Below are 57,671 nucleotides of genomic sequence, written 5' to 3'. Positions count from 1 at the left end.
CCATGTCTAAGATCTTCGACTTCGTAAAACCAGGTGTTATCTCTGGCGATGACGTTCAAAAAGTATTTGAAGTTGCTAAAGAGAACAACTTCGCTCTTCCTGCAGTAAACGTAGTTAACACTGACTCTATCAACGGTGTTCTTGAAGCAGCAGCTAAAGTAAAAGCTCCAGTTGTTGTTCAGTTCTCTAACGGCGGTGCTGGCTTCTTCGCTGGTAAAGGCGTTAAGCTTGAAGGTCAAGGCGCACAAATCCTAGGTGCAGTTGCTGGTGCAAAATACGTTCACGCAGTTGCTGAGTCTTACGGTATTCCAGTAATTCTTCACACTGACCACGCGGCTAAGAAACTTCTACCTTGGATCGACGGTCTTCTAGATGCAGGTGAAGAGTTCTTCGCTCAAACTGGTAAGCCACTATTCTCTTCTCACATGATTGACCTTTCTGAAGAGTCTCTAGAAGAGAACATCGAAATCTCTGCTAAGTACCTAGAGCGCATGGCTAAAATGGGTATGACTCTTGAGATCGAACTTGGTTGTACTGGTGGTGAAGAAGACGGTGTAGATAACTCTCACATGGACGCATCTGAGCTATACACTTCTCCTGAAGATGTTGCATACGCATACGAGAAACTAAGTGCTATCAGCCCACGTTTCACTATCGCAGCTTCTTTCGGTAACGTACACGGTGTATACAAGCCAGGTAACGTTGTTCTAACTCCAACTATCCTACGTGACTCTCAAGCATACTGTGCAGAGAAGTTCGGTATTGCACCTAACGCTCTAAACTTCGTATTCCACGGTGGTTCTGGCTCTACTGAAGCAGAAATCCAAGAATCTATCGGCTACGGTGTTATCAAAATGAACATCGATACTGATACACAGTGGGCAACTTGGGACGGTATCCGTTCTTACGAAGCTGAGAACCATGATTACCTACAAGGTCAAATCGGTAACCCAACTGGTGAAGACGCGCCAAACAAGAAGTACTACGACCCACGCGTATGGCTACGTGCTGGTCAATCTTCAATGGTTGCACGTCTAGAGAAAGCATTTGCTGACCTAAACGCTATCGACGTACTATAAGATAAATCGCATAAGATTTAACTGATAGTAAGGTTAAAAAAGCCGCTCTTTAGAGCGGCTTTTTTTGTCACTAATGAAAATTATGTGATGGCGATTAAAAAACTGGCGTAAACGCATATGTTTGCGTTACCTTTTGTTAAGTAATGTGTATTGGTATTCATACTCTCAATACTTTTCGCCAGGCTCGCTTTTGCTAATAGTACAATGGTAATAGCTAAGGTTTGCTTCGCACTATTTATATTTTCAAGAGGTAAAACAATATGGCCAATGAGTCAGTTGAGATCCACGCACCTATCGTTGATGGATTTTCGAAAGCGGAGCAGTGGTTAACCAACAACTCCGATTTACTTGTCCAATACGGCGTAAATATCATTTCAGCTATTCTGATCCTGTTTATTGGTAACATCGTTGTAAAAGCGGTAGCGAATAGCGTTTCTAAGTTGCTGCGTAAGAAGAAAATGGATAAGGCCGTTGTTGAGTTTATCCACGGTATTGTTCGCTACACATTATTCGTTATTGTTTTAATCGCGGCATTAAGTCGAATCGGTGTTCAAACCGCGTCAGTGGTAGCGGTAATCGGTGCTGCTGGTTTAGCTATCGGTTTGGCGCTGCAAGGTTCACTCTCTAACTTTGCTGCAGGTGTCTTGATTGTGGGTTTTCGCCCATTCAAATCTGGCGACTATGTAGAGATTGGTGGAGTGGCAGGTTCAGTAGACTCGATTCAAATCTTCCAAACGATTCTTACTACGCCAGACAATAAAATGGTGGTAGTACCTAACTCGTCGGTTATTGGCTCGCCAATCACTAACTATTCTCGTCATGCGACCCGTCGTATTGACCATGTTATCGGTGTCTCTTACGGAGCCGATCTCAAGAAGACTCAAGAAGTGATTCGTAAAACTCTTGAAGCCGATGAGCGTATCTTAAAAGAACCAGGCACTACGATTGGTGTTGTTGCCCTTGCAGACTCTTCCGTGAACTTTGTTGTACGTCCTTGGGTTCGCACAGAGCAGTACTGGGATGTCTATTTTGATTCGCTTCAAGCGATTACAGAAGCACTGGATGCAGAAGGCATCGAAATTCCATTCCCGCAAATGGATGTGCATTTGAACAAAGTCGATAGCTAAACAGCGTTTAGTGTCGAAAAAGCACCAAGGTGAAGCACTATGCTTCACCTTTTTTTATGTCTATCTCTACGATGTGATTGGGGAGCCACGACAGTACTCGTTGTAAATCTGCGCCGGATAGGCCGAATGTCCATTCAGGCAGTCCTGGGGTGTATAAGACTTCCTGAGCTAACAACAGAGCCTTATCGACGACTATTGTTATCTCTTCTGGTAATCCGATAGGGCAGACCGCCCCTTGTACACAACCTATTTGCTCAATCATCTCTTCGTTGCTGCAAATGGACGTGCGCTTCCCAACCGCTTGTTTCAAAGCGGTTTTATCGAGTCGAGTATCTTTGTCGCTAAGAAACAGGACAAAGCCGCCCCCTTTCTTCTTCAAAAATAGACTTTTACTATGCACGCCAGTCCACCCTAGCTCTTTGGCAATGCGCTCATCGGTGGCAAAGTCGAGAATAGGCTCGTGTTGCCATTGGTTAAATGAAATAGCATGCTCTTCGAGTAGGGCAACATTGGTCAAGTATATCTGCTGAGTATTATCCATCGTTAAGCCATGAGTCCTTTCATCAACAGTATGGCGATAGTAAACATCATTGCAGCTACTGCCAAGTCGATGCCTTTTTTCACTTTTGGCTTAGACAAGGTAGGCCCAAGCTTTGCAGCACCCAGTGATAGGGAATAAAACCAAACAAATGACGCGAGTACAGTACCAATAGCAAAAGCAATACGATCGTTTCCTTCAAACTGTCCGCCAATAGAGCCAAGAATCACTACGGTATCTAAGTAGAGGTGCGGATTTAAAACGGTCACTGCTAATGCGCCAAGAACCACAGTGCGGCGACCGCGAGCTAAGACCTCACCTGAAGATTCTTGAGCAGATGGTGTCTTAAAGGCACTTTTTAGAGAGAGCAAGCCGTAACCCGTTAGAAATGTAATTCCACCCAGCGTCACGCCGGTCAGTAGCAGTTCATTTTGTGACAAGATGGCCCCACCACCGAAAATGCCTAAAGAGATAAACGTCATATCAAGCAGGCTACACACAGTGGCTGTAGTTAGGTGATGATTACGTTTAATTCCCTGATTTAAAACGTAGGCATTCTGAGCGCCAATTGGGATAATCATTGTCGCACCCAATCCGAAACCTTGAAGAAGCACCCAAAAATTCACTTTAATTTCCTCACCACTGTACAAAAGAGAGCGAGAGAATAATGATTGGTTTATTATTAGCATAGTTAATAATATTAATGCTAAATAAGTCATGCTTATGATGTGTGATTTGTAATCAAAACGGTGAAAAAGAGGACGATTTATGCGCGGATTAGATTACAAATGGATTGAAGCGTTGGACGCTATCGTCGAACAGCGCAGCTTTGATAAAGCAGCAGAACATCTGTACATTTCTCAGTCTGCCGTTTCTCAGCGAGTAAAGCAATTAGAGAAATGGCTCGCTCAGCCGGTACTGGTTAGAGAGCAACCACCAAGACCGACCGCCGTCGGGAAAAAATTGTTAGGGTTATATCGTCGAGTTCGGCTACTTGAACAAGAATTAGTACCAGAGCTTGCGGCTGATCTCAGTGATAAACCTCTTTCGGTATCGTTAGCCACCAACGCTGATAGTCTTGCAACCTGGTTGTTGCCAAGTCTATTTCCGCTGCTAGAAGCAAAGCGAGTTGAGCTTAACCTGATTGTGGATGACGAAGGGCGAACTATTGAAAAACTCAAAAATGGTGAAGTGGTCGGTGCGATAAGTTTGGAATCACAATCTATCTCAGGTTGTGTCGCTGACTATTTAGGCCGAGTGGATTACTTATGTGTGGCAAGCCCAAGTTTTATCAAACGATACTTTAGTCAAGGTGTGAACCGAGAAAGCTTAATCAAAGCCCCCGCAGTCGCCTTTGATCAACATGATAAGATGCACCAACGCTTTGTTAATCAACATTTTAACATTATGCCAGACAGCATACTCAAACATACGGTACGTAGCTCCGAAGCATTCGTGAAGCTTGCTGTTGCTGGTGTTGCTTATTGTTTAATCCCTAAGTTACAGATTCAAGATGAGTTGGCCTCAGGCGAGCTAATAGAGCTTACGCCAAATATATTGTTGTCCCACCAAATCTATTGGCATCATTGGCAGCTTGAAAGTGGGGTACTTGGTGAGGTCTCTGACGCCATTATCCGCCATGCGAGACAGTATCTCCCTCAATAACAGAACGTCAGTTTTCTGTCAGTGTTTGCTTTTTAGGGAACCTATATTCTCAACTTATGCCTAATCTTGAGTATAAAGGTTAAAAAATATAACGAGGAGTCTCAATGAAACGCTCATTTGCACTAGGTATATTAGTCGCTGCTTTGTTTGCTGCACCTGTTTTTGCTAACCAACCGGATTTTCCTCACATCTCTACTACGGGTTATGGCGAAATAGAAGCAACGCCGGATATGGCAGAGTTCTCAGTGCGAGTTGTACAGTCTCAAATGGATGCTGATCAGGCCAAGCAAGCCGTCGATGCGGTTGTGGACAAGTTTCTTACAGGCTTGATGTCTAAGGGGATTGAAAAGAAAGATATTCAAAGCTCGAACCTCTACCTATCACCTCAGTACCACTACCCGGAAAAGGGTAAACCAGAACTGGTCGGTTATCGTGCTTCACGTACCGTGACTTTGCAAGTTATGGATCTTGATAACCTTAATAGCTACTTAGACTTAGCGCTTGATTCTGGGATTAATCAAGTCGATAACATTCAACTTAAGGTGAAAGATCAAGGTCAATACCAAGAAGCGGCACGTATGGCGGCGATTAAAGACGCACAAAGCAAAGCGGCATCGTTAGCGAAAGGGTTTGATCAAAAACTGGGTAAAGTATGGCGTATTGAGTACCGTCAACCTATGAATCAACCGGTGGTGATGCGAAATATGGCGATGGACAGTAAGGTAGAGTCCAACAGCTATCAAGACTCGGTGATCACTATTCGCGATCGAGTGGACGTCACTTATCAGATTGGAAAATAAGATAACGCCCTGATTAGTCAGGGCGCTTTTTTAAAGGATTAGTGCAGAATGCGTGCTCTGACTGTACCCTCGATTAGCTTCAGTTTTGCTAACGCTTCTTCTGATCGAGCCGTTTCTACATCGATGACCACATAACCGATATCTGCTGCGGTTTGTAAGTACTGACCGGCAATGTTGATTCCTTCATCCGCGAAGATCGTGTTGATCTGTGTAAGGATACCAGGACGGTTTTGGTGAATATGCAGTAGACGTGAACACTCATTATGTTCAGGCAAAGACACTTCTGGGAAATTGACACTCGACAAGGTTGAACCATTGTCCGAATATTTTGCAAGTTTTCCAGCGACTTCGACACCAATATTTTCTTGAGCTTCTTGAGTTGAACCACCAACGTGAGGTGTCAGGATGACGTTATCGAATTTCATCAAAGGTGATTCAAACGGATCGGCATTAGTTTTCGGTTCTTCTGGGAATACGTCGATAGCCGCACCAGCAAGGTGCCCTGCTTCTAACGAATCACAAAGGGCTGGAATATCTACGACCGTACCACGAGCGGCATTAATGAAGATAGCGCCTGGCTTCATTCTTTCAAACTCGGCAGCGCCCATCATATTTTTCGTTCCCGGAGTCTCAGGAACGTGCAAAGAGATCACATCACACTTGTTAAGCAATTCAGTCATCGTGTGAACTTGAGTGGCGTTACCCAGCGACAATTTGTTTTCGATATCATAGAAGTACACTCGCATACCTAGGTTTTCAGCGATAATACCTAGTTGAGTACCGATATGGCCGTAACCAATAATACCAAGTCGTTTTCCACGCGCTTCGTACGAGTTATCTGCGCTTTTTTTCCAGATTCCACGGTGAGCGAGAGCATTTTTTTCAGGAATGCCGCGAAGCAGCAGTAAGATTTGACCAAGCACCAGTTCAGCCACACTTCGAGTGTTGGAAAATGGCGCATTAAAGACCGGGACGCCTCGCTTTGCGGCAGCGTCAAGGTCAACTTGGTTTGTACCAATGCAGAAACAACCGATAGCGACTAATTTATCGGCGGCATTAATCACTTTTTCGGTCAAGTTGGTGCGAGAACGAATTCCGATAAAGTGAACATCTTTGACGGCCTCAATCAGCTCGTCCTCGGGTAGAGAGCCTTTGTGATAGGTGATATTGGTGTATCCAGCCGCTTGCAAAACTTCTACTGAAGAAGGATGTAACCCTTCAAGTAGCAGAATCTTTATCTTATCTTTTTCCAGTGAAACTTTGGCCATTTAACTCATCCTTAACATGGGAAATTCGGGCTTAAGTAGCGCACATTTGACAGTGAGAATATCGAGGAGGGAACTTCTAACTGCTTGAGGCAAACGTTTTCCTTGTGCGTCTTGTGACCAATAAAGTAACAAAAAATCTGTACGTTGGGTAAGAAAATTACGGAATAAGGCATAATTTTCTTATAGAAAAACGAAAAAACGGCACCAAGGGTGCCGTTTGTAGTCTAATGACGTAATCGCGTTTAATATATTGACCAAGTTTGTTCGACCAATCTCGTTGGCGATTATGGTCTTACTCTTCGATTTTTGCACCTTCAGGTGTGCCTGTGATGATCACATCAGCACCACGGTGTGCGAACAATCCCACCGTTACTACACCAGCAAGAGCATTGATCTTATCTTCCATATCTTTCGCATCGGTAATCTGCATACCATGTACGTCTAAGATAACGTTGCCGTTATCTGTGATGACGCCTTCGCGATAAACGGGGTCACCACCCAGTTTCACCAACTCACGTGCAACGTAAGAACGCGCCATTGGGATAACTTCAACGGGTAGAGGGAATTGACCTAGGACGTCAACAGCTTTGGTGCCATCAACAATACAGACAAATTTGTTTGAGATCGCCGCTACGATTTTCTCACGTGTTAGCGCTGCGCCACCACCTTTAATCATATCGCGACTTGGGTTGATTTCATCCGCACCATCGACGTAAACATCAAGATAAGCCACATCGTTACAGTCAAATACTTCAATACCTAGTGCTTCCAGCTTTTCTGTTGAAGCAATCGAGCTCGATACTGCGCCCTTGATATCGTCTTTGATAGTACCTAGTGCATCAATGAAGTGGTTGACAGTTGAGCCAGTACCAACACCAACAATGCTATCTTTTTCGATATACTTTAGTGCCGCCCAACCAGCAGCTTTCTTCATCTCGTCTTGAGTCATGGTTGAATTCCAGTTTTGAGTTAAGGTGAAAATGCGGGCGAATTATATATCAATTTCGGCGACAAATGCGCTGAAAAAATAGCGATATACTAAAAAACAGCGAAAAAATGCAATCGGTTGCTCGTGGCGAATGGCTAGTGGAGGTTATTTGCTCCAATGCCAGGTTTTACTTGGTGTAATGATGGTTTCCAATGGGATGTCCCAAGATTCGGTTGGCAAGGCATCGATTTGCTGACAATCGTGAGCCAGTCCGATAGCTGTAGGGCCAACGGGTGTATTTTCCCATGGTGCTAGCGTCCTATCATAATATCCTCCGCCCATACCAAGACGTTGTCCTGAAGCATCAAAAGCAACCAGCGGCGTAAAGATGATATCCAATTGAGATACCGGACAGATAGCACATTGACTAAGCTTAGGTTCCAGTATCTGGTATCGATTTCGAATAAGAACGGTGTTTTGATCGTAACGTAGGAAAAGCAGTTGACCTTTAGAGAATGGATGAATCACGGGGAGATAGGTTTCGATATCTTGTGTCCAGAGCCAATGGATGGTCGGTAAGGTATCTAATTCGCCGTCTTTAGCAAGATACAATGCCACTTTTTTGGCCGTGTTCAGCGCGCTCAATTGACTGACTCTCACGACTAAATCATTCGCGTGCATGTTCTGCTGATTCGAGCTGATCGCCTGGCGGCGAGAACGCACCAATGTGCGGATTTGCTGTCTTGTCGATAGAGACATTAGGAATACCCCAGAGTGCCGTTGAGGATTGTGGCCCTTGAACCAGCTGGTTCAAGGCGGATCAGCAATGTTAACCGTAGGCTTCTCGGTACGAGCCGAGCTTGCTCAATAGCTATCAAGTACTAACCCTTTGGTATTGCTTATCGGCTCAGGGACTTAAATCCACTGACGTACACCCCAGGGTAAAATTAGGTATGCTGTCCTTGCTTTACTTTACTAATGGCACCTTCAAGAGATGCCGCGAGCTGCTCCAAACGCTCGTTAAGTTGTGCCACTTCTTGTTGTGACTCATCACTTCGATTATTGAGTTCATACGACATGTTAAGAGCAGCAATCGTAAGCAATTTAAGCTCGTTGGTTACTTTAGTCCTTTGGGACATCTCTTGCAATCGATTATCTAGATCTTGTGCTGCTTTAATCAGGGTATCTCTCTGATCTGGGGGACAATTCACCCTAGTCAGTTTACCCAAGATTTCGACTTCGACAGCTTGATTTTCCATAATGACAAGAACTCTTTTAAGTATCACCACATTAGGCAATTTTGAGGAAGAAACTATAGGCAAACGAGCATTAAGATTCAAGCTTTTCTGTAGGGTCGGTGCTAATTGCGTGGTTAACAACACAGGAAATCGACAATTCGCACAAAAGCTACTCAGAAACGTGTGGGATAGCGTTTTCGCCAGAGATGGGAAGTGATAGCATTGCAGGTCAGATTTGAAAACCTATGCGTGAAGACCAACGTGTTTGTCAGCTTAGGACTAATTTATTGAAACGAGTATTGCTATGAGTGAAACGACACTACCTAATTACATTACAATTGTCACTGAGCTACAACAAGCTGGGTTGGCGGTATCACCAGCAGAACTTCATGGTTTGCTTGTAGGGATGCTAAGTGGTGGATTGGGGCTGAATGATGACAGCTGGCAGCCACTTCTTTTCGATTATACAAATGATGGTATGGGGTGGCCGCAATCCAACTTGGCGACGGCGAAATCTCTGCTTAGTTTCTCAATGAAAGAACTGACAGCAGATCAGGGCTTTGAGCTTTCTCTGTTTATTCCTGGAGAAGACGTTGAAGCCGACGTCTTTGAAATTGCTGACGGTTTAAGTGAGTGGGTCAACCACTTTATTTCTGGACTGGGCTTAATTAATGCTTCATTTACAAAGGCCTCTGCTGACGTCAAAGAAGCCCTTGCTGATTTGGAAGAAATTGCCAGATTGGGTATCGATGAAGACGATGATCTTGAAGAGCAAGCTCAGTTGTTAGAACAGGTTATTGAGCATGTGAAAGCGTGCGTATTGACCATTCATGCAGAGTTTGGCGTAAAACCAACTAAGTCATCAGAAACTCCGACCATTCATTAATTGGGTCCCCGTCTTATCAAGGAGAAGGCAGTGTCAAATAAGTATGATGTTGTCATTGCAGGAGGGGCAATGGCTGGGGCAACTCTCGCCATGGCTCTGGATTACTGCAGTGATCATGCGTTGAAGATTGCTGTTGTTGAACCATTTCTTGCCGACAGTCAATCGCATCCAGGTTTTGATGCACGTTCCATCGCTCTTTCTTATGGGACGGTTGAGATTCTCAAACGCTATAAGTTGTGGTCTTTGATTAAAGATCACGCCACACCAATTACTCATATCCATGTTTCTGACCGTGGACACGCTGCCATGACCGATTTCTATGCTGAGAAAGAAGGTTTAAAGGCGATGGGGTATGTGGTTGAACTTGCAGAAGTAGGACGTCGCTTTGATCAAAAGCTGAACAGCAGTCCGACCATCGACTTTCTTTGTCCATATTCTGTTGAGCGGGTGGTTCAACACCAGCATCATGTTGCCGTCTCAATGAAAAACAGTGATGGTAAGATTAATGAACTTGAAGCAAAACTTCTTGTGGCCGCGGATGGCGCGGATTCCAAAAGCTGTCAAGCCGTAGGTCTAGACCAGCGGACTCATGACTTCGGGCAAGTCGCGGTGATTGCAAACGTCAAAACCAGTGAAGATCCATGTGGCCGAGCCTTTGAGCGCTTTACGAAACACGGACCACTAGCCCTGTTACCTATGTCTGATGAACGAAGTTCATTAGTTTGGTGTATGCCTCCAGAGCGTGCTCAGCAGGTCGTGAACTTGTCTGAAACGGATTTCCTCGCTTTGCTTCAACAGGAGTTCGGCTGGCGTTTAGGTCGTTTTATAAAGGTTGGAGCGGTTGCCAGTTACCCTCTTTTGCTGCGTCATCGACCGCAAATTATTAAGCACCGAGTCGCGGCAGTTGGTAATGCTGCTCAGACGCTTCACCCTATCGCGGGGCAAGGTTTTAACCTTGGGATTCGCGATATTGCGACTTTGGTCGATTCGTTGCTTGAAAGCCTTCAAGATGTGGGTGAATACGCTAATCTAATTAAATTCCAAAGCAATCGTCGACAAGACAGAGAATTGACGATCACCATGACGTCTGGGTTAGTACACATATTTTCGAATGACTTTTTTGCCCTTCGGTTAGGCCGCAATGTAGGTCTAGGGCTAATGGATAATTTTCCAAATCTTAAGTCGCCGATTTTTAATCGTGCACTTGGGGTTGTGAATAGGTAGTACAGAGATATGCAAAGTTTTGACTTAGCCATCATCGGTGGCGGAATGGTGGGCCTTGCTCTCGCCCGCGCACTGAGAGATACCGATCTACGAATAGCAGTGGTCGAAGGGAACACGCCCGACAAAGACATGTCAGGAGACCCGGATATTCGTGTCTCGGCGTTAAGCCGTGCCAGTGAAACCATCTTGAAAAATCTTGGTGCTTGGGATGCGATTCAAAAACACCGCTGCGCACCTTATTACGCAATGGAAGTGTGGGAGCAGGACAGCTTTGCTCGTATTGAGTTCTCTGCCAGTCAGATGTCGCAGCCAGATCTCGGTCATATCGTTGAAAATCGTGTTATTCAACTGGCTTTGTTAGAGCAAGTCGAGGGCCAAAATAACGTGACGCTCTTCATGCCACATCGCTGTCAATCAATGGCAGTAGGGGAAAGTGAAGTGTGGATGACGCTGGATAATGGCCAGTCATTTACCAGCAAATTGGTCGTCGGTGCGGATGGCGCTAATTCTTGGGTGCGAAAGCAGCAAGATATTCCGCTGACTCATTGGGACTACGGACACAGTGCGTTGGTCGCCAATATTTCTGTTGCTGATTTTCATGATTGTGTCGCAAGGCAGGTGTTTACATCGCAGGGGCCACTGGCGTTTTTGCCATTAGATGACCGAAACCTATGCTCTATCGTTTGGTCAACGGAACCACAGCGCGCTGAGAAACTTGCCAAAATGTCGGAGTCGGAATTCAACAAAGTCTTGACCGCTGAATTTGATGGCCGCTTAGGTCTTTGTCAGGTGAAATCTGAGCGACGAGTTTTTCCGTTGAAGATGCGTTATGCGCGTGACTTCGTTACCGAGCGAGTTGCACTCGTTGGTGATGCTGCGCACACCATCCATCCTTTAGCAGGTCAAGGTGTCAACCTTGGACTACTGGATGCAGCAAGTTTATCGCAAGAAGTGTTCAAATTATGGCGTGCGGGCAAAGATATTGGCCGTAAACGTAATCTGCGTGAATATGAGCGTTGGCGCAAAGCAGAAGCTGCGAAAATGATCGCAGCAATGCAAGGGTTCAAGGATCTGTTTGAGGGTGATAATCCAGCGAAGAAGCTCATTCGTGGTATTGGAATGAGTTTGGTTGGACAACTTCCTGGGGCGAAGCAAGAAATTATGAGCCGTGCTTTGGGAATGCGAGGCCATCTTCCTGAGTTAGCGAAGACAGAAGTGATTCAAAGCTAATTGTTGTAGTGCAAAGAACGAAAAAGGGGCAGCGCGGCTGCCCCTTTGTTTTGACGTTATCATTGCCCATCTTGGTAGGCTTTGTAGGGTAGAAACAGTTATTGAATATTGCGTTCTTTAAGCGTACGCACAGCGGAGTCTCATTACCTCTTGATTTATCTCTTTTACCGCTTGGAAATGACGTTTTTCAGCGCGTTCTGGGATGATCAACTTACCATTATCAAACTCAAAACCGCCCAATCCATAAATATAGATTCTGCCTTTGAATAGTCGACTCACATGTTTAGCAATCATACTTGGTGTATAGCGCTTAAACAGTCTCATTTAGCCTTCCTTATAATGTTACCTAGCGAACGAATTATAGTTGAAACCCTAACCTAAATGTGTGATTGCATAGCCTTTCCGAGAGAGCTTTTACAACCAAGTGAGCGTTTTGTGGAGCGTTTTGCAATTCCATTGCGATGTCTCAATATCTCCGTGATATCTTGCACAAAAGCCTAGATAGGGGTCTTCCATTCTCAATTTTTGCTCTATTTGAATAGCTTAGTATGACAGTGGTATGAATCGAGGTTTTATCCGCTGTCGAAACACAATCCACGTCGCTGTATTGGCTATTTCTATTTACTACGTATATGTAAGACCGGCTAAATCAAAAAAAGTTGTCACAATACACACTCTTTTACAAAAGTGAGACAAAAGGTGGAGAAAGAGAGTCAAAGCGATACTTTAGATAAAAAAAGCCCGCTACGCGGGCCAAATGTCACAGATGCATTACACAAAAGTGGAGTTACTGCTTGAGCAGCGATTCACTCTAGTGCCGTTACCAGTAGCCTTGAAGTGCTAGCTGGTGACAATATGTACAATACTCCAAAAAAATACAAATGACTATTTATGCTTTCATGTTGTATAAATTTTCATGATGGCGAGGTGGTAAATTAGATCCATTTCACGGTTTTCTAATTTAGTTCGACATTTTTTTGCATAAAAGAAGAGAGTGCAAATGTCAGCGAGTGATATCGGACCATAGCGGTGAGCATTGTTCGACAAGATCTTTGAGGGCGATTTCAATGCCCGCAATGCGCTGACCACTACTAATGGTGACTAGAGTGTTTTGCTTTATCTCATTGTCAAAAATGATAGGCATGGAGGTTTTCAACAATAAGGGAGTGACAGTACCAATAGCAAAGCCGGTAAGCACTTCAACTTGTTCACTGGACACGCAGGTCATTCGACGAGTATTCAATAAAGCACGTACTTTTTTCGGATCCACCTGTTTGTTGCCCTGACAGCAGGCAAGAACAAGTTGGTTATCCATATCTCGCAGCAACAAGGTTTTGACCATTGTGTGAGTTTCGATATCACGTAATTTGGCAGCATCCTCAATGGATACTGCCTCACGGGATTGCATCAAGACTCGATAGGGAATATCACGTTCATCCAGATAGGCAGTGATGCGTGTATCAATCATCCCTTACTCTTGGTCGAGCGGGTAAGGTGGCAGTTCCAGGCTCAAACGACAGTCTGGTTGAGAAGCTAAACGGAACTGAGAATCTTCATCGAGATTGTTGGCAATTACCATAGCAGCAACAAATTCGCCATTGCTGTATTGATAGTGAGCGAGTACTTCTCCTGCCTTACGCCAGTTTTCTCCCACCGAGCGTTCGATCTCAATCACATCATCATCGTTAAGTTGAACGGCAAGTTGCCCGCGTACATTGGCCAACATACGTTTATTGATCCCACGATATTTGGCTCTTGCGACGGTTTCTTGTCCGGTATAGCAACCTTTACTAAAACTAATGCCATCCAATGCTTGTAGATTTAGAGCTTGAGGGATGTGCTGATTTTGCTGCTCTGCTTCTACGATAGGTAGTCCCTGTTCAATATCGAACTTAGTCCAAAGCGACTCTTCTACCCAAAGTCGTTCAGGATCAGTAGAGAGGGACGATTGTAGTTCGTTATTCACTAATAGCATCCAACGTTCATCATCCACCTGAATCGCGGTACTGCCATTGTTTTGTCTTACGGTGCCAGAGGTTGGAAATTGTTGATCAATCCATTTCTGTGCACCTTTACCTATAATGCCAACGATAGGTTTAGCGCTCACAGCGAGTTCTACCTTAGAAAAAACCGCGTACTTTTTAAGTTCTGTCAGCTCTTTTTCAAGCGCAGACTGAGGCTGAATCATCGCGTAGCTGTTGTCGATGTGGCATAGTCTAAAGGCACTCCACACTTTGCCTTTAGCATCGCAATGCGCTCCAAACGTGGATTGACTCTGTTCCAGTGACACCACATCACAAGTGACCTGACCTTGAAGGTAAGACTTTCGATCGTCGCCAGTCATTTCGATAGCTCCCCAACGATTCAGCCTAGTAAACAGTAAATCGGGAAGTTCAGTGGTAGGAGTGATTTCAATTGCCTGTGTGTTTGGTTGCCAATCCATAGTTCTTGGTCTCGTCGGTAAACATACCACCATGTTAATCGCCAGGATGGATTTTGTCAGCCGAATGTTGTTGCACGAAATCTTGTGATGAAAGTAGAGTTTGTGTGATGCAGGCAGTGGTGGGCGATAAACTTGCTTGTTACACTCGGCCGATATTAGTTGTAGATGGAGAATGGAATGTACTCTAGTGAAGAAAAAGCACGAATTAAGTGGGCGTGTCGTCGGGGTATGTTAGAGCTGGACGTAGTGATTATGCCGTTCTTTGAGGAATGCTTTGACACTCTAAATGATCAAGAACAGAAAGATTTTGTGTCGCTGCTAGAGTGTGATGACCCTGATTTGTTTACTTGGGTCATGGGCCATGGTCGCAGTGAAAACTTAGGTCACGCCTCTATGGTTGATAAAATCGTTGCTCACAACCTCAGCAAAGTCCGCTAAACGCTCTTCACGTAATGCAGGTAAGGATGCGCTTGATAATACTTACCTGCAGATTCATCCCTCATGCCTTGCGCCAATTATTAATAGTTCGCTTACTATTTTACTGCTGGTAACGTGCATCGCGTCATCTGCTCCGATTGTGCTTACACTCTATGTTGTCATCACGTTCGGTCGGACTTATTGGCTGCATCCGGCGTTAAAGGGCCAGCTCATTCTAACGTCCTCTTTGACCACATTAAATAATATCGAACTTATCTCCCCTCGTTATTTTCTCGCTTTTCATCATTGGTTTATCGGCATGTACGATCAAAACAATGGTTGGCGCTTACTTTGGCGTGATAGCTGCGATGAGTCAGCCTATCGTCGTTTGATTTTAGTAATAAAAAAGCAGCCAGATTAATGACTGCTTGTATGTATTGCTGCTGAACGAGATAGCCGAATTATACGGTTGGTGCCTCATCTTGAGGTGACAGCACTGTCGGACCACTATTTTCTAACATATCAGGGTAGTCGAGCGTATAGTGCAGTCCACGACTCTCTTTACGCTGCATGGCACATCTCACCATCAACTCTGCTACTTGCAGCAAGTTACGTAGCTCGAGTAAGTTGTTTGATACTCTGAAATTACTGTAGTACTCGTGAGTTTCTTGTTGCAACATTTGAATACGACGGAGTGCTCGCTCTAGTCGTTTATCAGTTCGCACGATACCCATGTAATCCCACATAAATAGACGTAGCTCATGCCAGTTATGTTGAATAATGACTTCTTCGTCAGAGCAGCAGACTTGGCTTTCATCCCAGGCAGGGAGGCCATTAACTAGAGTGGCATCATCGAATTTTGCCAGGATGTCGTTGGCGGCAGCCCAAGCATAGACGACACATTCAAGCAAAGAGTTGGATGCCATGCGGTTGGCTCCGTGAAGGCCGGTATAACTCACTTCCCCGATAGCGTACAACTGTTCAAGGTCTGTCTTACCAGACTTATCGACCATGACGCCACCACAGGTATAGTGGGCGGCAGGTACGATTGGGATTGGCTCCTTGGTCATATCGATACCAAGATCTTGCAAGCGCATATGGATGGTTGGGAAGTGTTTAACGATAAACTCTTCAGGCTTATGGCTGATATCTAAATACATGCAGTCAGCACCCAAACGCTTCATTTCGAAGTCAATGGCGCGAGCGACAACATCGCGAGGTGCAAGTTCTTCACGTTCGTCGAAATCTGGCATAAAGCGAGTGCCGTCTGGACGTTTTAAATAAGCCCCTTCGCCTCGCAAGGCTTCGGTCAATAGGAAGTTTCGAGCGTCAGGGTGGAATAAGCATGTTGGGTGAAATTGATTAAATTCTAAGTTAGCAACACGACAACCTGAACGCCAAGCCATCGCGATACCGTCGCCAGAAGAGACATCAGGGTTCGACGTATATTGGTACACTTTTGATGCGCCACCTGTGGCTAAGACAACAAATTTAGCACGTACGGTTTCAACATGCTCTTGGTTGCGGTTCCAGATATAGGCACCAACGACTTTATTTTTATCACCACCTACTTTGTCTTCAGTAATCAGATCGAGTGCATTATAACGTTCGAAAATTTCGATGTTAGGATGGTTGTTAACGTTATCTTGCAGGGTGGTTTGCATGGCCATGCCTGTGGCATCTGCGGCATGTAAGATTCTGCGGTGGCTATGACCACCTTCACGTGTAAGGTGGTAGCGAGGCTTTTCATCTTTCGCGGTTTCTACTCGGTCAAAAGGAACACCGCCATCGATCAGCCATTGCACACACTCTTTGGCATTCTCTGCAATAAATTGAACCGTGTCTTGTTCACAAATACCGCCGCCAGCAATATTAGTATCATTGACATGGGATTCAATACTGTCTGTCTCATCGAATACTGCAGCGATGCCACCTTGGGCGTAGTAGGTTGCCCCTTCACTTCTCGGGCCTTTACTTAAAACGATAACTTTAGCGCGTTCGGCGACTCGTAAAGCCAACGATAAACCTGCGGCGCCACTTCCTATGACTAAAACATCACAAAGATGCTCTCGGTTTGTGTTCATAATTACTTTAAAATCCTGACCTATCGTAGAGCTAAATCACTCTACCTAGATAAAAGTGCGCGATAGGAAGCTGAATACACAGCTGGCGAAGGGCACTTGCATCAAGGATTACCTGCCAGAGATAACACGTTGAAAAATCGATTGTGTTAAGGAGCCAAGTAATCCATTCTTGTAAATTGACAACATTGTAGTTGACGCCAAATCACATTGTGAATGATTAATGACAAAAAAGCTGAGAAAGTTTTGAACTTTCCTATCTGCCTAGAGTCACAATAGTGCTCATGTTAGCGGTGGTGTCAAGACTACAAAATGCATAATTAATACTCATATCTGTGAAGGTAGGGGTAATAACGAATAGGAGTGAACGCTCGCATGAACGAGCAGCCGACCGATCAGGTGTTGATTGAGCGCGTTCAAAGTGGAGATAAACAAGCATTTAACCTATTGGTTTTGCGCTATCAAAACAAGGTTTGCAATCTCATATCAAGATACGTGAGCAATTCGGGTGATGTAGCGGATATCGCCCAAGAAGCGTTTATAAAAGCGTATCGTGCGATCCCGACGTTTAGAGGTGAGAGTGCCTTCTATACTTGGTTGTATCGCATTGCAGTGAACACCGCAAAAAATCACATTGTCGCTCAAAGCCGTAGGCCGCCAGCGAGCGATGTTGATGCAGAAGACGCCGAATTTTTTGAAGTCGGTAACGCTTTGAAAGAAATTTCGAACCCAGAGAACTTAACGTTGTCGAACGAATTGAAGCGAACAGTTTTCGCTGCAATTGGAGCGTTACCTGAAGATTTGAAGACTGCAATGACACTTCGTGAGCTTGATGGTTTGAGCTATGAAGAAATTGCAGAAGTAATGGATTGCCCAGTAGGAACGGTACGTTCGCGTATCTTCCGTGCTCGTGAAGCGGTTGAGAAGAAGATTAAGCCTCTTCTTCAACGCTAAAACTAGTTACAACTATGGTGAATATAATGGCTGACAAACAAAAGCTTTCAGCATTCATGGATGGAGACCTGATCGATAACGCGCTTATAGATGCGTTGGAAAAAGATCAGGAGAGCAAACAAACTTGGCAAAATTATCATCTGATTGGTGATGTGATGCGTGGTGATGAGCCGCAAAGTTTAGATTGGAATATTGCTGAAAGTGTGGCGTCTGCGCTCGAAAACGAGCCGGCGCACACGAGTGATATCGTAATGCCTATCGAGTCACAACCTACGCCTGCGCAAGCAAAGCGCCTATTACCTGCGTGGATCACACAGTTTGGTCAAGTCGCAGTCGCTGCTTGTGTGTCTTTGGCGGTTGTCTTAGGGGTGCAGCAGTACTCTGGGCAAGACCCTGCGCAGCCTGAAGCTGAGCAATTACCTGTGTTGCAGACGATTCCGTTTGCAGGCAGTGCTGAGCCAGTCAGCTTGACGCGTGATTCGGTTGCGAAAAGCTCGAATGAAAGTGTCAATGTGCAAGAACAGCGTCGTCGTATTAACGCGTTACTGCAAGATTACGAGCTACAGCTAAGATTAAACAGTGAAGATCATGCTTCACGTCCTGCTGATACAGAATCGGTAATTGAATGAAAAAATTTCTGACCAGTTCAATATTGCTGTTCAGTTTACTTGGTACTCAAGCCTTTGCAGAAGAAGAGTCTTCTGCGGAGGCTTTGTTACTTCAAATGAACGATGCCAGCCAGCAATTGAATTATGAACTGTCCTATATCCTTATCAAAAAGAACAGCATAGAGCCGTTACTTTATCGTCATGCAAAGAATGACTCCCAACAGTTAGCCCATCTTGTTTATTTAAGTGGTCCAGTAAGAGAAGTGATTCGGCGTGGCAATGAAGTCAGCTACATCGAACCTGGCGTCGATCCTTTTACTATAGAGTCCGGTAAGATGGTGGCACCATTGATGCCGTTACTTAATAGTGATGTAAAGCAATTAAGAGAATACTATGATTATGTTCGTGTTGGTAGAGCACGTGAAGCGGGCGCGCCAACCCAAGTATTTCGAGTCGTTCCCAAAGATGGACTGCGCTACTCCTATGTTTTGTGGGTGGATGAAAAAAGCAAATTGCCATTACGAGCAGACTTGCTGGATCGCGATGGCGAAATCTTAGAGCAATATCGCGTGATCTCTTATGCGGTGAATGATCATATAGCAACTATGTTGAGCTCACTTGACGAGGTTCAGCTTCCTGCGGTCTTGTCGTTGCCAAAAGGTAATATAGAACAGACTTTTTGGCATGTGGGCTGGGTACCGAATGGTTTTAAACCTAAGGATCTCAATCGCTATCGTATGCTAGCAACAGAAGATGTTGTCGAAAGCCAAATGTTCAGTGATGGATTATTTAGTTTTTCGGTTTACATCTCTGAGCGTGATAGTCACTCTTTGAAAGGTCAATTGATTCGTCAGGGTCGACGTACGGTTCATAGTATTGTTCTCAATGACAAACAAATCTCAGTCGTCGGCGACATTCCGCCTGCGACAGCGCAGCGTATCGCACAATCTGTTACACTTAACAAAGTAGAAAAGGTAGATGAAGGCACTACTCCATGATGACCGCACTCGCGACGGTGACCTCGGTTAAACCCCAGGGTCACCATCTCCACGTTGAATTAAGCTGTGATCAGCAAACCAGTTGTAGCTCTTGCCAGTCAAAAAGTAGCTGTGGTACAGGTATTGTCAGTAAAGCAGTAGGTAAAAAACAGCTACACTGGCAACTTGATACATCGAAGCAGGTGAAAGCCGGAGATGTGGTTGAAATTGCGTTTCCGGAAAAGAGCTTGTTGCAATCAGCAGCCTTGATTTACTTATTGCCGCTGCTGTTTTTGTTTATTGGTGCGGTTGTGGGACAACTGTGGTTAGCCCCTTTACTCGCTGGTGGTGAGCTGGTGGTAATATTGTCCTCTGCTTGTTTTGCTTTTATTGGCTTTGGGTTAGCTAAAAAATGGGTTGCGCCTATGGAACAAGCATCTTCCCAACAAGTGAAGTTGGTGAGAGTACTTGGTGAATCGATTCTCTAGCCTATTGTCTAAATAAGGTGCGAACCGCATCGAAATTGGGTAGAATCTGCCAACTTAATTGAAATGCGCGTTTTTTCCGCATTTTCTATTCCTTTTTGTTTAAGAGTTTAGCTACATCAAATCTATGAAGCACATTCGTAACTTTTCGATTATCGCCCACATCGACCATGGTAAATCAACCTTGTCGGACCGTTTGATCCAGGTTTGCGGCGGCTTAAGCGACCGTGAAATGGCGGCCCAGGTTCTTGATTCTATGGACCTAGAGCGTGAGCGCGGTATTACCATCAAAGCTCAGAGTGTTACTCTGGATTACACAGCTAAAGATGGGGAAACCTATCAGCTAAACTTTATCGATACTCCAGGGCACGTAGACTTCTCTTATGAAGTATCTCGTTCCTTAGCGGCTTGTGAAGGTGCGCTTCTTGTTGTTGATGCAGGTCAGGGTGTGGAAGCACAGACGCTGGCGAACTGCTATACAGCAATCGAAATGGATCTAGAAGTTGTTCCGGTATTGAACAAAATCGACCTACCTGCTGCCGAACCTGAGCGCGTGGCGGAAGAAATTGAAGAAATCGTTGGTATCGACGCGATGGAAGCAGTGCGTTGTTCAGCAAAAACAGGCCTTGGTGTTGACGATGTTCTAGAAGAGATCGTCAGAGCGATTCCTGCGCCAGAAGGCGATCCAGAAGCGCCACTTCAAGCACTGATTATTGACTCTTGGTTCGATAACTACCTTGGCGTAGTTTCTTTGGTTCGTATTAAAAACGGTAAACTGAAGAAAAACGACAAGATCAAAGTAATGAGTACTGGACAGGTTTGGGGCGTGGATCGTTTGGGTATCTTTACTCCAAAGCAGATCGACACGACTGAACTGAATACTGGTGAAGTAGGCTGGGTAGTCTGTGGCATCAAAGATATTCTTGGTGCTCCAGTTGGTGATACGTTAACCACTGCGAAAAATGGCTGTGAAAAAGCGTTACCAGGATTCCAGAAAGTGAAACCTCAGGTTTATGCTGGTCTTTTCCCTGTATCATCGGATGACTACGAAAACTTCCGTGATGCATTGGGTAAGCTAAGTCTCAACGACGCTTCTCTATTCTATGAGCCAGAAAGCTCTGCAGCACTTGGTTTTGGTTTCCGCTGTGGCTTCTTAGGTATGCTACACATGGAGATCATTCAAGAGCGTCTAGAACGTGAGTACGATCTCGATCTGATCACAACGGCACCTACCGTAGTGTATGAAGTTGAGAAGACCGACGGTTCACTTCATTATGTAGATAGTCCAGCGAAGCTGCCGGCGATTAATGATATTGAAGAAATTCGTGAACCTATCGCGCGTTGTAACATCTTAGTACCATCAGACTACCTAGGTAATGTGATTACGTTATGTGTTGAGAAGCGTGGTACTCAGGTTGATATGATTTATCATGGCAATCAAGTTGCAGTGACATATGATATCCCAATGGCTGAAGTCGTATTGGACTTCTTCGACCGTTTGAAATCAACGTCTCGCGGCTACGCCTCATTGGATTATAACTTCCAACGCTTTGAAGCATCGAACATGGTTCGTGTTGATGTGTTGCTAAACGGTGACACGGTGGACGCATTGGCTATCATTACTCACAAAGACCAATCACAAAGTCGTGGTCGTCAGCTTGTTGAGAAGATGAAAGAGTTTATCCCTCGTCAGATGTTTGATATTGCAATTCAAGCGGCAATTGGTAATCACATTATTGCGCGCTCTACCGTTAAACAGTTACGTAAAAACGTAATTGCGAAGTGTTACGGTGGTGACGTGAGTCGTAAGAAGAAGCTGTTGAAGAAACAGAAAGAAGGTAAGAAACGTATGAAGCAGATCGGTAACGTCGAACTGCCACAAGAAGCGTTCCTTGCAATTCTGCACGTTGGCAAAGACTAATTCTTTGTTTTACGACGACATAATTTAAGTTTGAAGTGAAAGTGTCGATATGGTGCTTTCACTTTCGTTATTTTTACAGATACGAAAATTAAGGGAATGAAATGGCAAATACCTTCTCATTGATCCTCGTCATCGTGACGTTAGTGACAGGTGTCGTTTGGGTGTTGGATAAGCTCGTACTGAGAAAAAAACGTGAGCAAAAGCTCGCGGATATCCAAGCTCAAGCTAACCAAATCGATGAAGCAATAGCAAAAAAAGCGGTTGCCCCATCATGGTTTGTTGAGAACAGTGTTTCTATTTTCCCTGTTATCGCCTTTGTTCTGGTATTGCGTTCATTTATTTATGAACCATTCCAAATTCCATCGGGTTCGATGATGCCAACATTGTTGGTTGGCGACTTTATCCTAGTAGAGAAATACGCTTACGGTCTAAAAGACCCGGTATGGCGCACTCAGCTAGTCGAAACCGGTAAACCAGAACGTGGCGATATCGTAGTATTCAAATACCCACCTCAGCCAAGCATCGATTACATCAAGCGTGTTGTCGGCTTACCAGGTGATACCGTTCGCTATAGCGCCAGTAAGGATATTTGTATCCAAACAAAAGGCTCGTCAACGTGTAAACCTGTGAAGCTATCCAATGTGGAAGAGAGTCCATTTGTACAAAATGGTATCCCGCTGATTCAGATGGATGAAAAGCTGGGTAAAGTTGAGCACCAAATCTTGATTAACCCTTTGCGTCGTGATCGTGTTGACCAGTATCAACCACGTAACGGCGTCAATGAATGGGTTGTGCCTGAAGGTCATTACTTTGTGATGGGTGATAACCGTGATAACAGTGCAGACAGCCGCTACTGGGGATTTGTCCCAGAAGGAAACCTAGTCGGTAAAGCCGTAGGGATTTGGATTAGTTTTGAATTTGAACGTGGTGCAGATAGCATTCTGCCTACATGGATACCAACCGGTGTAAGATTTAATCGCATCGGTGGAATAGACTGAACGAGAGAGCATGAATTCTTCCATTGAACGATTAGAAAAAAAGCTCGGCTATCATTTTAATGATAGCGAGCTGCTCATGTTGGCGCTGACTCACCGCAGCGCCAATGGTAATCATAATGAACGACTAGAGTTTCTGGGCGATTCAATTTTAAGTTTTGTCATCGCTGACGATCTTTATCACCGCTTTCCAAAAGTGAATGAAGGGGATATGAGTCGAATGCGTGCCACCTTAGTAAGAGGGAACACTCTCGCTGAGTTAGGGCGTGAGTTTGTCTTGGGAGATTACTTAAAATTAGGTCCAGGCGAGTTGAAAAGCGGTGGTTTCCGTCGTGACTCAATTTTAGCGGATGCCGTTGAAGCGATCATTGGCGCGATTTATCTCGATAGTGATGTGGAAGTGGTGCGTAAAATTGTACTGAGCTGGTACATGACTCGCTTAGAAGCAATCAAGCCTGGGGTTTCACAAAAAGATCCAAAAACTCGCTTACAAGAGTTTTTACAAGGTCGAAGAAAACCACTACCTGTCTATACAGTGACTAATATTAAAGGGGAAGCGCATAACCAAGAGTTTACCGTTTCCTGTGAAGTGGCAGGTGTGGATGAACCTGTTATCGGTCTGGGCACCAGTCGCCGCAAGGCAGAACAAGCGGCTGCGGAACTGGCTTTAGAGAAAGTGACCAATGTCTGATAAACCTGATTCTGAACAAGAATTCGATATCGATGCGTACTTCGCATCATCAAGCGAAGCGACAGCCAGCGCAGAAAACCAACACTGTGGTTTTGTTGCGATAGTTGGTCGTCCTAATGTGGGGAAATCCACACTTCTGAACCATATCCTTGGACAGAAGATTTCCATTACATCACGTAAACCGCAAACCACACGTCACCGTATTATGGGTGTCGATACGGATGGGGATTACCAAGCGATTTATGTGGATACGCCAGGGCTGCATATCGAAGAAAAGCGTGCGATCAACCGTTTGATGAACCGCGCGGCAAATAGCTCATTGAGTGATGTCAACCTCGTGCTATTCCTTGTCGATGGTACGCACTGGACCGATGATGATGAAATGGTGCTGAACAAGCTTCGTAAGTCGGACTTCCCTGTTATCTTATGTATGAATAAAGTGGATAACGTCAAAGATCGTAACGACGTAATGCTGCACATGCATGAGCTGTCGAAGAAAATGGATTTTGTCGATGTTGTGCCAATTTCCGCCAAGCACGGTAAAAACATTGACGTGATTCGCAAACACGTTCGTGAACACTTACCTGAAGCGGTTCACCATTTCCCAGAAGAGTACGTCACTGACCGCTCTCAGCGTTTTATGGCGTCTGAGATTTTACGTGAGAAGCTAATGCGCTTTACGGGCGACGAGTTGCCTTACTCGGTCACGGTTGAAATTGAGCGTTTTGATTACAACCCTGATACTGATGGCTTCCACATTAATGCCTTAATTCTTGTTGAGCGTAGTGGTCAAAAGAAAATGGTCATTGGTAAAGGCGGCGAAAAGATCAAGACGATTGGTCGTGAAGCCCGTCTGGATATGGAAGAATTGTTCGATCGTAAGGTTTACCTTGAAACTTGGGTAAAAGTGAAATCGGGCTGGGCTGATGATGAGCGCGCTCTGCGTTCGTTGGGCTATATCGACGATATCGAAAACAAATAACACTCTTAGGTAGTGAGGGCGCTGTGCGTCCTCCTCCGAGACCTTAGACAAGATAAAGTGATGGATGGATTACAACGCTGTTTTGTTTTGCATCGAAGACCTTACAGTGAGTCGAGCCTAATTCTTGACGTATTCAGTGAGGAATATGGCCGTGTTACGCTTTTGTCTAAAGGTGCGAGAAGCAAGCGCTCTAATTTGAAAGGAGTGCTGCAACCTTTTACCCCACTGTTGCTAAAATGGTCTGGCAGCGGTTCCATGAAGACCCTTCGTCAAACTGAGGCTATCAGCCTAGGACTGCCCCTGTTTGGGATCAATCTCTATTCCGCGATGTATGTAAATGAGCTGATTGCTCGCGTTCTCGCGAGTGAAATTCCATTTCCCGCGCTATTTCACGACTATCTTCAAGCTTTAACAGAACTGGCTCACAATACCAATCCTGAGCCCGCTTTACGGCGATTTGAACTCGCTCTCCTTTCTTCAATGGGATACGGTGTAGACTTCCTCCACTGTGCTGGTACAGGTGAACCTATTGATCCAACGATGACGTATCGTTATCGAGAGCAGAAAGGGTTCATGGCCAGTGTACGTAAAGATAATCTCACCTTTTTGGGTGAGGAATTAATTGCCATTAGTGAACGACGTTTTAACAGTAAAACACAACTACAAGCGGCAAAACGCTTTACACGCATAGCATTAAAGCCGTATCTTGGCGGGAAACCATTAAAAAGTAGGGAGTTGTTTCTTCCCAGACTGAAACAGCTCTGACCATGGAGTAAACATCGATGAGTTCTATCCTTTTAGGTATCAATATTGACCATATTGCCACGCTACGTAATGCGCGCGGCACTAAGTATCCAGATCCAGTTCATGCAGCAGAGATTGCCGAGCGTGCCGGTGCTGACGGTATTACCATTCACCTTCGTGAAGACCGTCGCCATATCCTAGATCGTGATGTACGCATTTTGCGTGAAACAATACAAACGCGCATGAACCTAGAGATGGCCGTCACCGACGAGATGATCGATATTGCCCTAACAACCAAACCTGAGTTTGTTTGCCTAGTCCCTGAGAAACGCGAAGAGCTGACGACGGAAGGTGGTTTAGATGTAAAAGGTCAGCTTGAAAGAATCAAAGCAGCCACAGAGAAACTGACTGCAGCAGGTATTAAAGTATCGTTATTTATTGATGCTGACCGTGAGCAGATTGACGCTGCTAAAGCGGCAGGTGCACCGTTCATTGAGTTGCATACAGGTCATTATGCGGATGCAGAAACTGAAGAAGATCAGCAAGATGAGCTGAAAAAAATCGCGGCAGGCGCAAGCTATGCGGCAGACATTGGTATTACAGTAAATGCAGGTCATGGTCTGACTTATCACAACGTCGCCCCTATTGCGGCATTGCCTGAAATCTACGAGCTAAACATCGGTCACGCTATCATCGGTCGTGCGGTCTTCGATGGCCTGCACAAAGCGGTCGCCGATATGAAAGCGGTGATGGAATCGGCTCGTCGCGGTTAATGAGTAACAGAGAGAGGCAGAAACTGTGGCGATCTTAGGTCTGGGTACCGATATTGCAGAAATTGAACGTGTAGAGAAAGCACTCGCTCGTTCAGGTGAGGCATTCGCGCAGCGTATCTTGACTGACAACGAGTTTGCTCAGTTTCAGCAACTGAAGCAGCGAGGGCGTTTTCTTGCGAAACGCTTTGCAGTGAAAGAAGCGGCTTCAAAGGCGCTTGGAACCGGCATTGCTCACGGCGTCACCTTTCAGGACTTTGAAGTCTCGAATGATGACAATGGTAAGCCAATACTGACGCTGACAAAAAAAGCCGCAGAGATTGCGGCTTCAATGGGTGTGGTATCGAACCATTTGTCCATTTCAGATGAACGCCATTATGCGGTGGCGACGGTCATCTTCGAAAGTTAACTAGCCAACCTAACCTTAATGGTTAGGTTGTTTTTTCCCTTGCAAATACAGCTCTGAGGTCTTCAGAACTTTTTCCATTTCATCCTGTAGTTCAAACAATTCAGGTTCGATATCTTCAATGCTATCACCTGCGCGCAACGCTTTTTCTATGGTGGCACAAATAGATTTGAGTCTAGGTACGCCGCAATAGGAACAGCTACCGTGTAATTTGTGGATGAGGTGAATAACCTGTTCTTTATCATCGAAATCGCTATCAAGTACTTGCTCTGTCAGCGCATAAACCTCGGGGATAAAGTCGACCAGCATCTGCAGCATATCGACGGCAAGATCTTCTTTGTTGGCAGCCTGTTTGAGGGCCGCTCCCCAATCGATCACCAAATGGCTTTCTTCCGTTCTAGGCTGAATATTTGGCTCTTCTGGGGTGATATCTACGTTACTAGGGGCAACAAAATCTAAGCTGGCATCAGTGTCGTGATTTCGAATGGGCACCCACTTGTTGAGTACTTGCAGCAACATGGTTTCGTCGATCGGTTTAGTGAGGTAATCGTCCATTCCCTCAGAGAGCAACCGGTCGCGTTCTCCCGTCATGGCATGGGCCGTGACTGCCACAACGGGAGTTTGGCTGTTTTGCTGCGTTTCTTTAATGAGCTTACATGCGGTGACCCCATCCATATGAGGCATCTGAATATCCATAAACACCATATCAAAGCGCTGTTCTTGAGCCTTTTCAAACGACAACTGACCATTGCTGCATGCGATGACATTTTCTACGCGCTCTGATAAGAGTGCGGTGATCAGCTTCAAGTTAGCAGGGTTATCGTCTACTGCCATGACTGTCAAGGCACGTTTTTCCGTTGATTCAATCTCCATTGCGGCAGGCAAAATGGCAGGTTGTTTTTCCACTAATGATTGCAGCATCTTTTTGCGCGGTAGCGGTTTTGTTAAACACTGAACTTGATGTGTTTGCATCAGATAATCTGAAAGGGCGAGCTGTGTACTTGCCGTACCAATAATGATATTTGATGTGGCTTCCTGACAACGAGTGATCCAACTTTCTATCACCGTTAACGGTATTTCTTCATTGGTCGGTAAGCATAAGATGATGTAGTCGAACGCTTCTACTTTGTCTGGCAGTGTCGAGCGATAGGTGACCATCACACCTTCGTTGGTCAGAGTTTGTTGCAGCACAGAAGCGGCTTGCATGTTAGGTTCAATCAACAACAGTCGTTTGTTGTGAATCACCGCAGGATCGACAAGATCGATCATTGGAATGTCGGTTGAATTCAGTTTCACTGTAAACCAGAAAGTGGATCCTTGGTGCAAGCGGCTGGTTAGGCTGATCTCACCACCCATTTGACCAACCAGCTTCTGAGTAATGACCAAGCCAAGTCCCGTACCACCATAGCGACGAGAGATACTGGCGTCTGCTTGGCTGAAAGCTTGGAATAATTGAGCCTGTTGTCGTTCTGAAATACCGATACCAGTATCGCGAACCATAAACTGTAGCTCAACGCGATCTTCTTTTTGAGATTTCAGCTCAACAGTGATATCGATGTTGCCGCGCTCAGTAAATTTAATCGAGTTACCGACAAGGTTGGTCAAAATCTGTTGGATACGAAGTGGGTCACCAACTAGGCCACTTGGGATTTTCGAATCCACTTTTAAGGTTAATTCCAATCCTTTTTCATGGGCACTAGTGGCCTGCAGGGCAACCACTTCTTCAAGACTGTCTTGGAATTCAAATGGGATATTCTCAAGAGCCAATTTACCCGCTTCAAGTTTGGAGAAGTCCAAAATATCATTGATGATGTTAAGTAAGTTGTTGGCTGATTTTTCAATGGTTTGCAGATAATCGGTTTGGCTGTTGGTGAGTTGAGTTTTCAGCATTTGACGGGTAAAACCAATCACACCATTAAGTGGCGTTCTAAGCTCATGAGACATGTTAGCAAGGAATTCAGATTTCACTCGCGCAGCTTCTTGTGCCCGTTTTTTGGCTATATCGAGTTCAACGTTTTGAATTTCAAGCTGTTCCAAGGTCTCTCGTAGATCCGACGTGGCTTGATCGATGCTGTGTTGCATTTCAACGTGATATTCAGAAAGAGACACTGCCATGGCGTTGATGCCATTTTTCAGCGAGTCCAACTCGCCATGCATTTTACCTTCGATACGAACGTCTAAGTGACCACGACGAATACGGTCTACCATATTTTTCATGTGAGAGATGGGGCGGGTGACATCGTACATTAATCGATAAGCAAAGATCCCCGATAGGATCAGGCCAAGAATCAGTACTAAAATGGCAGAGAAGACTTCTTGGTATTGTTGTAAACGCAGTGAAGAGAGATCGAGTTCAACCGCAATATAGCCTAAGGTTCTGTTGGTTGATGTTAATTCTCGTGTATCTGATACCAACTGACTTTCTGCCAAAATAGGCGCTCTGAGAATTAACGTATTATCGTGAATTTCATAGGAACTTAAAAACGGAATAGGTTTGTCTTTAGGGTACGTTAAGGCGTCAAAATTAGGATGAAAGTTTGAGGTAACAAATAGTTCATGGGACGCGTCGAATACGGCGATACTGCGAACGAATTTTGAGTTTTTGCGGTGAGCGTAGCTAATTAGACGTCTTACCGATTCTCGACTTTGATTAATCAGCCCCTGTTCACTGGCAATCGCCAGTGGCTCAATAATACTGGAGCCAGAATTAAGGACTTGTGATTCAAGGTCGTGGTAGCGATTGTAAGAGAAAAAGGCACTCAAAAGGAGACCGATAATAAGGGTCGGTGCCAAAGTTAATGTGATTACGCGAGCGCGCAGGCCGTATCTTGTCATTTTAATTCGAAGTCATTATTTGCCAACAGAGTTACATCTGTTGAGTGGATATGGGACAATAGCCAGTATTGCATCCTCAAGATGACGTAAGCTTAATCAAAGCAGCGCTGTTCGACAATCATTCAAATAAAGAATAGTGAAACTCTAACAAATTTTTATCTAAGCAGTGCCGAAGGCTCTGCTCACTGGGTACGGTAATGGCACGTTTTTTTAAACCAACAAAGAAAACTTCTTTCTCTAAAAAGCACCAAGAGGTGCAGATTGAGCGTATGGATCACCATGGCGCAGGTATTGGTTACTTAGACAACAAACCGGTCTTTGTTGAAGGTGCGCTTACGGATGAGAAGGTGTTGGTTCAGCTATCAGAGAGTAAAACGAAGTTTGCCAAAGCAACCTTGATTAAAGTGCTAGAACCTTCAGAGCAGCGTACCAAACCATTTTGTCGTCACTATCATCAATGCGGTGGCTGTAATCAGCAACATGTAGTGCGCCAGCAGCAGATTGACAATAAACAAGTTGCGTTGTCGCAGTTAATGAACAAATTAGCGGGGCAGTCTGTGCCATTAGCGCCCTCTATTACAGGAGAAGGACTTGGCTACCGTCGTCGTGCTCGCTTGAGTATACAGCTTGACAAGCAGCGCAACTTAGTCATGGGCTTTCGTCGTAAGCACAGCAATCACATTATCGATATTGATCAGTGTCCGGTGTTAAATGAGCAGTTGAATGCCTTGCTACCAGAATTACGAGACGTTTTTTTAGGCTTTAAACAGCCACAGTCTTTGGGACACCTAGAACTCGTGCTTGGCGATAAAGGCCCTGTAGTGGTTGTTAGGCACATTAAACCGCTGACTAATCATGATCATAAGCGCTTGGTTGAGTTCGCTAATAGCAAGGCTGTCACTCTTTACCTTATGCCTGAGTCCGGGCAGTTACAATTGGTAACGGGTGAACAACCTTATTATTCGGAGGTAGGGGTTGAATTGCCCTTCTTGCCAACACACTTTATTCAAGTGAACCAAGAAATAAACAGCCAAATGGTGACTCAAGCTCTGCAGTGGTTAGCGCCAACAACCAGCGACAATGTTCTTGACCTATTTTGCGGGTTGGGTAACTTCACACTACCTTTGGCGAAGCTGTGTCAACGAGTTGTGGGCGTAGAAGGCGTCCAAGACATGGTTGACTGGGCTAAGCAAAACGCCGCTCTTAATCACTTAACGAATGTGGAATTTTATCAAGCGAATCTTGAGCAAGATCTCTCGCAGATGCCGTGGGCACAGCAGCAGTTTGATAAAATCTTGCTTGATCCGGCGAGAGCAGGCGCAAGCGGTGTAATAGATCAAGTTTCTGCGCTAGGAGCAACGCGAGTGCTTTATGTTTCTTGCAATCCTGCTACCCTTGCCAGAGATACTCAAAGCTTGATTGAACAGGGCTATAAACTGGTACGACTGGGCATGATGGATATGTTCCCTCACACTAGTCATTTAGAATCTATGGCGCTGTTCGAAAAGTAGCGTATTTAGAATGAAAACAAGCTAACTGGGATAGGTTAGTTAACCAATAAAACTAGGAAGAAAAAAGAAATGGTTGCGGTAAGAAGCGCGCATTTGAACCCTAACGAACAGTTCGAGCTAGATAAATGGATTGCTTCTCTCAAGCAAGACAAGAACACCTCGAAAAGGCTTAAAGAAGTTTATCGCCAGTGCGAAGAGATTGTTGCTGGTAGTGAGCAGGGGTCCTTGTTGTTGTGGCGCGGCAGAGAGATGATTGAGATCCTCATTACCCTTTCGATGGATAAAGCCACGTTAGTGGCGGCTCAGTTATACCCTGTTGTCTCTAGTGGCATCTATGATAGAGAGCAGCTAGAGGAAAACTACGGCAAAGAAACCATTAAGTTGATTGATGGCGTTGAAGAGATGGCCGCGATTGGTCAGCTTAACGTCACGTTAGAAGGCTCAGAGGCATCCGGCCAAGTTGATAATGTACGCCGAATGTTGTTGGCGATGGTGGATGACTTCCGTTGTGTGGTCATTAAGCTGGCGGAACGAATTTGTAATCTTCGTGAAGTAAAAGATGAGCCTGACCAAGTTCGTCGAGCCGCGGCAAAAGAATGCGCCAACATCTATGCACCGCTCGCCAACCGTTTAGGGATTGGTCAGCTCAAATGGGAAATTGAAGACTACGCTTTCCGCTATCAACAACCTGATACCTATAAGCAGATTGCTAAACAACTGTCTGAGCGCCGCATCGTCCGTGAGCAGTACATCAAAGACTTTGTGGATGATTTGTCGGCAGAAATGAAAGCGTCAAATATCCTTGCTGAGGTCAGCGGTCGTCCTAAGCATATCTACAGCATTTGGCGTAAAATGCAGAAGAAAAGCCTCGATTTTGATGAGCTTTTCGACGTGCGCGCTGTGCGTATCATTGCTGAGCGACTGCAAGATTGCTATGCGGCTCTTGGTGTTGTTCATACCAAATATAAACACCTTCCTAGCGAATTCGATGACTATGTGGCTAACCCGAAGCCAAATGGTTATCAATCGATTCACACAGTTATCCTTGGCCCTGAAGGGAAAACCATTGAAATTCAAATTCGAACTAAGCAAATGCATGAGGATTCTGAATTAGGCGTCGCGGCACACTGGAAATACAAAGAGGGTGCGAGTGGCGGCCGCAGTGGCTACGACGAGAAAATTACCTGGTTGCGTAAGCTACTTGATTGGCAAGAAGAGATGTCAGATTCTGGCGAAATGCTGGATGAGCTGCGCAGTCAAGTATTTGATGACCGCGTCTATGCCTTTACGCCGCGTGGCGATGTAGTCGATTTACCAATGGGAGCAACGCCATTGGATTTTGCCTACCACATTCACTCTGAAGTTGGGCACCGTTGTATCGGGGCTAAAGTGGCGGGCCGTATTGTTCCGTTCACGCATAAGCTGTCGATGGGAGATCAGGTTGAGATCATTACGGCCAAAGAGCCTAACCCATCGCGCGATTGGTTAAATCCATCACTTGGTTTTGTTCACTCGGGTCGTGCGCGCGCGAAAATTAATGCTTGGTTTAGAAAGCAAAGTCGTGAGAAGAACTTAGAAGCTGGTCGTGAGATTTTGGAAGATGAATTAGCCAAAATCGGTGCAACGATTAAAGACGCTGAGCAGTACGCATTAAAACGTTTTAACGTTAACACCCCTGATGAGTTGTACGTTGGTATCGGCAGCGGTGATTTGCGAATCAACCAAATCATTAATCATATTAATGCGTTGGTGAATAAGCCAACGGCTGAAGAAGAAGACCAGCAAGCGCTTGAAAAGCTTCAAGAGTCGGAAGGTAAATCGTCTGCTCAAAGTCGTCCACATAAAGATGCCGTGGTAGTAGAGGGCGTCGATAACCTGATGACGCATTTGGCACGATGTTGTCAGCCAATTCCTGGTGATCAAATCAAAGGGTATATTACCCAAGGTCGCGGTATCTCAGTTCATCGCGCTGATTGTGAGCAATTAGAAGAACTGAGCCATCATGCACCTGAGCGTATTATTGATACCGTCTGGGGAAGTGGCTTTGTCGGCTCTTATATTCTGACCATCCGCGTAGAGGCGATGGAGCGAGGCGGCTTGCTTAAAGACATCACCACGCTACTGACCAACGAGAAAATCAAAGTGACCAGTATGAAGAGTCGCAGCGATTACAAGCGTCAGTTATCGATAATGGACTTCGACCTTGAAGTCACCAATATTGAAGTGTTGTCTCGTGTAACTAAGCGTATAGAACAAATTAAAGATGTGATGAACGTGAAGCGCTTGGGATAAACGTGCCGTTTATTTGCGCTCAATTCACGCCATTATAATGAAAAGAAAAGGTTGGATTTCCAACCTTTTTATTTAGGAATCTAACTATGTCTCAACCCATCGAACAACTTCTCACTATCATGGTGCAATTGCGAGATGAAACGCATGGCTGTCCATGGGATCGTAAACAAACGTTCGACACTATCGTACCGTACACTATCGAAGAAACCTTTGAAGTGGTTGATGCCATTCATAATCAAGATTGGCAAAATCTCAAAGAGGAGCTAGGCGATCTGTTGTTCCAAGTGATTTTTTATAGCCAAATGGCTAAGGAGCAAGGACTGTTTGAATTCAATGAGGTTGTTGAAGGGCTGAATGACAAACTCATTAGGCGTCATCCACATGTTTTTTCTGATGTAGAATTTGCTGATGAAGCCGCTATCAATGCCAATTGGGAAGCCGAGAAAAAGAAGGAAAAAGCTGAGGTAGGCAAAAACGAAGAAAGTATTCTAGACTCAATACCACAGTCGTTACCTGCACTTTCAAAAGCCAATAAAATCCAGAAACGCTGTGCTAAATATGGCTTTGATTGGGACGCATTGGGGCCCGTTGTTGATAAGGTTCAGGAAGAAGTCGAAGAGGTGGTTCAGGAAGCGATTCAGATTGAGGTTGATGAAGACAAACTCGAAGAAGAGATCGGCGATCTGCTTTTCGCGGTGGTGAATCTTTCACGGCATCTGAAAAAAGATCCTGAGGTGGCGTTAAGAAAGGCGAACAATAAATTTTCTCGCCGCTTTAAAGGTGTTGAAGCTAGGGCAGAAGAAAATGGTAAATCCCTTACAGACTTTAGCCTTCAAGAGCTTGACCAGTTTTGGGATGACGTAAAAAAACAAGAAAAGTCTTCGGATTTGTGAACCGCTTCTCATTGGTGTAAGTTTCTACAATTGATTTGAAGCAAAAAATAAAAATTTTGAATGTGATAAGTTTCACGTTGTGGCGGTAAAGGGCTTCTGGTATATTTGCATCCCGTCCAGAAGAAATCCTTTTTCCCTCATTCAACCAACTTCAGGTTAAACATGACGACAAATTATATTTTTGTTACTGGCGGGGTAGTATCCTCTCTAGGTAAAGGTATTGCAGCAGCATCTCTTGCAGCAATTTTAGAAGCACGTGGTCTTAAAGTGACCATGATGAAGCTTGACCCTTACATCAACGTTGACCCGGGCACAATGAGCCCAACTCAGCACGGTGAAGTGTTCGTCACGGAAGATGGCGCTGAAACTGACCTTGACCTTGGTCACTACGAGCGTTTCATCCGTACCAAGATGACAAAACGCAACAACTTCACTGCTGGTCGTGTTTACGCAGACGTTCTTCGTAAAGAGCGTCGTGGTGACTACCTAGGTGCAACTATTCAGGTAATCCCTCACATTACGAACGCTATTAAAGATCGCGTGATCGCTGGCTCTGAAGGCCACGATGTCGCTATCGTTGAAGTTGGTGGTACGGTTGGTGATATCGAATCACTACCATTTATGGAAGCCATTCGTCAGCTAGCTGTTGAACTTGGTCGTGAACGTGCAATGTTTATGCACCTAACGTTGGTTCCTTACCTAGCAGCTGCGGGTGAAGTGAAAACCAAGCCAACTCAGCACTCTGTAAAAGAGCTACTGTCTATCGGTATCCAACCAGATATTCTTGTTTGCCGTAGTGATCGTATGATCCCTGCAAACGAGCGTAAGAAGATTGCGCTTTTCTGTAATGTTCAGGAGAAAGCGGTAATCTCAATGAAGGACGTAGATTCTATCTACAAGATCCCTCAACTAATTAAAGCGCAAGGTCTAGACGATCTAGTATGTTCACGCTTTGGCATTACTGCACCAGAAGCTGATCTTTCTGAGTGGGAACAGGTAATCTACGAAGAAGCTAACCCAACGGGTGAAGTAGTTATCGGTATGGTAGGTAAATACATCGAACTACCAGATGCTTATAAGTCTGTAAACGAAGCGCTGAAACACGCAGGCCTTAAAAACCGCCTGAGTGTGAAGATTAAGTACGTTGATTCACAAGACGTAGAAACAAAAGGTGACGAAGCACTCGCGGGTCTAGACGCAATCCTTGTACCTGGTGGTTTCGGTGACCGTGGTGTTGAAGGTAAGATCCTTGCTGCGAAATACGCTCGTGAAAACAAATTACCATACTTAGGTATCTGTCTAGGTATGCAAGTTGCCCTTATTGAATACGCGCGTAACGTTGCGGGTATGGAAGGTGCGCATTCAACAGAATTTAACAAAGAGACTAAGTACCCTGTGGTAGGCTTGATCACCGAGTGGGTAGATGGCGAAGGTAAAGTTGAAGAACGTACCGAAACGTCTGATCTTGGCGGCACTATGCGTCTAGGTTCTCAGCTTTGTCACCTAGAGAAAGGCACAAAAGCTTACGAACTATACGGCAACGCGAAGATTCATGAACGTCACCGTCACCGTTACGAAGTGAACAACGTACTTCGTCCACAGATTGAAAAAGCCGGTCTTAAAGTTTCTGGTTTGTCAGCAGACAAGAAACTGGTTGAAGTGATTGAGAACCCAGCTCACCCATGGTTTGTAGCTGCACAGTTCCACCCAGAGTTCACTTCAACGCCTCGCGATGGTCACCCGTTATTTACAGGCTTTGTGAAAGCGGCGGGCGAATTCCAGCGCGGTACTGAAGAAAAGTAAAAGGATACTGGCGGTTGCGAGTGTTGTGCGACTGCCCTTAATTTTGACATTTATATTCAATGAGAGGAAACATTAATGTCTAAGATCGTTAAAGTTCTAGGTCGTGAAATCATCGACTCACGTGGTAACCCAACTGTAGAAGCTGAAGTTCACCTAGAAGGCGGTTTCGTAGGTATGGCGGCAGCTCCATCTGGCGCATCTACTGGTTCTCGTGAAGCTCTTGAGCTACGTGACGGTGACAAAGCACGTTTCCTAGGTAAAGGTGTTCTTAAAGCTGTTGAAGCTGTTAACGGTGCAATCGCTGAAGCTCTAGTTGGTAAAGACGCTAAAGCTCAAGCTGAGATCGACCAAGTGATGATCGACCTTGACGGTACTGAAAACAAGTCTAAGTTCGGCGCGAACGCTATCCTAGCAGTTTCTCTAGCAAACGCTAAAGCGGCAGCAGCTGCTAAAGGCATGCCTCTATTCGAGCACATCGCTGAGCTTAACGGCACTGCAGGCGTATTCTCTATGCCTCTACCAATGATGAACATCATCAACGGTGGTGAGCACGCAGACAACAACGTTGACATCCAAGAGTTCATGATCCAACCAGTTGGTGCTAAGACTCTTAAAGAAGGTCTGCGTATCGGTGCAGAAGTATTCCACAACCTAGCTAAAGTTCTTAAGTCTAAAGGCTACAGCACTGCAGTTGGTGACGAAGGTGGTTTCGCTCCTAACCTTAAGTCTAACGCTGAAGCTCTAGAAGTTATCGCAGAAGCTGTTGCTGCTGCAGGTTACGAACTAGGTAAAGACGTTACTCTAGCTATGGACTGTGCAGCATCTGAGTTCTTCGACAAAGAAGCTGGCATCTATAACATGAAAGGCGAAGGTAAAACGTTCACTTCTGAAGAGTTCAACCACTACCTAGCTGAGCTTGCTAACCAATTCCCAATCGTTTCTATCGAAGACGGTCTAGACGAGTCTGACTGGGATGGCTTCAAGCACCAAACTGAACTACTAGGTGACAAGCTTCAACTAGTAGGTGACGACCTATTCGTTACTAACACTAAGATTCTTGCTGAAGGTATCGAGAAAGGCATCGCTAACTCTATCCTAATCAAGTTCAACCAAATCGGTTCTCTAACTGAGACTCTAGCTGCTATCAAGATGGCTAAAGACGCAGGTTACACAGCAGTAATCTCTCACCGTTCTGGCGAAACTGAAGATGCAACTATCGCTGATCTAGCGGTAGGTACAGCTGCAGGTCAAATCAAAACTGGTTCTATGAGCCGTTCTGACCGTGTTGCTAAGTACAACCAGCTAATTCGTATCGAAGAAGCTCTAGGTGAAAAAGCACCTTACAACGGTCTTAAAGAAGTTAAAGGTCAAGCTTAATCGCTGATTTTTAAATAGCTTTAGTGAAGCCGCTCTTTAAAGAGCGGCTTTTTTTGTGCCTGAAATCTTATGGAATAGAAAATTGATAGGGGTAACGAAAGAGTAACAGTATCAGTATCCAGTATGTTACTTATGAAATAACTCAGATGCGCTAAAGTGATGACAGTTCAGTAAAACGTATCCCTACTTACTAGAGGAAAAGCTCATGGCTAAAGTGATCAGTCCTACTACTACGTTTAATAACGAGTATTTCTCATTCATCGTTTCTGAGTCATGGAAACATATCGGTGCTGACCAAACTCATGCCGATATCCTTGCTCACAACCTGTTGGTTGGTGGTCTTCAAGGCAAACTTCATCAGGGTCTTGGTGTTATCGAAGCGGTAACGATTCCATACGAAGCAGGCATCCTAGATCCTACATCGACGCCGGAGCTAGAGTCTGAAGGCGATACTTGGGCGGTATACAACGGTAAGAAATCTTCTGGTCACTACGTTTGTACGCTAATGGCTCAAACGGCTATCGAGAAAGCACGCAAGCACGGTATCTCAATCGTATTTGGCTACGACCACTGTGACGGCGGTAACTTCTCTAACTACACACAGATGGCAATGAAAGAAGGCATGTTTGCGATGTCTTCAAACAACTCTGTACCTCTTAATGCACCATTCGGTGGTATGGATCCAGCAATGTCTTGTCCTCCGTTCGATGCAGCTCTAGTGGGTGGTGAAGAGCTCCCTCTAGTCACCTCTATCATGATCGGTGAAGGCTACGACTCTCACATCTGTGACGCTATCGTAAACGACCGCGACCTACACGTTGCAGCGCTCGTTGACCAAGAGACTGGTGAGCTAACCGCTGACGCTCGTAAGTGGGGCTCACTAATCGAAGGTTACGGCCGTGTGGCTGACTGTAAAGCACCGTGGACATTCCTAACACCACGCCTTTACTCACTCAACATCTGGAACGAAGTGATGACGGCTATCATCAACCCGAAAGGTAAGATTGCGCCAGAGCTTCCAGCAGTCCCGAGTGACTTTTTTACGATGGAAGATGCGCCATGCCCAGTAGGCGGTTCTTATATTCTTGTCATTGACCCAAGCCACTTTGGCCCAATCGAAGAAGTGAAACGTAAGAGCGACATGTTCGTAAAAGCGATCAAAAAAAACCGTCCACGCGCTGGCTTCAACGAAGTCTACATTCCAGATGAGTGGGGCCTAAAAGCTTTGGCAACGGCAACCGATGAGCATCAGGTTATGGACGCTCACTGGGATGGTTTCAAAGATTTCCTAAAACGCTCTGGCACTTCTATCGAAGAGTTGAATGCGAAATGGGAAGCGAAAGTTGGCGCTGAGCGTGCAGCTGAAACTATCCGCAAATAATTTTAAAATCAGGCGCACTTGATTTTATGCCCAGTCTCCCTCGGACTGGGCTTTTTTTGTTGCGAGCTTAAACTGTGAAGGTGAAACCTCATGGTAGGCTTTGAACGCGCGAATAAACGGTGGCGCGGAGTGATAGTCGAGAAGGTTGGCAATATCCGATAATGATAATGATGTCTTCAGTAAATACTCGCTGGCCATTTGCATTCGAACGTCGAGCACCAGTTGTTTGTAGGTTTTACCTTCATCATGAAGCCGTCGTCGTAAGGTCCTTGCGGTAAACCCCAAATCTTCCGCCATTTGTTCCATAGTAGGCACGCCGGAAGAGAGACGGGCGTACAGACGCATTCTAATTTGGTCACAACTATTGCTGCTACGTGACGGCTGATTCATTTCCGCGCTGTGCTTTGCTGCGATATTCGCGACCAAGGATTCATTGGCAGAAACCGGCATATCAATCCACTCGATAGGCAGTCTTATCTGATTACTCGCGGCATTAAAGGTGGGCATGATGCCTAAATATTGGTGGTAGAGGTGTTTATAACTCGGCGCGGCATAGCGAAGGGAAATGGATACTTTATTTTTATCAAATTGCTCACCCAGCAGCTTTTTTATACCAAGGTAGTAATGGCCAATACTGTCTTCGATGGTGTAAGGCTGTGGCGTCCAAAAAGCAGAGCGATCTTCAGCGGTGATATAGGCGTACTCTCGGTCGTAGGCGATACCAATATCCACATAGTCACTGGTCATCCAGGGGATATGGATGATCGTTTCTAATAGCTGCTTCAGTGTCTTACAGCCCAGCATGGCAAAGCCCAACGCTCCGGTATCTTCAATGGTCAGTCTACTTGCGATACGCAATCCGATACCGTCGATGTTTAATTGTTCCATAGAAAGCTTCATCAACGTCAGCACTTGTTGAGTCGTCATCGGTTCATAATGACCATAGCTGACTCGTCTGATCTTAGCGCGGCGAAGAAACGGATCGATAGCCAGTGGCTGTTTCGCCAAATCTCTGAGTAGCGATTCCCAGTGGCCAACAATGGCTTGCAAAAACTGCTGCTGATGTAGTGAGCTCATGTTGTTGTCCTGAAATGTAATCTCATTGGCCGGAAATGTAATTATAGTAAGCGTGGTGAGTGGATACAATATAGACATCGCTGAAAAGCAGACAAAACAATGAGGACAACAATATGTTCAAGCCAAAACGTGTAGAAATTTCAAAAGAGAAACTGGAACTTTACCAAGATATCTATTGGAATAAGTCGGATGCAGACTTTTATATCAATGAAGACATCGCGCCAATGCAACAGCGTATGGCGGAACAAGGGGTTGAAGCATTCAGTTTACTTGGTAAAGAGCATGTGGGTGCGTTTGGCGCACCTTATGTGAACAGCTTTGAAAACGCGGACATTGTTATGTATGGCTTGACCATGGACAAGTGCTCACCAAATGCTGGTGGTCATAAGTTTGGTCCTAGTGCGATTCGTGATGCCTCTAAAACAGGTATGGGCCTTATTCACCAAGACGGTACGATGCCATTTGAACTGTGTAACATCATCGATTTCGGAAACTGGGATGGCCTTGGTCAGTTCAACTTAGATGAAGAGATGCGTAATGCGCAGAAAGTGGTTGATGACATGGTCATTAATCACGGTTGTACACCTTTCTTCTTTGGTGGAGACCACACGGTTGCTTACCCAGGGCCCGCGGCATTAGCGAAAGTACATGGTCCGGTTTCACTGATTCATATTGATGGTCACTTTGACTTACTTACGCGTGCTGACTTTGACTATGAATCATATTCAGGTAACTGGTATTGCCGTCTAGCATCAGAAGGTGCTATCGACCCAACGACCAGTGTCAGCATGGGGATGCGCGGTCGCTGGTGTGCATCTCAACAAGGCAAAGCGAAGGCGATTGGCGGTAACTTCTATTTGGCTGATGAAATCTACGACTTAGGCGTGGATTACATTGTAGAACAGATCCTTGAGAAACAAGGTGACGGTCGCCCGGTGTACCTAACCTTTGATTTAGATGGCCTCGATCTTCTTGATCACAGTGCAAACTCAAGCCCAGATCCATTTGGTGTTTCTGCTCGCATGTATTACGACATCTTCCGTAAACTTCGCGCGACTAAGCGTATTAACTTAGTGGGCGCTGATATTGCCGAGTTTGCGCCTCAGAAAAACTCTGACGAGAAAGACGCGTTGCTTACTGCTGCATTCGGTTGGGAGCTTCTAGTATGGCTGGCTGAATGTCGCCACATCCGCGAAGGTAGGAAAAATCCAACAGAATGGCCAATGAGCTTCGGTCGTAACATCGAGTTCTAATAGCATTTTTTGCGATTAACGCGATGCGACGGTAGGAATGATAATAAAAAATGCCCACTCAATTGAGTGGGCATTTTGCGTTTCTAAAGCAGATTATTTGCTGAAGTTCATCGCCATTGCCGCTGCAATATTACGAGAGGTCATTTCAACGTTGAACGCCGCTTCTTTCAAGGCAGTTGGCAGATCAGTTGCGCCTAGTACTACGCTGTACGCTGCATCAATACCGTGTTCGTGAACCACTGCGCAGTCTTTTGCTGTGCTACCTGCAATGGCTATCACAGGAATGTCGTATTGCTTTGCAGTACGTGCTACACCAATAGGCGTCTTACCGTGAATGGTTTGGCTGTCAATTCGGCCTTCACCGGTAATCACAAGATCTGCGTCTTTTACCACTTCGCTTAGGTTCACCGCATCCATCACAATTTGGATACCTGGACGCAGTGATGCATCAAACAAACCGAGTAGCGCAGCACCTAGGCCACCAGCAGCACCAGCGCCTGAGGTATCAATGACATCACGACCGTTAGTCGCTTTGATAACGCTAGCATAGTGTGCAAGGTTGCTATCAAGGGTTGCCACCATATCTGGTGTTGCGCCTTTTTGTGGACCAAAGACATGCGAAGCACCTTTAGGGCCGCACAGTGGATTATCCACATCGCATGCGACTTCCAATCGGATATCTTTCAAGCGAGCATCGAGGCCTGACAGGTCAATACTGGTTAGTTTATTGAGCTCTCCACCACCAAAACCTAGCTCATTACCTTGCTGATCGAGCAGTTTCGCGCCAAGAGCTTGCGCCATACCAATACCGCCATCATTGGTAGCACTACCACCAATGCCTACGATAATGTGCTTCACACCACGATCCAGTGCAGCTTTGATTAATTCACCAGTACCATAAGTGGTGGTAACAAGTGGATTGCGTAGCTCAGGTTTAACCAGATGCAGGCCTGAAGCCGCGGCCATTTCTATGATGGCGGTTGAACCATCTCCCATCAGACCGTAAAAGCCTGCTACTTTTTCACCGAGTGGGCCTGTTACCTCGCAAGTAACGATGGAACCATCAGTCGCATCGACCAATGATTGAACAGTACCTTCACCGCCATCTGCCATTGGAAGTTTGACATATTCAGCGTCGTTAAAGATTTTCTTAAAACCGGCTTCGATAGCTTCGGCAACTTCCATGGCCGTTAAGCTTTCTTTGTATGAATCTGGAGCAATAATAATTTTCATAATAGGACCTTATACAAATAGACCGAACACACCAAAGATCATTACAGAGAAGAAGGTGATCACTAGACCAACCGCAGACTCGTAAGGAATGAGTTTAAGACGCTCGCGAATATCCATATGCACAGCGCCACCAGTGGCGTGGAAGAAACTACCGTGTGGCATGTGATCAAATACAGTAGCACCTGAGTGAATCATGGCAGCGCCTGCTAATGCTGGAACGCCAAGTTCAAGAATTGTGGAACTAAATACGCTAGACGCGACCGCTGTGCCCGCAGTCGTTGAGGCAGTAGCAAGTGACATCATTGCACCTGAAATTGGTGCTAATAAGTAAGAAGGAAGGCCTGATGCCGTTAGCGAATCAATCAGAACGCCCTTTAAACCTGAGTTAGCAATAATGCCGGCTAAAGTTCCCGTACCTAATAGCATCATCGCAACTGGTGCCATTCGAGACAGGCCAGAAACAGCAAAATGGTTAGTATCGGCAAAACGACCCATAACAACAGCACCAATAAAGCCGCCTAGTGGAAGAGCGATGAGCGGATCAACGTTGATACCAGCAATAGGGCGAAGAGAAAGCAGAGCAATGGCAATCAGTGGAGCAACAATCGATGAGCCAAAAGAAGGTAGCTTAGAGTGCTCAACAGAAATGACTTCACTAGCGACAACTTTAGAACCTTTATTGACTAACTTTTTGGCTAGGAAGTAAGCGAAGATCATGCCGCAGATTCCAGGAATCACACCGGCAGCCATCACTGAGGTTAATGGGACATTGAAGGCGTCAGCGGCTGCAATCGAGTTTGGGTTAGGAGACATGACGTTACCGGCTTTACCGCCGCCCACCATAGCAAGCAAAATAGCGGCTTTAGAAATGTCCGCACGACGAGCAATAGCAAGGGCAATCGGAGAAACGGTGATAACGGCAACATCGACGAATACGCCAACGGCAGTCAGAATCATGGTGGCGATAGCCAGCGCTAGCAGGGCGCGTGTTTCACCGACTTTTTTGACGATCGTTTCAGCGATGGAGGTCGCTGCACCTGATTCAATAAGGACGCCAGCAAGAACACCAGCGGCTAGAATACGTAATACCGCGGTGACAATGCCTTGCGCACCGCCAATCATTAGGGCAACAGTATCAGTTAATGACACGCCACCAACAACACCACCGATCAGGGCACCGATGATCATACCGTAAGCAGGTGGAACTTTTTTAAGAATGAGGGCAATGGCAACGACAAGAGCCGCGAGTGCACCTAAGGTAGAGACTTCAATCATGGTTTAGTTGTCCGCTAATTTATTAATTTTTTTTATTGGGTGTATGCACCCTTTATGAGCGGAAGATTAGCCATTCATAGGCGGATTTTCTTTATGCGAACTGACGAATTTATCATTGTAGTTAATAGTTAATTTGTTCAATTGCACAAATTAACGTAATGTTCACAAACATTTTAACGCAAGGTAAAGTTGAATTTTGTCATCTAACTTATTGATATCTAAATTGGTTTCCTGTTGTATTTTGTCAAGGCGATATCGCAAAGTGTTACGATGAATATGGAGAGATTCACAAGTTTGAGCTAGATCGCAATTTTGAGCAAAAAAAGTGCTCAGAGTTCTTAATAGCACCTTCTTTGTGTCGGCGGCCATCAATTTATCGATAGGCGCTTTAAGTTGAGTCGCTCGCCATGGGTCTTGTTTGATACTACTCACCAGTACAGACAGTTTTCGATCTTGATAGAACATGACCGCATCATCATTACTGGTACTACTTTCTATGGTTGCTTTGGCCGTTTCATAAGAGCGAGCAAGGCCGATGAGTCCAGGGAAATAATCGCCAATCGCCATTTGAATCGAAAAATCACATTCATTGTCGATGCGTTTTACCAGTTTGGCGACCCGTTTCTGCTCTTCCTTACGATTCCACGTATGATTAACAATGGTTACCGGTTTAAGAACCACGATCTCATTCATAGAAACAGAAGCAATACCGACAATATTGTCGCGTTCAGGGTGCTCTAACAGATGAACCAGTTTTTGTAAGTGTTCTAGTGTGACTGGTTCGCCTGCGCGTGGAATTACTTTAATAACAGTGGCGACTCTTGGCTGAGAAAGATCGAGATCCAGCCTTTGAGCAATAGACAGTAATTGACCATCGTTCAAACTAGAACCTTCGATAAGTTGTAAAAGCAGCTCTTCTCGGTGACGCTTATTCCATTGAATCTGAGACATTAACGCAGCTTGCTCGACGATAAGTTCAGCCGTCATTTTGACCAACTCACCGTAGCTTCTTACTTCTTCTGGCGTACCTGAAATGCCCACTACGCCAATGACATCTTCGCTGTAAATAATAGGCAGATTAATGCCAGTTTTTACGCCAGAAAGGGTGGAAGCAACAGAATCGTTGATCTCAATCGTACGGTTATCACGAAGGGCCAACAGTGCACCTTCGTGGATTTGATGCAGTCGACTGGGATCGCTTGAGCCAATGATCACGCCATTTTCATCCATAACGTTAATAGAATAGGCAATGATCTTTTTTGCACGATCAACAATTTGCTTAGCAATGAGAGAGTTAAGTTGCATTGTATTGGCTCTTCTAAGGAATTGTTGTTGAGTATACCTGATCGTTGATGATTCTGAGGTATAATCGGCGCGAGTTTACAGAGAGAAAAAGTGATGGAATTCGAGTTTATTAAAAACAGTTTCACTGGTGAATATCTAGTGAAGTGCGAAATGGGTCAAGAAGTGATCGCTAGATTACTTCAAGAAGAAATCAGCACCGACGACCGCACCATCATGGAAATAAAAGCACTGCTATCGAAAGCGGCGCAGTTTTCTTGTAATGAACACAAGTGGCAGGGCAAAGAGATTTCTTTGAGTATTCTCGAGTCTGAAGTCCATGTCTATGAAAATACGTTAGCTTTTGAGACGTTAATGGAATCTGAGGAAGAGTTTTCACTGTATGAAAGTGAAAGCTACAGTGAGTGCGGTTTGGAGGATTTATTGTCTGTTATCGAGCAGTGGGAGCGCTTTATACATAATCGCTAAGTGGATAATACGGTTATTTTGCACATGCTTAGTGCTAATAACATTTAACGCATTATTTTTGTGAATGCCTTGCACCAATAAAGTGCAAGGCATTTTCATTTTTATAACATATAAAATTCGAATCCTTATATTTCAATGGTTTAAAAAGTTGGCACGCACCTTGATTGCTGTATTAAGCAACAGGGATAAAAAGGTGAAGGGGATGCCATGAAACTTATTAACGCAATCATTAAACCATTCAAGCTGGATGATGTAAGAGAAGCACTTGCAGATGTAGGCATTGAAGGGATGACAGTTTCTGAGGTCAAAGGATTTGGTCGTCAGAAAGGTCACACTGAATTATATCGCGGTGCAGAGTATCAAGTAGACTTTCTACCGAAAGTGAAGCTGGAAATTGCCACGCACGCAGACAACGTAGACCGAGTGATAGAAGCTATCACTAATGCGGCTCAAACCGGCAAGATTGGCGACGGAAAAATATTTGTGTACGACCTAGCCCAAGCAGTACGTATTCGTACGGGCGAGATGGATGCTGAAGCACTTTAAGGGATTGGAGAATATATTATGGAATTAGCAACAACAGTCAGCGAACTGCGTTACGCGCTAGACACTTTTTACTTTCTTATTTCAGGCGCGCTCGTCATGTGGATGGCAGCAGGTTTCGCCATGTTAGAGGCTGGCCTAGTTCGCTCGAAAAACACCACAGAAATCTTAACTAAAAACTTCTGTTTGTACGCTATCGCATGTACCTGTTATCTCATTGTGGGTTACAACATCATGTATGTGGACAATGGCGAAGGTGGCTGGCTACCATCATTTGGTGCGCTGATCGGCACTCAAGGTGAGGATGCAGATCACTCGCTAGAGTCGGATTTCTTTTTCCAAGTTGTTTTCGTAGCTACCGCGATGTCTGTCGTATCGGGTGCAGTGGCTGAGCGTATGAAACTTTGGTCTTTCCTTATTTTCTCTGTTGCGCTAACCGCATTTATCTATCCTATGGAAGGGTATTGGACCTGGGGTGGCGGCTTCTTATCAGAAGCAGGTTTCAGTGATTTTGCTGGCTCTGGTATCGTTCATATGGCAGGTGCAGCCGCTGCATTGGCTGGTGTTCTACTGCTAGGCGCTCGTAAAGGTAAGTACGGTAAGAATGGTGAAATCTACCCAATTCCAGGTTCCAACATGCCTTTAGCGACTCTAGGTACATTTATCCTATGGTTAGGTTGGTTTGGTTTCAACGGTGGTTCTCAATTAATGGTTTCAGATTTTGAGAACGCGACAGCGGTAGGTCAAATCTTCCTAAACACTAACGCAGCGGCAGCAGCGGGTGCTATTGCAGCGATGCTAGTGTGCAAAACAACGTGGGGTAAAGCTGATTTAACGATGATTCTCAATGGTGCATTAGCGGGTCTTGTCGCTATCACGGCTGATCCTCTATCTCCTTCACCAGTGTACTCAGTCGCTATCGGTGCAGTTGGCGGTGCGCTAGTCGTATTCAGCATCATTGGCCTAGACAAGCTTAAGATTGATGATCCAGTTGGTGCTATCTCTGTTCACGGTGTATGTGGTTTCTTAGGTTTAATGGTAGTGCCACTAAGTAATGGTGATGCAACATTTGGCGCTCAGCTTTTCGGGGCTGCAGTTATCTTCGGTTGGGTGTTCGCGGCAAGCCTTGCAGTTTGGGCTGTATTGAAAGCAACAATCGGTATTCGTGTTACTGAAGAAGAAGAATTAGAAGGTATGGACATGCATGATTGTGGTGTAGGTGCTTATCCGGAGTTCGTTAGTGTTAAGTAACGATTTGTTACAAACTTAATCAAAACCTGTCTTTTATGGCAGGTTTTTTTATATCAGATCATTGTTTTCAGAATTAATATGAATATAATAACGCAACTGATAAACGTTCTCATTATGAATTAAGGGACTGAAACAATGAAAAAACTGCTAACTCTCTCAGCAATTGCAGCTAGCTTTGTAGCACCAGCGATGGCCGCTGAAGAAGTCAACGTTTACTCTTACCGCCAACCTTTCCTTGTTGAACCGATGTTTAATGAGTTCACTAAAGAAACAGGCATCAAAGTAAACGTAAAGTTTGCTAAGAAAGGTCTGGCAGAAAAACTTCAGCAAGAAGGCGAGTACAGCCCGGCTGACGTAGTGTTAACAACCGATATTAGCCGTCTAGCAGAATTGACTGACAAGGATGTAGTTCAAGCGGTAGACAGTGAGGTAATCAACGCTAATGTTCCTGCTCAATATCGCGATAAAGAGAACGAATGGTTTGCACTAACTCTGCGTACTCGTAACGTATACTCTTCTCGTGACCGCGTAGGTAAACTAGGTAATGATTTTGATTATATCGACCTAGCAAACGCTGAATACAAAGGTAAAATCTGTACTCGTAGTGGTAAGCATCCTTACAACGTATCGCTTGTCTCTTCAATGATTGCTCATCACGGTGAAGCAGAGACAAAAGAGTGGCTAGAAGGTGTAAAAGCTAATCTAGCACGTAAACCACAAGGCAATGACCGCGCCCAAGTGAAAGCGATCAGCGAAGGCTTGTGTGACCTATCGTTAGGTAACAGCTACTATCTCGGCAAGATGGTTAATGACAAAGAGCAAAAAGCTTGGGCTGATGCGGTTTACATTAACTTCCCGAATCAAAATACAACGGGCACTCACGTAAACGTAAGTGGTATGGCGATGGCGAAATACTCGCCAAATAAAGACAATGCATTGAAGCTAATGGAGTTCTTAACAGGCGACAAAGCTCAACAAATGTATGCAGAAGTTAACTATGAGTACCCAGTAAAAGAAGGCGTTAAGCGTTCTGAGCTTGTGGCATCATGGGGTGATTTCAAAGCCGATAAAATCTCGCTTGATGAAATTGCTGAATATCACGGCGCTGCAATCAAATTGTTAGACGAAGTTAAGTTCGACCTATAATCGACACAAAGGGGGTATAATACCCCTTTGTTATTCTGGTTAAGAACTTCCGACTTCGTGTCGCATGCTGTATGTTTAGGCAATGAAAGAAAAAAATGATGTTTGGAAAGCCAGTAGTGGAGTGCTTACTCTGCTACTGGTTTTGCCTATTTTAGCGATCTTCTATACGGCACTTGGTGAATCAAGTGATCTCTTCTCGCACCTTCTTGCGACGGTGATGCCCACCTACATCTTAAATACGGTCAAATTGGTTGCTGGTGTCTTGGTACTCTCGTTGTTTCTTGGGGTACCTAGTGCTTGGCTGATGGCCATGTGCAAGCTGCCAAGTGAAAAAGTGTTGCAGTGGGCCTTAGTACTGCCACTTGCCATGCCGGGGTATATCATTGGCTACATCTTTACCGATTGGTTTGACTTTGCTGGTCCCATCCAAATATGGCTACGAGATGTCTTTAGCTGGCAAGCAGGGGACTACTGGTTTCCTGATATCCGCACTGTTGGAGGTGCTACAGTTGTCTTGTCGCTAGTGCTGTACCCTTATGTTTATCTATTGTGTCGTGCGGCATTTATGGAGCAGAACGTCTCACTGTTACAATCGGCACGTTTGTTAAAATGCTCTCCGCTGGCAAGCTTTTGGCGCATTTCATTACCGCTCGCTAGACCATCGATCGCCGTGGGTTTGTCATTGGTGGCGATGGAGGCCATAGGCGACTTTGGTACCGTGAGCTATTTTGCTGTGAGTACTTTAACCACGGCGGTTTACGACACATGGCTGGGGTATTCCAACTTAAGTGTTGCTGCAAAGATCTCGGCTATGATGATGGTAGTGATCGTGTTGTTGCTAGGTGCTGAGCGCTACAGCCGACGTAAGCAAAAGCTATTTCAAAGCCAATACAACAGTCACGAAGACTTTCGCTATGTGCTCACCGGCTGGAAAAAATGGTTAGCGTTGCTTTGGTGTTGGGGGCTCGTGTCTATCGCATTTATTCTGCCGCTAGGTCAGTTGATGATTTATGCCTACAAGTATTTTGCACAAAGCTGGACCGAAGAATTCCAAACGTATGCCATAAATAGCCTGAATGTGTCGTTGATGGCAGCGGTTATTGGTGTCTTTGTGGCTATCGTTGTGAATTTCTACCGCAGGCTGGATCCAAATAGAAAAAGTGTGGTCTTTATGCGCGCTTCTTCGCTTGGCTATGCTGTGCCAGGTACCGTCTTGGCGATTGGGGTTATGGTCACCGTGTTATTTATGGATCACAGCGTCAATGATTTTGCTAAATGGATGGATTGGCAACGCCCTGGATTGATTTTCTCTGGTTCCATGTTTGCACTTGTTTTTGCAATGGTGGTGCGCTTTTCTGCCGTTGCTATCGGTAGTATTGAGACCAGTTTAAGTAAAGTATCGCCGTCTCTAGATATGGCTTCACGCACGATGGGGTGTAAGAAGAACCAAATGCTGCTTCGCGTGCATTTACCACTTATCAAGCGGGGCGTGTTGATCGCTGGTTTGCTGGTGTTTATTGAATCCATGAAAGAGCTCAATGCCGCTTTGTTGTTGCGCCCATTCAATTTCGAGACTCTGGCTACTTACGTGTACAACTTTGCTTCTGACGAGCACTTAGAGCTTGCCGCTATGCCAGCGGTATTGTTAGTGTTGGTCGGTCTACTACCTCTTATTATTGTTAATCGTTCACTGGAGCAAAACCACTAATGACTACGGCTTTGTCTATTAAAAACCTATCTTGCCAATATGATGGTCAGACGATTTTAGAGTCCTTATCGCTTGAGGTTGAACAAGGGGAAATTGTTTGCTTGTTAGGTGCAAGTGGTTGCGGAAAAACCACGCTTCTCAAAGCAGTGGCAGGTTTATTGCCTCTTTCTCAAGGTGTAATGACACTCGGCGACCGCGTGATCGACAATGGTGAGACATGGTTAGCGCCAGAGCAGCGTAACATCGGTATGATCTTTCAAGATTATGCGTTATTTCCGCACTTGACTGTGGCTCAAAATGTGGCGTTTGGCTTAAAGGGAATGGCTAAGCAAGAGCAAGATACGATTGTTGCGAATATGCTGACTTTGGTTCATTTGGAAAAGTTTAGCGACCGTTATCCTCATCAGCTATCGGGTGGACAACAGCAGCGCGTCGCCATTGCTCGCAGTCTAGCTTATAAACCCGATCTACTTCTGCTCGATGAACCGTTTTCTAATATCGATACACAAGTGCGACATGAGCTGATTCGAGAGATCCGTAAGATTTTCAAAAAGCAGGGTGTTACCGCCATCTTTGTGACTCACAGTCGAGAAGAAGCTTTTGCGTTTGCCGATAAAATGGCGGTTATGAATCAAGGCGTGATCGAGCAGTACGGCACAGTCTCAGAGCTGTATTTCTGTCCATCGAGCAAGTTTGTTGCTGACTTTTTAGGTGGTGGAAGCTATCTGGCTGCTAGGTATTTGTCGGGTTCTACATATACCACGGCTATAGGTCAGATAGAGGCCTCTTCATGTAACCTGATTGACCAAGGGGCTGAATGCCAGTTACTTGTTCGACCGCAGCACGTTCAATTAAGGGCCTCAGACAGTAGCTCGATCGCTATTCTTGAGCAGCATTTTATGGGTGATCATTGTCGCTATGTGGTAGAAATTGAGGGTACTAAGGTCTTGGGAACGTCGATGGAAGCCTTGGATGTCGGCCAGAATGTGGCGGTGAGCGTAGAGTCACAAGGTATTGTGGCTTTCGCTTAATTATCCAAGTGATAATGCCTCTCCTCTGCTCAACTACGCACTAAAGGTCACTCTCTTGTAATAAAGTGGCGTCACCAATGACTAGGCACAAAAAAGCCCGGCAACAGTCACCGGGCAAAATGTTCTTCACCTATAGGGAGCTTCTTACTATTCACTTGGATTGAAAGGTGACTCAACCCAATACACGGTAAGAAGACGAGGACGCAGAGACTATAAAGACAAGAAGTCTTTCATCTGCTGAAGAACATATTCTGCCTGCGCTTTATTTTCCATCTCACAAAAAATACGCAATAGTGGCTCGGTACCAGAAAAGCGAGCAATGACCCAACCACCGTTTTTGAAGTAAACTTTTGCTCCATCGGAATAACTCACTTTCTCTACCTCGTATTCGAATTCAGGCAGAGACTTCTCGACATAAATCTTATGGTAAAGGCTATCCTTTTGAGCTGGCTTGAAGGTGCAATCACCTTCCGCGGTATAGGCATAACCGTATTTGCTATAAATCTCATCAAGTAGCTCAGAGAGCTTTTTGTTGGTGACGCTAAGCATCTCCACCAATAAGCTAGAAGCAAATACTCCGTCTTTGCCTTTGATATGACCACGTATGGTTAAACCGCCGGAGCTTTCACCGCCGATTAATGAGTCGTTCGCCTCCATTTGGGCACTGATGTGCTTAAAGCCTACGGGAACCTCAAAGCTCTTTTCACCATAACTTTGTGCGATTTTGTCGAGTAGGTGAGTGGTGGCAATGTTTCGCACTACTGAGCCTTTCCAACCTTTGTATTCAAGAAGGTAGTAATAAAGCAGCATCAAGACTTCGTTGGGATGAATAAAGTTCCCTTTTTCATCAATAATTCCTAAGCGATCAGCGTCGCCATCAGTACCGATACCAATATCGTATTCTTCTGCTGCCACTAAGTGTTTTAAGCGATATAGGGTAGCGGCGCTAGGGGATGGCATCAGTCCACCGAAATCAGGGTTCTTCCCATCGTTAATCACATCGACATCACAGCGACCATTAATCAAGACGGTTTGCAGGGCATTTTTGGCTACGCCAAACATCGGGTCGATCAACACGCGTAGATTGGCTTTTTTAATGGACTCAATATCAACAAGCGCAATGATTGAGTCGACAAACTCGTTCATTGGGTTAATTTCGAGGATCAGTTGACTGTCCACGGCGTGCTCAAAGTCAACAGATTTTACCTCTGCAGCAGTTAAGGTCTCGATTTGAGACTCTATCTTTTCAGTGATCACTTCATCGGCATCGCGACCACCTTCAATAAACACTTTAATGCCGTTGTAATCAGCAGGATTGTGAGAGGCAGTGATGCAAGCCGAGTAAGCGCAGTTCATGCTCTTCGCTTTAAACATAACGATGGGTGTTGGCACAAACTTATTGATAAAGTGCACCGGAATTTGGTTTGCAGCGAGCACTTCGGCAAACCAGCGTCCCGCTTTGTCCGATAAAAAGCGTCGGTCATAACCAATGATAAATCCTCGTTCCGCGACGTTTTCATCATTGATGATGTTAGCCAGCGCTTGTGCTACCAATTTGACGTTATCACGAGTGAACTCCTCGCCAATAAAAGCGCGCCACCCGCCTGTTCCAAATTTGATCATACATTGCTCCTTGAGAAGAGCCCCGTAGGGCTCATGATTATGGTCAACTCAGGCTTTTGATTAGCCGAGAACAACGGTGACTTGGTTAACGCTACCTGCAGGTTGTGCAGGGATAGCACCTTGGATATCTTCACCGTTTAGGGTGAGACTTGTGACGCCTTTGCTAACATGGTTGGGGTTGGTAACTTTGATATGGTAAGTTGCGCCTCGCCATTCTCGAGTGACGTCAAACTCAGGCCAGTTTGTTGGAATGCACGGGTCAATAACAAGACCATCAAAGCTTAAGCGAACCCCAAGGATGTAATTAGTTGCGGCAAAGTAAGCCCATCCTGAGGTACCGGTTAACCATGGATGATTGGCGCGGCCATGATCCTGATGGTCGCGTCCCATAATAAACTGCACATAAGAGTAAGGTTCGGTAACTCGCGTTTCAATCATGTCATTCTGGTTATATGGGTTGAGAGCGTCATAGAACTTCATCGCTTGATCACCGCGTCCTAACTTAGCTTCGGCGACCCAAGCCCATGGGTTAGGGTGAGAGAATATGGCCCCATTCTCTTTTACTCCTTGGTAGACCCGAGTGACAAAGCCAATATCGTCGTTCGGAGTGGCGAAAGATGGTGCGTTGAGATGTAAGCCGTAATTGGAGTAGAGGTATTCATCGACTGCGTCCATGGCTTTCTTACCGCGTTCGTCGGAGACAGCACCTGACACTACTGCCCATGTGTTTGATTCTAAATGAACCTTGCCTTCGGTCTGTTCGTTGGTTCCGACTTTATCACCATTTTTGGTAATACCACGGATGTACCAACCACCATCTTCATCCCAAAGGTGAGTCTCGCAGGCATCTTGAACTTTTTTCGCCATCTGCCCATAGTGTGCCACATCGTCAAGTTGCCCCAATTTACGAGCTAAGTCGACAAACTCTTGTAGCGCCCAGTAGTGAAGGAATGCCACCATGGAGGATTCTCCTCCGCCTAAGTTTAGACAGTCATTCCAGTCGGCACGCAGACCTTTTGCAATACCAGTAGCACCAACATGTTTGTCTGTGAAATCAAGCGCTGCCTTCATATGCTCATACACAGTAGCATCACCACCATCTGCGTAAGGTATGACGTCATTGAAGAAGTCCATTTCGCCAGTTTCCATCACATAGCGGCAGATAGTTGGCACTAACCATAGGTGGTCATCAGAACAGGTATCCGCGATACCGTGGATCTTATCTTCATCGCTAGGTGTTGGTACTACCGTCGGTGATTTAGAAGGCTTAACGTCGGCTTTCTCTGGATCGAACCAATCAGGATCAAATAGGTGCAAGCCATAACCAGCCTTAACTTGGCCACGAAGCAGATCGATAATGCGTTTTTTAGTCATTTCAGGAGCAGAGTGAGGGACGGCCATGGCATCTTGGGCCGTATCTCGGTATCCCAAGCCAGTGCGACCTCCCACCTCGATAAATGAGGCAAAGCGAGACCAAACCACACAGGTTTCAGCTTGATACAGAGTCCAAGTATTTAACATGGTATCTAAGCCTTCATTCGGAGAGCTAACTTGGAATTTCGCGCAGCGTGTCTCCCAGTGAGCTTTGATGGCCTCAAAGGCGCTATCCACTTCAGAGTGGTTTTGATATTTAGCGCGAAGTCTGGCCCCGTTGCCCTTGCCAATACCTAGAATGTAAGCGAAACGAACCTCTTCTCCTGGCTGAATAGTGAATTGTTTATGCAGGGAACCGCAATGGTTATAACAGGTTTGCGTATGATTCGAACAACGTCCCTGTTCAACGGCAATAGGGTTCGATTCATCTCGGTAAGCACCAAGGAAATTATCTCTTTGACCATCGTAGCTATCGGGTTCAAAGGTTGATGCTAGGTAGTAGAAGCCTTCAAAATCGTTGGTGTTGTAGAACAAGTCATACTCAATCACACCATCGTTATAATCGGTGCCTGCTGAGTAAAGTGACATCTGGTGGTTTTGGTTATCAGAGGCGATATGACTGAATGAGAACTCAACAAAAGAAAAGGCACTGATAGTGCGAGGCTTATTACTGGTATTACGAATGACAACATCCCAAATCTCAGCATCTTCACCCTTAGGAACAAACAAGGTTTTGGTTGCTTCAATGCCCGCATAGTCACACTTAAATTTCGAGTATGAAAGACCGTGACGAACCTCATATTGAGCCTCGTCGAGACTCTTTGCTACAGGCTGCCAAGAGATAGACCAGTAGTCTCCGGTTTCATCATCGCGTAGGTACACATAGTGTCCCGGGCGGTCAAAGCTGGCATTGGGTCTGAATTTGGTGACTCGGTTGTATTCAGGGGAATTGTAGAACGAGTAGCCACCGGCATTATGAGAAATCACAGTACAGAATTTTTCAGTACCAAGGTAATTGGTCCATGGCGCAGGAGCATCGGGACGAGTGATGACGTATTCACGATTCTCGTTGTCAAAGTAGCCGTATTGCATGTCTATATCCTTATGGAGAAATTAAATTTTTTCGTTATTGTTATTGGTCTAGTGAGGCGCGCTTTCATGTTCCTCGGTATCAGCCCAAGGATCGCGATAATGAATACCTTGGCGTTGTAACAAACCAAGGTGAGCTTTCAGTCTGGCTAAAAAGTCGCTGTAGCTTTTTCGATTCTCTGGACACCAAGCGGTCTCTGCTAGCGCGAGGAGTCGGGGGAATATCATGTAATCAAGGCGTTGCTGGTGGCTGACTATTTCTGTCCACAGCGCAGCTTGCATGCCTAGAATCCGTTTTTTGATGGGGTCATCGGAGCTTAGCTCAGAGAGAGGTTCATATAGGTAAGCTTGCTCCAGTGTGATGACGTTTGCCCAATCAACACCAGGCTCTGTTGGGCAGTGATCTTGTGCCATATCCAGATAGGTGGTTTGACCCGGCTGCAGTACGACGTCATAGCCGAGTTTGGCGCAGTTAATAGCAGCTTCTTCGCTTAGCCATGAGTATATGACCGTGTCTTTGCTAACTTTGTGTCCAAAGTGTGCTTCTTCCCAGCCCAGCATGCGTTTACCCAGAGACTTCAGTTTGTCTTCAGCGTAACGGAGTAAATGACCTTGCAGCTCTTTAGAACTGCTGTAGCCGTGAGTCTCCATTAAAACTTGGCAACTTGGGCTTTTCTCCCAAACACCCACGGGTACTTCATCTGCACCAATATGAACGTAAGGAGCAGGGAATAGCTCGCTAATCTCTTCTAAGACGATATCAAGGAAGCGATATGTGCCATCGATACCTGGCGACAGCGTATTGTCGTTGTAATGTTGGACACTGCGGTAGATAGAGCGGTCATCAGGATCAACCAGCATATTTGGCAATGACTTGATGGCGGCACGGCAGTGACCTGGAATATCGATTTCGGGAATCACTTGGATGCCGCGTTGTGCTGCAAATGCGACGACGTCCTTAATCTCTTCTTGGCTATAAAATCCGCCATAACGCTGATTGATATGATGGAACTGAGCATCAAGGGTTTCATTTGGGCCTCGCCAAGCGCCAATCTCAGTAAGCTCAGGTAGCGCTTTTATTTCAACACGCCACCCCTCATCATCCGTTAAATGCCAATGGAAGGTATTCAATTTATAATGAGCAAACAGGTTGATAAGGCGTTTGATCTCTTCAACCGGTTGGAAGCTACGCGCACTGTCTATCATCATTCCACGATAAGCAAAACGAGGTTTATCATGTATTTGGCAGAAAGGAATGTAGAGAGTATGGCGCGCCACATCAAAATCCATCAATTGAATTAAGGTCGCTGCACCATAAATAAAGCCAGACTGACTGGTTGATTCAATGACCACACCGTTATCATTTACGATCAGCTTATATTCTTCAGGATCCAGTACTGGTGAATGCCTAAAATGAATATCTTGCTGACCAATAGACTTGGATTCGATACTGAACAAGCGAGTTACTTCTTCGGCTAACCAATTGGCAGCAGATTGAAACTCACCATTGTCGACGGTTATCTGACTATAACGAGTTAGCTCATAGACACCACTATTAAAGTTAGCTGACATCGGCTCTGGAATAAGCTTATGTCTTGCTGCTTTGACGCTAGGTACTTCAGTTGGTTGGTCGATCGCTTCTTTCAACACAATAGGTGACACAGATACCGTGCACTGCGTACCGGAATCTGTGGTTAGGTACGCTTCTTTTATACCATCAGAGAGCAATTTGAATGGTGATGTAGAAATAGCAAACTCTACGTAGCAGTGGTTGTTGGCATAAAGTGGCGTGTTATTTATCGATAAAGTGCATAGGCTGCCTACTTGCTTCAGCGTTCCATGAGATAAACTGGCTTTCTCAATATGCCTGTCGAAAGCAAAATTGAGTTGCCAATTAGCCACGCTTTTTTCAGAGAGATTATGCAGTGTAAGCCCAAAACGGCTGCCTTTGGGTAAGATTTCAATCACTGCTAGGTCGATACGAAAGTCCATAGATATACCTCAATCGTAAAGATTGTGATTTAGTTGTCCTGCCATCATCAACGCACCGTCCATTGCATCTCCTTTTGGAGACACGATCCAACGTTGCGCTGCTGGCGATAACCAGTCAAAAATACGTTCGGCAATACTGCCCATTAAACAGATGTTTTCTGCCCCGCGCTGATGCAAGGCGGTAAGAAACATCTCAATATCATTGGCGGTTTGCATCAGTAATTTTTTCGCAAGAGGATCATTGAGATAGGCATACTCAAAAATCTGCGGTGAAAACTGACCGTAATCTCTAGGCAATGCGGTCTTTGACCATTCAACTACATGGTCAATGTCATTGTTAAAATGCGTCATTACGATGTCGGCCAAAGGAGAGGAATCCAAAATACCGTCTTGAATAAGCAACACATCTTGAATCAACCTTAGCCCCATGATAGCGCCGCCTCCTTGGTCAGAAATCGGAAACTCACGCCCACCAACGACGTGCTGCGTTGTACCTGAAATAAACAGACCAACAGAGCCTGTGCCCGCGATCATGATGGCGCCATCTTTGCCTTCATGAGCGCCCAAACATGCACCGTAGCCGTCGGTATTTAGAGTGATACTGGCAAATGGATGCGGGGCTGATAGGAAAGCGAGGTAACTGGCTTTATGCTCTGCGCCTGCTAGTGCTAGACCCACATCGATTTGGTTTAAGTAGGAGTTATCCAAACCGCCTTGTGTCAGCGCAATGGAGATCGCTTCGATGATTGAGGTTAAA

The 57,671-nt window shown here is 45.3% G+C and carries 52 protein-coding genes and 1 other RNA gene (1 of these 53 only partly in view); 33 read left to right on the top strand and 20 right to left on the bottom strand.

Translation table 11 applies throughout. The features are described 5' to 3' along the window. The first annotated feature begins 2 nt into the window (after positions 1-2). A complete protein-coding gene (fbaA, locus tag VTH8203_RS01805) occupies positions 3-1,079 on the top strand; it encodes a class II fructose-bisphosphate aldolase (RefSeq protein ID WP_096992098.1) in 1,077 nt (358 codons plus the stop codon). A gap of 260 nt (positions 1,080-1,339) precedes the next feature. Beyond that, on the top strand, positions 1,340-2,206 hold the full coding sequence (locus tag VTH8203_RS01800; RefSeq protein WP_096992097.1) for a mechanosensitive ion channel domain-containing protein: 867 nt from the start codon (positions 1,340-1,342) through the stop codon (positions 2,204-2,206). A gap of 37 nt (positions 2,207-2,243) precedes the next feature. Here the strand turns inward: VTH8203_RS01800 and VTH8203_RS01795 are convergent, their stop codons facing one another. Both VTH8203_RS01795 and VTH8203_RS01790 read right to left on the bottom strand, forming a co-directional pair. Continuing rightward, on the bottom strand, positions 2,244-2,747 hold the full coding sequence (locus tag VTH8203_RS01795) for a YbaK/EbsC family protein (protein WP_096992096.1): 504 nt from the start codon (positions 2,745-2,747) through the stop codon (positions 2,244-2,246). A gap of 2 nt (positions 2,748-2,749) precedes the next feature. Next, complete coding sequence (locus VTH8203_RS01790; protein ID WP_096992095.1) at positions 2,750-3,370, bottom strand: LysE/ArgO family amino acid transporter; 621 nt, start codon at positions 3,368-3,370, stop codon at positions 2,750-2,752. 142 nt (positions 3,371-3,512) lie between these two features. Between VTH8203_RS01790 and VTH8203_RS01785 the strand changes: the two genes are divergently transcribed. Continuing rightward, positions 3,513-4,409, top strand: a complete 897-nt coding sequence (locus tag VTH8203_RS01785) for a LysR family transcriptional regulator ArgP (RefSeq protein WP_096992094.1) — start codon at positions 3,513-3,515, stop codon at positions 4,407-4,409. Positions 4,410-4,513: 104 nt separating this feature from the next. After that, the gene (locus VTH8203_RS01780) at positions 4,514-5,209 is read left to right on the top strand and encodes an oxidative stress defense protein (protein WP_096992093.1); all 696 of its coding nucleotides are present in this window, start codon (positions 4,514-4,516) and stop codon (positions 5,207-5,209) included. A 38-nt stretch (positions 5,210-5,247) separates the two neighbouring features. On the opposite strand, the gene serA is transcribed toward VTH8203_RS01780, so the two are convergent. The 5 genes from serA to VTH8203_RS01755 all read right to left on the bottom strand — a co-directional run bounded on the left by serA (position 5,248) and on the right by VTH8203_RS01755 (position 8,664). Continuing rightward, positions 5,248-6,477 carry a phosphoglycerate dehydrogenase gene (gene serA, locus VTH8203_RS01775; RefSeq protein ID WP_096992092.1) on the bottom strand — a complete coding sequence of 410 codons (1,230 nt, stop codon included), beginning with the start codon at positions 6,475-6,477 and terminating at the stop codon, positions 5,248-5,250. Positions 6,478-6,769: 292 nt separating this feature from the next. Then, positions 6,770-7,426: a ribose-5-phosphate isomerase RpiA gene (gene rpiA / locus VTH8203_RS01770; RefSeq protein ID WP_096992091.1), complete on the bottom strand. Its 657-nt coding sequence runs from the start codon at positions 7,424-7,426 to the stop codon at positions 6,770-6,772. A gap of 144 nt (positions 7,427-7,570) precedes the next feature. Continuing rightward, entirely contained in the window at positions 7,571-8,164 is a 594-nt protein-coding gene (locus tag VTH8203_RS01765; RefSeq protein ID WP_096992090.1) for a 5-formyltetrahydrofolate cyclo-ligase, read from the bottom strand. A gap of 3 nt (positions 8,165-8,167) precedes the next feature. Beyond that, positions 8,168-8,351: non-coding RNA, 6S RNA (gene ssrS, locus VTH8203_RS01760), on the bottom strand. Between the two features lies 1 nt (position 8,352). Beyond that, positions 8,353-8,664 (bottom strand): cell division protein ZapA, encoded by a 312-nt coding sequence (locus tag VTH8203_RS01755; protein ID WP_096992089.1) that lies wholly within the window; start codon positions 8,662-8,664, stop codon positions 8,353-8,355. 283 nt (positions 8,665-8,947) lie between these two features. On the opposite strand from VTH8203_RS01755, the gene VTH8203_RS01750 reads away from it, so the two are divergent. The 3 genes from VTH8203_RS01750 to VTH8203_RS01740 are packed head-to-tail and all read left to right on the top strand — an operon-like array spanning position 8,948 to position 11,983. Continuing rightward, positions 8,948-9,529, top strand: a complete 582-nt coding sequence (locus VTH8203_RS01750; RefSeq protein ID WP_096992088.1) for a YecA/YgfB family protein — start codon at positions 8,948-8,950, stop codon at positions 9,527-9,529. Positions 9,530-9,559: 30 nt separating this feature from the next. Continuing rightward, positions 9,560-10,753, top strand: a complete 1,194-nt coding sequence (gene ubiH, locus VTH8203_RS01745; RefSeq protein WP_096992087.1) for a 2-octaprenyl-6-methoxyphenyl hydroxylase — start codon at positions 9,560-9,562, stop codon at positions 10,751-10,753. A gap of 9 nt (positions 10,754-10,762) precedes the next feature. Continuing rightward, positions 10,763-11,983, top strand: a complete 1,221-nt coding sequence (locus VTH8203_RS01740) for an FAD-dependent 2-octaprenylphenol hydroxylase (RefSeq protein ID WP_096992086.1) — start codon at positions 10,763-10,765, stop codon at positions 11,981-11,983. Between the two features lie 117 nt (positions 11,984-12,100). Here VTH8203_RS01740 and VTH8203_RS01735 read toward each other — a convergent pair whose 3' ends face one another. From VTH8203_RS01735 to ygfZ, 3 genes are all read right to left on the bottom strand, one after another. Beyond that, positions 12,101-12,307, bottom strand: coding sequence for a DUF1107 domain-containing protein (locus VTH8203_RS01735; protein WP_096992085.1), 207 nt, complete (start codon positions 12,305-12,307; stop codon positions 12,101-12,103). A 679-nt stretch (positions 12,308-12,986) separates the two neighbouring features. Continuing rightward, positions 12,987-13,451 (bottom strand): aminoacyl-tRNA deacylase, encoded by a 465-nt coding sequence (locus tag VTH8203_RS01730; RefSeq protein WP_096992084.1) that lies wholly within the window; start codon positions 13,449-13,451, stop codon positions 12,987-12,989. Positions 13,452-13,454: 3 nt separating this feature from the next. Beyond that, entirely contained in the window at positions 13,455-14,426 is a 972-nt protein-coding gene (gene ygfZ, locus VTH8203_RS01725; RefSeq protein ID WP_096992083.1) for a tRNA-modifying protein YgfZ, read from the bottom strand. A gap of 177 nt (positions 14,427-14,603) precedes the next feature. Here ygfZ and VTH8203_RS01720 point away from each other — a divergent pair, with 177 nt between their 5' ends. Together VTH8203_RS01720 and VTH8203_RS01715 are read left to right on the top strand one after the other, a co-directional pair. After that, positions 14,604-14,864 (top strand): FAD assembly factor SdhE, encoded by a 261-nt coding sequence (locus VTH8203_RS01720; protein WP_006075514.1) that lies wholly within the window; start codon positions 14,604-14,606, stop codon positions 14,862-14,864. Further along, a complete protein-coding gene (locus VTH8203_RS01715) occupies positions 14,836-15,264 on the top strand; it encodes a hypothetical protein (RefSeq protein ID WP_096992082.1) in 429 nt (142 codons plus the stop codon). The genes VTH8203_RS01720 and VTH8203_RS01715 overlap by 29 nt, the downstream gene beginning before the upstream one ends. Before the next feature lie 40 nt (positions 15,265-15,304). On the opposite strand, the gene nadB is transcribed toward VTH8203_RS01715, so the two are convergent. Further along, positions 15,305-16,927 (bottom strand): L-aspartate oxidase, encoded by a 1,623-nt coding sequence (nadB, locus tag VTH8203_RS01710; protein WP_096992081.1) that lies wholly within the window; start codon positions 16,925-16,927, stop codon positions 15,305-15,307. 372 nt (positions 16,928-17,299) lie between these two features. Here nadB and rpoE point away from each other — a divergent pair, with 372 nt between their 5' ends. From rpoE to acpS, 11 genes are all read left to right on the top strand, one after another. Continuing rightward, the gene (rpoE, locus tag VTH8203_RS01705) at positions 17,300-17,878 is read left to right on the top strand and encodes an RNA polymerase sigma factor RpoE (protein WP_096992080.1); all 579 of its coding nucleotides are present in this window, start codon (positions 17,300-17,302) and stop codon (positions 17,876-17,878) included. Between the two features lie 26 nt (positions 17,879-17,904). Beyond that, entirely contained in the window at positions 17,905-18,507 is a 603-nt protein-coding gene (locus VTH8203_RS01700) for an RseA family anti-sigma factor (RefSeq protein WP_096992079.1), read from the top strand. Beyond that, entirely contained in the window at positions 18,504-19,484 is a 981-nt protein-coding gene (gene rseB, locus VTH8203_RS01695; protein ID WP_096992078.1) for a sigma-E factor regulatory protein RseB, read from the top strand. Before VTH8203_RS01700 ends, rseB begins: the two co-directional genes overlap by 4 nt. Next, complete coding sequence (locus tag VTH8203_RS01690) at positions 19,481-19,951, top strand: SoxR reducing system RseC family protein (protein ID WP_096992077.1); 471 nt, start codon at positions 19,481-19,483, stop codon at positions 19,949-19,951. Before rseB ends, VTH8203_RS01690 begins: the two co-directional genes overlap by 4 nt. A gap of 124 nt (positions 19,952-20,075) precedes the next feature. Beyond that, entirely contained in the window at positions 20,076-21,869 is a 1,794-nt protein-coding gene (gene lepA / locus VTH8203_RS01685; protein ID WP_096992076.1) for a translation elongation factor 4, read from the top strand. A 101-nt stretch (positions 21,870-21,970) separates the two neighbouring features. Then, positions 21,971-22,867: a signal peptidase I gene (gene lepB / locus VTH8203_RS01680; RefSeq protein ID WP_096992075.1), complete on the top strand. Its 897-nt coding sequence runs from the start codon at positions 21,971-21,973 to the stop codon at positions 22,865-22,867. Between the two features lie 10 nt (positions 22,868-22,877). Then, positions 22,878-23,555 (top strand): ribonuclease III, encoded by a 678-nt coding sequence (gene rnc / locus VTH8203_RS01675; protein WP_096992074.1) that lies wholly within the window; start codon positions 22,878-22,880, stop codon positions 23,553-23,555. After that, on the top strand, positions 23,548-24,537 hold the full coding sequence (era, locus tag VTH8203_RS01670; protein WP_096992073.1) for a GTPase Era: 990 nt from the start codon (positions 23,548-23,550) through the stop codon (positions 24,535-24,537). Before rnc ends, era begins: the two co-directional genes overlap by 8 nt. A 57-nt stretch (positions 24,538-24,594) precedes the next feature. Next, entirely contained in the window at positions 24,595-25,302 is a 708-nt protein-coding gene (gene recO / locus VTH8203_RS01665) for a DNA repair protein RecO (protein WP_167385770.1), read from the top strand. Between the two features lie 17 nt (positions 25,303-25,319). Then, positions 25,320-26,054 carry a pyridoxine 5'-phosphate synthase gene (gene pdxJ / locus VTH8203_RS01660; RefSeq protein ID WP_096992071.1) on the top strand — a complete coding sequence of 245 codons (735 nt, stop codon included), beginning with the start codon at positions 25,320-25,322 and terminating at the stop codon, positions 26,052-26,054. 25 nt (positions 26,055-26,079) lie between these two features. Beyond that, positions 26,080-26,460, top strand: a complete 381-nt coding sequence (acpS, locus tag VTH8203_RS01655; RefSeq protein WP_096992070.1) for a holo-ACP synthase — start codon at positions 26,080-26,082, stop codon at positions 26,458-26,460. A gap of 15 nt (positions 26,461-26,475) precedes the next feature. Here the strand turns inward: acpS and barA are convergent, their stop codons facing one another. Continuing rightward, the gene (gene barA, locus VTH8203_RS01650) at positions 26,476-29,292 is read right to left on the bottom strand and encodes a two-component sensor histidine kinase BarA (protein WP_096992069.1); all 2,817 of its coding nucleotides are present in this window, start codon (positions 29,290-29,292) and stop codon (positions 26,476-26,478) included. Between the two features lie 197 nt (positions 29,293-29,489). Here barA and rlmD point away from each other — a divergent pair, with 197 nt between their 5' ends. From rlmD to VTH8203_RS01620, 6 genes are all read left to right on the top strand, one after another. Further along, positions 29,490-30,803, top strand: coding sequence for a 23S rRNA (uracil(1939)-C(5))-methyltransferase RlmD (rlmD, locus tag VTH8203_RS01645; RefSeq protein WP_096992068.1), 1,314 nt, complete (start codon positions 29,490-29,492; stop codon positions 30,801-30,803). Positions 30,804-30,872: 69 nt separating this feature from the next. Beyond that, positions 30,873-33,095 (top strand): GTP diphosphokinase, encoded by a 2,223-nt coding sequence (relA, locus tag VTH8203_RS01640; protein WP_096992067.1) that lies wholly within the window; start codon positions 30,873-30,875, stop codon positions 33,093-33,095. A gap of 86 nt (positions 33,096-33,181) precedes the next feature. Then, positions 33,182-33,988 carry a nucleoside triphosphate pyrophosphohydrolase gene (gene mazG / locus VTH8203_RS01635; RefSeq protein ID WP_096992066.1) on the top strand — a complete coding sequence of 269 codons (807 nt, stop codon included), beginning with the start codon at positions 33,182-33,184 and terminating at the stop codon, positions 33,986-33,988. 162 nt (positions 33,989-34,150) lie between these two features. Further along, on the top strand, positions 34,151-35,791 hold the full coding sequence (pyrG, locus tag VTH8203_RS01630) for a CTP synthase (RefSeq protein ID WP_096992065.1): 1,641 nt from the start codon (positions 34,151-34,153) through the stop codon (positions 35,789-35,791). 75 nt (positions 35,792-35,866) lie between these two features. Continuing rightward, positions 35,867-37,168: a phosphopyruvate hydratase gene (eno, locus tag VTH8203_RS01625; RefSeq protein WP_096992064.1), complete on the top strand. Its 1,302-nt coding sequence runs from the start codon at positions 35,867-35,869 to the stop codon at positions 37,166-37,168. A 205-nt stretch (positions 37,169-37,373) separates the two neighbouring features. After that, positions 37,374-38,549, top strand: a complete 1,176-nt coding sequence (locus VTH8203_RS01620; protein WP_096992063.1) for an Ldh family oxidoreductase — start codon at positions 37,374-37,376, stop codon at positions 38,547-38,549. Positions 38,550-38,573: 24 nt separating this feature from the next. On the opposite strand, the gene VTH8203_RS01615 is transcribed toward VTH8203_RS01620, so the two are convergent. Then, entirely contained in the window at positions 38,574-39,626 is a 1,053-nt protein-coding gene (locus tag VTH8203_RS01615) for an AraC family transcriptional regulator (protein WP_158296039.1), read from the bottom strand. 113 nt (positions 39,627-39,739) lie between these two features. Here VTH8203_RS01615 and VTH8203_RS01610 point away from each other — a divergent pair, with 113 nt between their 5' ends. Next, the gene (locus VTH8203_RS01610; protein ID WP_096992061.1) at positions 39,740-40,879 is read left to right on the top strand and encodes an arginase family protein; all 1,140 of its coding nucleotides are present in this window, start codon (positions 39,740-39,742) and stop codon (positions 40,877-40,879) included. A 93-nt stretch (positions 40,880-40,972) separates the two neighbouring features. Here VTH8203_RS01610 and VTH8203_RS01605 read toward each other — a convergent pair whose 3' ends face one another. The 3 genes from VTH8203_RS01605 to VTH8203_RS01595 all read right to left on the bottom strand — a co-directional run bounded on the left by VTH8203_RS01605 (position 40,973) and on the right by VTH8203_RS01595 (position 44,692). Then, entirely contained in the window at positions 40,973-42,112 is a 1,140-nt protein-coding gene (locus VTH8203_RS01605; protein WP_096992060.1) for a glycerate kinase, read from the bottom strand. Positions 42,113-42,121: 9 nt separating this feature from the next. Then, on the bottom strand, positions 42,122-43,387 hold the full coding sequence (locus tag VTH8203_RS01600) for a GntP family permease (RefSeq protein ID WP_096992059.1): 1,266 nt from the start codon (positions 43,385-43,387) through the stop codon (positions 42,122-42,124). Positions 43,388-43,549: 162 nt separating this feature from the next. Further along, positions 43,550-44,692 (bottom strand): sugar diacid recognition domain-containing protein, encoded by a 1,143-nt coding sequence (locus VTH8203_RS01595; protein WP_096992058.1) that lies wholly within the window; start codon positions 44,690-44,692, stop codon positions 43,550-43,552. Between the two features lie 93 nt (positions 44,693-44,785). Between VTH8203_RS01595 and VTH8203_RS01590 the strand changes: the two genes are divergently transcribed. The 6 genes from VTH8203_RS01590 to VTH8203_RS01565 all read left to right on the top strand — a co-directional run bounded on the left by VTH8203_RS01590 (position 44,786) and on the right by VTH8203_RS01565 (position 50,836). Next, positions 44,786-45,157, top strand: coding sequence for a YacL family protein (locus tag VTH8203_RS01590; protein ID WP_096992057.1), 372 nt, complete (start codon positions 44,786-44,788; stop codon positions 45,155-45,157). 207 nt (positions 45,158-45,364) lie between these two features. Further along, on the top strand, positions 45,365-45,703 hold the full coding sequence (locus VTH8203_RS01585) for a P-II family nitrogen regulator (RefSeq protein WP_038229080.1): 339 nt from the start codon (positions 45,365-45,367) through the stop codon (positions 45,701-45,703). 18 nt (positions 45,704-45,721) lie between these two features. Beyond that, positions 45,722-46,951, top strand: a complete 1,230-nt coding sequence (locus VTH8203_RS01580; RefSeq protein WP_096992056.1) for an ammonium transporter AmtB — start codon at positions 45,722-45,724, stop codon at positions 46,949-46,951. A 135-nt stretch (positions 46,952-47,086) separates the two neighbouring features. Then, positions 47,087-48,097 carry a Fe(3+) ABC transporter substrate-binding protein gene (locus VTH8203_RS01575; protein WP_096992055.1) on the top strand — a complete coding sequence of 337 codons (1,011 nt, stop codon included), beginning with the start codon at positions 47,087-47,089 and terminating at the stop codon, positions 48,095-48,097. A gap of 82 nt (positions 48,098-48,179) precedes the next feature. Further along, positions 48,180-49,805, top strand: a complete 1,626-nt coding sequence (locus VTH8203_RS01570; protein WP_096992054.1) for an ABC transporter permease — start codon at positions 48,180-48,182, stop codon at positions 49,803-49,805. After that, positions 49,805-50,836 (top strand): ABC transporter ATP-binding protein, encoded by a 1,032-nt coding sequence (locus VTH8203_RS01565; RefSeq protein ID WP_096992053.1) that lies wholly within the window; start codon positions 49,805-49,807, stop codon positions 50,834-50,836. Before VTH8203_RS01570 ends, VTH8203_RS01565 begins: the two co-directional genes overlap by 1 nt. 210 nt (positions 50,837-51,046) lie before the next feature. On the opposite strand, the gene VTH8203_RS01560 is transcribed toward VTH8203_RS01565, so the two are convergent. The 4 genes in view from VTH8203_RS01560 to VTH8203_RS01545 are tightly spaced (at most 60 nt apart) and all read right to left on the bottom strand, a layout consistent with a single transcriptional unit that may run on beyond the window. Continuing rightward, entirely contained in the window at positions 51,047-52,459 is a 1,413-nt protein-coding gene (locus VTH8203_RS01560; protein ID WP_096992052.1) for a phosphoglucomutase/phosphomannomutase family protein, read from the bottom strand. Between the two features lie 60 nt (positions 52,460-52,519). Further along, positions 52,520-54,925: a glycoside hydrolase family 94 protein gene (locus tag VTH8203_RS01555; RefSeq protein WP_096992051.1), complete on the bottom strand. Its 2,406-nt coding sequence runs from the start codon at positions 54,923-54,925 to the stop codon at positions 52,520-52,522. 48 nt (positions 54,926-54,973) lie between these two features. After that, positions 54,974-56,914 carry a beta-N-acetylhexosaminidase gene (locus VTH8203_RS01550; protein ID WP_096992050.1) on the bottom strand — a complete coding sequence of 647 codons (1,941 nt, stop codon included), beginning with the start codon at positions 56,912-56,914 and terminating at the stop codon, positions 54,974-54,976. Positions 56,915-56,923: 9 nt separating this feature from the next. Then, positions 56,924-57,671, bottom strand: partial view of a glucosamine kinase nucleotide-binding domain-containing protein gene (locus VTH8203_RS01545; protein ID WP_096992049.1) — the 3' portion only. Its footprint extends 131 nt past the window's final position; the window shows 748 of its 879 coding nt (coding positions 132-879); the start codon falls outside the window, past its right edge — the gene reads right to left on this strand; it ends in the stop codon at positions 56,924-56,926.

The organism is Vibrio thalassae (assembly GCF_900089835.1).
In the GTDB taxonomy this organism is placed as follows: domain Bacteria; phylum Pseudomonadota; class Gammaproteobacteria; order Enterobacterales; family Vibrionaceae; genus Vibrio; species Vibrio thalassae.
The sequence above is the reverse complement of the archived record's forward strand: the minus strand, read 5'-3'. Positions and strand labels throughout refer to the sequence as shown.

Bases quoted from the DNA above. Each gene is read 5' to 3' on its own strand.
- fbaA (WP_096992098.1), top strand. From the start codon at position 3: ATGTCTAAGATCTTCGACTTCGTAAAACCAGGTGTTATCTCTGGCGAT.
- VTH8203_RS01730 (WP_096992084.1), bottom strand. From the start codon at position 13,451: ATGATTGATACACGCATCACTGCCTATCTGGATGAACGTGATATTCCC.
- VTH8203_RS01690 (WP_096992077.1), top strand. From the start codon at position 19,481: ATGATGACCGCACTCGCGACGGTGACCTCGGTTAAACCCCAGGGTCAC.
- VTH8203_RS01590 (WP_096992057.1), top strand. From the start codon at position 44,786: ATGGAATTCGAGTTTATTAAAAACAGTTTCACTGGTGAATATCTAGTG.
- VTH8203_RS01580 (WP_096992056.1), top strand. From the start codon at position 45,722: ATGGAATTAGCAACAACAGTCAGCGAACTGCGTTACGCGCTAGACACT.
- lepA (WP_096992076.1), top strand. From the start codon at position 20,076: ATGAAGCACATTCGTAACTTTTCGATTATCGCCCACATCGACCATGGT.
- mazG (WP_096992066.1), top strand. From the start codon at position 33,182: ATGTCTCAACCCATCGAACAACTTCTCACTATCATGGTGCAATTGCGA.
- VTH8203_RS01735 (WP_096992085.1), bottom strand. From the start codon at position 12,307: ATGAGACTGTTTAAGCGCTATACACCAAGTATGATTGCTAAACATGTG.
- VTH8203_RS01570 (WP_096992054.1), top strand. From the start codon at position 48,180: ATGAAAGAAAAAAATGATGTTTGGAAAGCCAGTAGTGGAGTGCTTACT.
- VTH8203_RS01550 (WP_096992050.1), bottom strand. From the start codon at position 56,914: ATGGACTTTCGTATCGACCTAGCAGTGATTGAAATCTTACCCAAAGGC.
- nadB (WP_096992081.1), bottom strand. From the start codon at position 16,927: ATGAACACAAACCGAGAGCATCTTTGTGATGTTTTAGTCATAGGAAGT.
- rlmD (WP_096992068.1), top strand. From the start codon at position 29,490: ATGGCACGTTTTTTTAAACCAACAAAGAAAACTTCTTTCTCTAAAAAG.
- VTH8203_RS01575 (WP_096992055.1), top strand. From the start codon at position 47,087: ATGAAAAAACTGCTAACTCTCTCAGCAATTGCAGCTAGCTTTGTAGCA.
- VTH8203_RS01720 (WP_006075514.1), top strand. From the start codon at position 14,604: ATGTACTCTAGTGAAGAAAAAGCACGAATTAAGTGGGCGTGTCGTCGG.
- VTH8203_RS01765 (WP_096992090.1), bottom strand. From the start codon at position 8,164: ATGTCTCTATCGACAAGACAGCAAATCCGCACATTGGTGCGTTCTCGC.
- rpoE (WP_096992080.1), top strand. From the start codon at position 17,300: ATGAACGAGCAGCCGACCGATCAGGTGTTGATTGAGCGCGTTCAAAGT.
- VTH8203_RS01785 (WP_096992094.1), top strand. From the start codon at position 3,513: ATGCGCGGATTAGATTACAAATGGATTGAAGCGTTGGACGCTATCGTC.
- VTH8203_RS01600 (WP_096992059.1), bottom strand. From the start codon at position 43,387: ATGATTGAAGTCTCTACCTTAGGTGCACTCGCGGCTCTTGTCGTTGCC.
- era (WP_096992073.1), top strand. From the start codon at position 23,548: ATGTCTGATAAACCTGATTCTGAACAAGAATTCGATATCGATGCGTAC.
- VTH8203_RS01565 (WP_096992053.1), top strand. From the start codon at position 49,805: ATGACTACGGCTTTGTCTATTAAAAACCTATCTTGCCAATATGATGGT.
- VTH8203_RS01700 (WP_096992079.1), top strand. From the start codon at position 17,905: ATGGCTGACAAACAAAAGCTTTCAGCATTCATGGATGGAGACCTGATC.
- VTH8203_RS01740 (WP_096992086.1), top strand. From the start codon at position 10,763: ATGCAAAGTTTTGACTTAGCCATCATCGGTGGCGGAATGGTGGGCCTT.
- VTH8203_RS01750 (WP_096992088.1), top strand. From the start codon at position 8,948: ATGAGTGAAACGACACTACCTAATTACATTACAATTGTCACTGAGCTA.
- ygfZ (WP_096992083.1), bottom strand. From the start codon at position 14,426: ATGGATTGGCAACCAAACACACAGGCAATTGAAATCACTCCTACCACT.
- VTH8203_RS01620 (WP_096992063.1), top strand. From the start codon at position 37,374: ATGGCTAAAGTGATCAGTCCTACTACTACGTTTAATAACGAGTATTTC.
- eno (WP_096992064.1), top strand. From the start codon at position 35,867: ATGTCTAAGATCGTTAAAGTTCTAGGTCGTGAAATCATCGACTCACGT.
- VTH8203_RS01605 (WP_096992060.1), bottom strand. From the start codon at position 42,112: ATGAAAATTATTATTGCTCCAGATTCATACAAAGAAAGCTTAACGGCC.
- VTH8203_RS01595 (WP_096992058.1), bottom strand. From the start codon at position 44,692: ATGCAACTTAACTCTCTCATTGCTAAGCAAATTGTTGATCGTGCAAAA.
- VTH8203_RS01585 (WP_038229080.1), top strand. From the start codon at position 45,365: ATGAAACTTATTAACGCAATCATTAAACCATTCAAGCTGGATGATGTA.
- VTH8203_RS01615 (WP_158296039.1), bottom strand. From the start codon at position 39,626: ATGAGCTCACTACATCAGCAGCAGTTTTTGCAAGCCATTGTTGGCCAC.
- rpiA (WP_096992091.1), bottom strand. From the start codon at position 7,426: ATGACTCAAGACGAGATGAAGAAAGCTGCTGGTTGGGCGGCACTAAAG.
- pyrG (WP_096992065.1), top strand. From the start codon at position 34,151: ATGACGACAAATTATATTTTTGTTACTGGCGGGGTAGTATCCTCTCTA.
- VTH8203_RS01780 (WP_096992093.1), top strand. From the start codon at position 4,514: ATGAAACGCTCATTTGCACTAGGTATATTAGTCGCTGCTTTGTTTGCT.
- barA (WP_096992069.1), bottom strand. From the start codon at position 29,292: ATGACAAGATACGGCCTGCGCGCTCGCGTAATCACATTAACTTTGGCA.
- relA (WP_096992067.1), top strand. From the start codon at position 30,873: ATGGTTGCGGTAAGAAGCGCGCATTTGAACCCTAACGAACAGTTCGAG.
- rseB (WP_096992078.1), top strand. From the start codon at position 18,504: ATGAAAAAATTTCTGACCAGTTCAATATTGCTGTTCAGTTTACTTGGT.
- VTH8203_RS01560 (WP_096992052.1), bottom strand. From the start codon at position 52,459: ATGATCAAATTTGGAACAGGCGGGTGGCGCGCTTTTATTGGCGAGGAG.
- VTH8203_RS01800 (WP_096992097.1), top strand. From the start codon at position 1,340: ATGGCCAATGAGTCAGTTGAGATCCACGCACCTATCGTTGATGGATTT.
- VTH8203_RS01610 (WP_096992061.1), top strand. From the start codon at position 39,740: ATGTTCAAGCCAAAACGTGTAGAAATTTCAAAAGAGAAACTGGAACTT.
- serA (WP_096992092.1), bottom strand. From the start codon at position 6,477: ATGGCCAAAGTTTCACTGGAAAAAGATAAGATAAAGATTCTGCTACTT.
- lepB (WP_096992075.1), top strand. From the start codon at position 21,971: ATGGCAAATACCTTCTCATTGATCCTCGTCATCGTGACGTTAGTGACA.
- VTH8203_RS01795 (WP_096992096.1), bottom strand. From the start codon at position 2,747: ATGGATAATACTCAGCAGATATACTTGACCAATGTTGCCCTACTCGAA.
- rnc (WP_096992074.1), top strand. From the start codon at position 22,878: ATGAATTCTTCCATTGAACGATTAGAAAAAAAGCTCGGCTATCATTTT.
- VTH8203_RS01755 (WP_096992089.1), bottom strand. From the start codon at position 8,664: ATGGAAAATCAAGCTGTCGAAGTCGAAATCTTGGGTAAACTGACTAGG.
- pdxJ (WP_096992071.1), top strand. From the start codon at position 25,320: ATGAGTTCTATCCTTTTAGGTATCAATATTGACCATATTGCCACGCTA.
- VTH8203_RS01555 (WP_096992051.1), bottom strand. From the start codon at position 54,925: ATGCAATACGGCTACTTTGACAACGAGAATCGTGAATACGTCATCACT.